Annotated in this window: 53 protein-coding genes, 1 riboswitch and 3 other annotated features (1 of these 57 cut by a window edge); of the genes, 48 read left to right on the top strand and 5 right to left on the bottom strand. The window is 36.8% G+C overall.

Annotation, left to right across the window (positions count from 1 at the left end; all coding sequences use genetic code 11):
* The first annotated feature begins 155 nt into the window (after positions 1–155).
* From FDO66_RS07395 to FDO66_RS07305, 19 genes are all read left to right on the top strand, one after another.
* Complete coding sequence (locus FDO66_RS07395) at positions 156–872, top strand: response regulator transcription factor (RefSeq protein ID WP_141432004.1); 717 nt, start codon at positions 156–158, stop codon at positions 870–872.
* Entirely contained in the window at positions 869–2629 is a 1761-nt protein-coding gene (gene pnpS / locus FDO66_RS07390) for a two-component system histidine kinase PnpS (protein ID WP_141432003.1), read from the top strand. The genes FDO66_RS07395 and pnpS overlap by 4 nt, the downstream gene beginning before the upstream one ends.
* A 253-nt stretch (positions 2630–2882) precedes the next feature.
* Positions 2883–3845: an FtsH protease activity modulator HflK gene (gene hflK, locus FDO66_RS07385; protein WP_141432002.1), complete on the top strand. Its 963-nt coding sequence runs from the start codon at positions 2883–2885 to the stop codon at positions 3843–3845.
* The gene (hflC, locus tag FDO66_RS07380) at positions 3838–4776 is read left to right on the top strand and encodes a protease modulator HflC (protein ID WP_141432056.1); all 939 of its coding nucleotides are present in this window, start codon (positions 3838–3840) and stop codon (positions 4774–4776) included. Before hflK ends, hflC begins: the two co-directional genes overlap by 8 nt.
* A gap of 107 nt (positions 4777–4883) precedes the next feature.
* Positions 4884–7520 carry a DNA polymerase I gene (gene polA, locus FDO66_RS07375; RefSeq protein WP_141432001.1) on the top strand — a complete coding sequence of 879 codons (2637 nt, stop codon included), beginning with the start codon at positions 4884–4886 and terminating at the stop codon, positions 7518–7520.
* Positions 7521–7544: 24 nt separating this feature from the next.
* Positions 7545–8369 carry a DNA-formamidopyrimidine glycosylase gene (gene mutM, locus FDO66_RS07370; protein ID WP_141432000.1) on the top strand — a complete coding sequence of 275 codons (825 nt, stop codon included), beginning with the start codon at positions 7545–7547 and terminating at the stop codon, positions 8367–8369.
* Positions 8370–8557: 188 nt separating this feature from the next.
* Positions 8558–9193 carry a sporulation membrane protein YtaF gene (gene ytaF, locus FDO66_RS07365; protein ID WP_141431999.1) on the top strand — a complete coding sequence of 212 codons (636 nt, stop codon included), beginning with the start codon at positions 8558–8560 and terminating at the stop codon, positions 9191–9193.
* 20 nt (positions 9194–9213) lie between these two features.
* Complete coding sequence (coaE, locus tag FDO66_RS07360) at positions 9214–9813, top strand: dephospho-CoA kinase (RefSeq protein WP_141431998.1); 600 nt, start codon at positions 9214–9216, stop codon at positions 9811–9813.
* Positions 9814–9942: 129 nt separating this feature from the next.
* Positions 9943–10974 (top strand): glyceraldehyde-3-phosphate dehydrogenase, encoded by a 1032-nt coding sequence (locus tag FDO66_RS07355; protein ID WP_141431997.1) that lies wholly within the window; start codon positions 9943–9945, stop codon positions 10972–10974.
* A gap of 303 nt (positions 10975–11277) precedes the next feature.
* Positions 11278–11658 carry an adenosylmethionine decarboxylase gene (speD, locus tag FDO66_RS07350; protein WP_141431996.1) on the top strand — a complete coding sequence of 127 codons (381 nt, stop codon included), beginning with the start codon at positions 11278–11280 and terminating at the stop codon, positions 11656–11658.
* A 165-nt stretch (positions 11659–11823) separates the two neighbouring features.
* Positions 11824–12285 carry a transcriptional regulator NrdR gene (nrdR, locus tag FDO66_RS07345; RefSeq protein ID WP_141431995.1) on the top strand — a complete coding sequence of 154 codons (462 nt, stop codon included), beginning with the start codon at positions 11824–11826 and terminating at the stop codon, positions 12283–12285.
* A 193-nt stretch (positions 12286–12478) separates the two neighbouring features.
* Positions 12479–13885 (top strand): replication initiation and membrane attachment family protein, encoded by a 1407-nt coding sequence (locus FDO66_RS07340; protein ID WP_141431994.1) that lies wholly within the window; start codon positions 12479–12481, stop codon positions 13883–13885.
* Between the two features lie 16 nt (positions 13886–13901).
* On the top strand, positions 13902–14831 hold the full coding sequence (gene dnaI, locus FDO66_RS07335; protein ID WP_141431993.1) for a primosomal protein DnaI: 930 nt from the start codon (positions 13902–13904) through the stop codon (positions 14829–14831).
* Positions 14832–14969: 138 nt separating this feature from the next.
* Complete coding sequence (gene ytxC, locus FDO66_RS07330; protein WP_141431992.1) at positions 14970–15827, top strand: sporulation protein YtxC; 858 nt, start codon at positions 14970–14972, stop codon at positions 15825–15827.
* 58 nt (positions 15828–15885) lie between these two features.
* Positions 15886–16172 (top strand) — a binding site (T-box leader).
* Between the two features lie 225 nt (positions 16173–16397).
* Positions 16398–18317, top strand: coding sequence for a threonine--tRNA ligase (gene thrS, locus FDO66_RS07325; protein ID WP_141431991.1), 1920 nt, complete (start codon positions 16398–16400; stop codon positions 18315–18317).
* 329 nt (positions 18318–18646) lie between these two features.
* Positions 18647–18777 (top strand) — a sequence feature (ribosomal protein L20 leader region).
* A 185-nt stretch (positions 18778–18962) separates the two neighbouring features.
* Entirely contained in the window at positions 18963–19466 is a 504-nt protein-coding gene (gene infC / locus FDO66_RS07320; protein ID WP_141431990.1) for a translation initiation factor IF-3, read from the top strand.
* Between the two features lie 16 nt (positions 19467–19482).
* Complete coding sequence (gene rpmI / locus FDO66_RS07315; protein WP_141431989.1) at positions 19483–19680, top strand: 50S ribosomal protein L35; 198 nt, start codon at positions 19483–19485, stop codon at positions 19678–19680.
* 29 nt (positions 19681–19709) lie between these two features.
* The gene (rplT, locus tag FDO66_RS07310; protein ID WP_141431988.1) at positions 19710–20069 is read left to right on the top strand and encodes a 50S ribosomal protein L20; all 360 of its coding nucleotides are present in this window, start codon (positions 19710–19712) and stop codon (positions 20067–20069) included.
* 63 nt (positions 20070–20132) lie between these two features.
* Entirely contained in the window at positions 20133–20402 is a 270-nt protein-coding gene (locus FDO66_RS07305) for a DUF1294 domain-containing protein (protein WP_258535645.1), read from the top strand.
* A 57-nt stretch (positions 20403–20459) separates the two neighbouring features.
* Here FDO66_RS07305 and FDO66_RS07300 read toward each other — a convergent pair whose 3' ends face one another.
* The gene (locus FDO66_RS07300; protein WP_141431986.1) at positions 20460–20843 is read right to left on the bottom strand and encodes a sigma-w pathway protein ysdB; all 384 of its coding nucleotides are present in this window, start codon (positions 20841–20843) and stop codon (positions 20460–20462) included.
* A 208-nt stretch (positions 20844–21051) separates the two neighbouring features.
* Between FDO66_RS07300 and FDO66_RS07295 the strand changes: the two genes are divergently transcribed.
* From FDO66_RS07295 to FDO66_RS07285, 3 genes are all read left to right on the top strand, one after another.
* Positions 21052–21543, top strand: coding sequence for a dUTP diphosphatase (locus tag FDO66_RS07295; protein ID WP_141431985.1), 492 nt, complete (start codon positions 21052–21054; stop codon positions 21541–21543).
* A 72-nt stretch (positions 21544–21615) separates the two neighbouring features.
* Positions 21616–22701, top strand: a complete 1086-nt coding sequence (locus FDO66_RS07290) for a M42 family metallopeptidase (protein ID WP_141431984.1) — start codon at positions 21616–21618, stop codon at positions 22699–22701.
* Between the two features lie 69 nt (positions 22702–22770).
* Positions 22771–22998, top strand: a complete 228-nt coding sequence (locus FDO66_RS07285; RefSeq protein ID WP_141431983.1) for a hypothetical protein — start codon at positions 22771–22773, stop codon at positions 22996–22998.
* A gap of 83 nt (positions 22999–23081) precedes the next feature.
* On the opposite strand, the gene sspI is transcribed toward FDO66_RS07285, so the two are convergent.
* Positions 23082–23288 carry a small acid-soluble spore protein SspI gene (gene sspI / locus FDO66_RS07280; RefSeq protein WP_141431982.1) on the bottom strand — a complete coding sequence of 69 codons (207 nt, stop codon included), beginning with the start codon at positions 23286–23288 and terminating at the stop codon, positions 23082–23084.
* Between the two features lie 127 nt (positions 23289–23415).
* On the opposite strand from sspI, the gene FDO66_RS07275 reads away from it, so the two are divergent.
* From FDO66_RS07275 to pheT, 3 genes are all read left to right on the top strand, one after another.
* Positions 23416–24171: a TrmH family RNA methyltransferase gene (locus tag FDO66_RS07275; RefSeq protein ID WP_141431981.1), complete on the top strand. Its 756-nt coding sequence runs from the start codon at positions 23416–23418 to the stop codon at positions 24169–24171.
* Between the two features lie 58 nt (positions 24172–24229).
* Positions 24230–24514: a binding site (T-box leader), on the top strand.
* A gap of 67 nt (positions 24515–24581) precedes the next feature.
* Positions 24582–25619: a phenylalanine--tRNA ligase subunit alpha gene (gene pheS / locus FDO66_RS07270; RefSeq protein WP_141431980.1), complete on the top strand. Its 1038-nt coding sequence runs from the start codon at positions 24582–24584 to the stop codon at positions 25617–25619.
* Between the two features lie 24 nt (positions 25620–25643).
* Positions 25644–28058: a phenylalanine--tRNA ligase subunit beta gene (gene pheT, locus FDO66_RS07265; protein ID WP_141431979.1), complete on the top strand. Its 2415-nt coding sequence runs from the start codon at positions 25644–25646 to the stop codon at positions 28056–28058.
* Positions 28059–28207: 149 nt separating this feature from the next.
* Here pheT and rnhC read toward each other — a convergent pair whose 3' ends face one another.
* Positions 28208–29149, bottom strand: a complete 942-nt coding sequence (gene rnhC / locus FDO66_RS07260; protein ID WP_141431978.1) for a ribonuclease HIII — start codon at positions 29147–29149, stop codon at positions 28208–28210.
* A gap of 475 nt (positions 29150–29624) precedes the next feature.
* Between rnhC and zapA the strand changes: the two genes are divergently transcribed.
* The 10 genes from zapA (at position 29625) to FDO66_RS07210 (ending at position 44532) form a co-directional block, all read left to right on the top strand.
* Positions 29625–29885 carry a cell division protein ZapA gene (zapA, locus tag FDO66_RS07255; RefSeq protein WP_141432055.1) on the top strand — a complete coding sequence of 87 codons (261 nt, stop codon included), beginning with the start codon at positions 29625–29627 and terminating at the stop codon, positions 29883–29885.
* A gap of 5 nt (positions 29886–29890) precedes the next feature.
* Positions 29891–30433: a CvpA family protein gene (locus FDO66_RS07250; protein WP_141431977.1), complete on the top strand. Its 543-nt coding sequence runs from the start codon at positions 29891–29893 to the stop codon at positions 30431–30433.
* Between the two features lie 61 nt (positions 30434–30494).
* On the top strand, positions 30495–32216 hold the full coding sequence (polX, locus tag FDO66_RS07245; protein WP_141431976.1) for a DNA polymerase/3'-5' exonuclease PolX: 1722 nt from the start codon (positions 30495–30497) through the stop codon (positions 32214–32216).
* 379 nt (positions 32217–32595) lie between these two features.
* Positions 32596–34950: an endonuclease MutS2 gene (locus FDO66_RS07240; RefSeq protein ID WP_141431975.1), complete on the top strand. Its 2355-nt coding sequence runs from the start codon at positions 32596–32598 to the stop codon at positions 34948–34950.
* An 18-nt stretch (positions 34951–34968) separates the two neighbouring features.
* Positions 34969–35379, top strand: coding sequence for a DUF350 domain-containing protein (locus FDO66_RS07235; protein WP_141431974.1), 411 nt, complete (start codon positions 34969–34971; stop codon positions 35377–35379).
* A 246-nt stretch (positions 35380–35625) separates the two neighbouring features.
* Positions 35626–35940: a thioredoxin gene (gene trxA / locus FDO66_RS07230; protein WP_141431973.1), complete on the top strand. Its 315-nt coding sequence runs from the start codon at positions 35626–35628 to the stop codon at positions 35938–35940.
* A 191-nt stretch (positions 35941–36131) separates the two neighbouring features.
* A complete protein-coding gene (gene uvrC, locus FDO66_RS07225; protein ID WP_141431972.1) occupies positions 36132–37907 on the top strand; it encodes an excinuclease ABC subunit UvrC in 1776 nt (591 codons plus the stop codon).
* Between the two features lie 65 nt (positions 37908–37972).
* Positions 37973–38153, top strand: a riboswitch (Lysine riboswitch).
* Positions 38154–38383: 230 nt separating this feature from the next.
* Positions 38384–39613, top strand: coding sequence for an aspartate kinase (locus tag FDO66_RS07220; protein ID WP_141431971.1), 1230 nt, complete (start codon positions 38384–38386; stop codon positions 39611–39613).
* 468 nt (positions 39614–40081) lie between these two features.
* Positions 40082–42640: a glycoside hydrolase family 31 protein gene (locus FDO66_RS07215; protein ID WP_141431970.1), complete on the top strand. Its 2559-nt coding sequence runs from the start codon at positions 40082–40084 to the stop codon at positions 42638–42640.
* An 80-nt stretch (positions 42641–42720) separates the two neighbouring features.
* The gene (locus tag FDO66_RS07210) at positions 42721–44532 is read left to right on the top strand and encodes a glycoside hydrolase family 66 protein (RefSeq protein ID WP_141431969.1); all 1812 of its coding nucleotides are present in this window, start codon (positions 42721–42723) and stop codon (positions 44530–44532) included.
* 400 nt (positions 44533–44932) lie between these two features.
* On the opposite strand, the gene FDO66_RS07205 is transcribed toward FDO66_RS07210, so the two are convergent.
* On the bottom strand, positions 44933–45391 hold the full coding sequence (locus FDO66_RS07205) for a YslB family protein (RefSeq protein WP_395939757.1): 459 nt from the start codon (positions 45389–45391) through the stop codon (positions 44933–44935).
* A gap of 344 nt (positions 45392–45735) precedes the next feature.
* Here FDO66_RS07205 and FDO66_RS07200 point away from each other — a divergent pair, with 344 nt between their 5' ends.
* The 3 genes from FDO66_RS07200 (at position 45736) to sdhB (ending at position 49073) form a co-directional block, all read left to right on the top strand.
* Positions 45736–46344: a succinate dehydrogenase cytochrome b558 subunit gene (locus tag FDO66_RS07200; RefSeq protein WP_141431968.1), complete on the top strand. Its 609-nt coding sequence runs from the start codon at positions 45736–45738 to the stop codon at positions 46342–46344.
* Positions 46345–46550: 206 nt separating this feature from the next.
* On the top strand, positions 46551–48314 hold the full coding sequence (sdhA, locus tag FDO66_RS07195; RefSeq protein ID WP_141431967.1) for a succinate dehydrogenase flavoprotein subunit: 1764 nt from the start codon (positions 46551–46553) through the stop codon (positions 48312–48314).
* A gap of 3 nt (positions 48315–48317) precedes the next feature.
* The gene (gene sdhB / locus FDO66_RS07190; RefSeq protein ID WP_141431966.1) at positions 48318–49073 is read left to right on the top strand and encodes a succinate dehydrogenase iron-sulfur subunit; all 756 of its coding nucleotides are present in this window, start codon (positions 48318–48320) and stop codon (positions 49071–49073) included.
* 80 nt (positions 49074–49153) lie between these two features.
* Here sdhB and FDO66_RS07185 read toward each other — a convergent pair whose 3' ends face one another.
* Positions 49154–49465: a hypothetical protein gene (locus tag FDO66_RS07185; protein WP_141431965.1), complete on the bottom strand. Its 312-nt coding sequence runs from the start codon at positions 49463–49465 to the stop codon at positions 49154–49156.
* 214 nt (positions 49466–49679) lie between these two features.
* Between FDO66_RS07185 and FDO66_RS07180 the strand changes: the two genes are divergently transcribed.
* The 10 genes from FDO66_RS07180 to FDO66_RS07135 form a co-directional block, all read left to right on the top strand.
* Positions 49680–50300: a hypothetical protein gene (locus tag FDO66_RS07180; RefSeq protein WP_258535644.1), complete on the top strand. Its 621-nt coding sequence runs from the start codon at positions 49680–49682 to the stop codon at positions 50298–50300.
* A 176-nt stretch (positions 50301–50476) separates the two neighbouring features.
* On the top strand, positions 50477–50701 hold the full coding sequence (locus tag FDO66_RS07175; protein ID WP_141431964.1) for a helix-turn-helix domain-containing protein: 225 nt from the start codon (positions 50477–50479) through the stop codon (positions 50699–50701).
* 164 nt (positions 50702–50865) lie between these two features.
* Entirely contained in the window at positions 50866–51324 is a 459-nt protein-coding gene (locus tag FDO66_RS07170) for a MarR family winged helix-turn-helix transcriptional regulator (RefSeq protein ID WP_141431963.1), read from the top strand.
* 10 nt (positions 51325–51334) lie between these two features.
* Positions 51335–52150 carry a glutamate racemase gene (gene racE / locus FDO66_RS07165; RefSeq protein ID WP_141431962.1) on the top strand — a complete coding sequence of 272 codons (816 nt, stop codon included), beginning with the start codon at positions 51335–51337 and terminating at the stop codon, positions 52148–52150.
* Between the two features lie 164 nt (positions 52151–52314).
* Positions 52315–53382 carry a GerMN domain-containing protein gene (locus FDO66_RS07160; protein WP_141431961.1) on the top strand — a complete coding sequence of 356 codons (1068 nt, stop codon included), beginning with the start codon at positions 52315–52317 and terminating at the stop codon, positions 53380–53382.
* Positions 53383–53495: 113 nt separating this feature from the next.
* A complete protein-coding gene (gene rph, locus FDO66_RS07155) occupies positions 53496–54254 on the top strand; it encodes a ribonuclease PH (protein WP_141431960.1) in 759 nt (252 codons plus the stop codon).
* 30 nt (positions 54255–54284) lie between these two features.
* Complete coding sequence (locus FDO66_RS07150; protein WP_141431959.1) at positions 54285–54884, top strand: XTP/dITP diphosphatase; 600 nt, start codon at positions 54285–54287, stop codon at positions 54882–54884.
* Between the two features lie 4 nt (positions 54885–54888).
* Complete coding sequence (locus FDO66_RS07145) at positions 54889–55398, top strand: metallophosphoesterase family protein (protein WP_141431958.1); 510 nt, start codon at positions 54889–54891, stop codon at positions 55396–55398.
* Positions 55399–56160: 762 nt separating this feature from the next.
* Entirely contained in the window at positions 56161–57144 is a 984-nt protein-coding gene (locus tag FDO66_RS07140) for a tyrosine-type recombinase/integrase (protein WP_141431957.1), read from the top strand.
* A 206-nt stretch (positions 57145–57350) separates the two neighbouring features.
* Positions 57351–57671, top strand: the 5' portion of a protein-coding gene (locus FDO66_RS07135) for a hypothetical protein (protein ID WP_181444483.1). 24 nt of this gene lie beyond the right edge of the window; only the first 321 of its 345 coding nucleotides appear in the window; its start codon is at positions 57351–57353; its stop codon lies beyond the right edge, outside the window.

The following is a 57671-nucleotide window of genomic DNA, read 5'->3' as shown; positions in this document are numbered from 1 at the left end:
TATGAGATTTTCATATTTTTTTGTTTTGCATTGCAAAACTTAAATAGATGTATAATATAATATAAATGTTAGAAAAACTTGGGGTTTTAAAAGTAGGAAAGTTTGTTGCATTGTACTTTTCTATAAAGGGGTAATATATCTTTACGGAGGCTTCTATGAAAAAGAAAATTTTAGTAGTTGATGATGAGCAATCAATCGTAACTTTATTACAATACAACCTGCAGCAAGCAGGTTATGATGTTTTGACAGCAATGGATGGAGAGGAAGGAAAGGAACTAGCAATAACTCAAAATCCAAATTTAATTGTATTAGATTTGATGCTCCCAAGGCTTGATGGTATAGAAGTGTGTAAGCAGCTAAGACAGCAAAAAGTGAATACTCCCATCCTGATGCTGACAGCAAAGGATGATGAATTTGATAAGGTTCTTGGATTAGAGCTAGGTGCAGATGATTATATGACTAAACCGTTTAGTCCTAGAGAAGTGATTGCACGGGTAAAGGCTATTTTACGAAGAACGAATACCCAAGTAGAAGAAGCAGAAGATACTGATGATGAGTTGCAAAGTATTAAAATTGCTGATTTAAAGCTGTTCCCAGAGCATTATGAAGCTTATTTTTTAGATGAGCTATTAGAGCTTACTCCTAAAGAGTTTGAGCTATTGCTCTATTTAGCTAAACATAAAAATCGTGTATTAACACGAGATCAACTGTTAAGTGCTGTCTGGAATTATGATTTTGCTGGAGATACACGGATTGTAGATGTACATATTAGTCATCTAAGAGAAAAAATAGAGCAAAATACAAAAAAGCCAGCTTATATAAAAACGATTCGTGGGTTAGGTTATAAGCTAGAGGAGCCAAAAGGTGAATGACCAAATTTAGAACAAGACTTCTAGTTGGGCTAATAACGCTGGTATTTTCAGTGTTAATTGGCCTTGGATTATTATTGGGCCAGTTGTTTAAAAACTATTACTTAGAATCCTTTGATCAAAGGTTAAAAAAAGAAATTAATTTAATTGCGTCCAATATTGAGGAAAATGGTGGTTTAGTATCCCTTAACTTAGAAAAAATGACTGAGTATAGTGAAATGCTGGATGTAAGAGCTACGATTATAGATTTGCAAGGTGATATCATCTATGACAGTGGACAAACGTATCAAGAAAGTGATAAAAAACATGAGCAAAATATAATGCGAATTCTTGAAAAAGGGTCTACTGATAAGAACGGTTTCATTCTAGGTGGAGATAGTGAATTACATTATTACTGGAAAGCTGTTTTGCATAATGGCCAAAAAGAAGGGTATGTGTTTATTAGTACAAAAATGATTGAAACACAAAAGGCCTATCGACAAATTTGGTGGATCTTAACTGTCAGTCTTGGATTAGCATTAATCGTTGTCATTATTTTAAGCTTTCGGATTACTTCTCGTTATACAAAACCGATTGAATCAGCTACAAATGCAGCAATCGAATTAGCAAAAGGAAATTATAAAGCTCGTACTTATGAGGATCATATTGATGAAACAGGGATGTTAAGCTCTTCCATTAACATTCTTGCAAGAAATTTACAAGAGATGGTGAAAGCTCAGGAGATTCAACAAGATCGGTTAGGAACGTTGATAGAAAACATAGGAAGCGGTTTAATCCTGATTGACAGCAGGGGATACATTAGTCTGATAAACAGAGCCTATAAAGATTTTTTTAATGTTCATTCTTCTGATTATTTGTATAAGCTTTATTTTGAAGTGATTGAACATCATGAAATAACGGATTTAATTGAAGAAATTTTTATGACCGAGCATAAAGTAAAAAAGCAAATGTTGATCCCGTTGGGTATTGAACGACGTCATTTTGAAGTATACGGTGTGCCAATCATTGGAACAAATGATGTTTGGAAAGGTATATTGCTCGTTTTTCATGATATAACAGAAATAAAAAAGCTTGAGCAAATGAGAAAGGATTTTGTGGCGAATGTATCTCATGAACTTAAGACGCCAATTACGTCTATAAAAGGCTTCTCTGAAACATTATTAGATGGGGCAATGGAAAACAGGCAAACTCTGGAAACCTTTTTAACCATCATATTAAAAGAGAGTGATCGACTGCAAACCTTAGTTCAAGATCTACTTGATCTTTCTAAAATTGAGCAGCAAGGCTTTATACTTAATATTCAATCCTTTAATCTTGTTGAAATGCTACATGAGGTTATGGCGATACTAAAAGGAAAAGCAGAAAAAAAAGCAATAGAGATGCAGTTTGATTATCATGAAGAATCACTTATGATAGAAGGGGATGTGGATCGGCTTAAGCAAGTTTTTATAAATTTAATTACTAATGCTATCTTATATACTCCTAAACAAGGAAAAGTCATGGTATTCATATGTGATCAGCATTCAATTGTTTCTGTAGCTGTAAAGGATACTGGAATTGGATTGCGCAAAACAGAAATCCCGCGTATATTTGAACGTTTTTATCGAGTGGATAAAGCAAGAAGCCGTAATTCAGGAGGAACTGGATTAGGACTTGCTATTGTTAAGCATTTAGTAGAAGCCCATAAAGGGAATATTTCAGTTAAAAGTGAAGTTGGAAAAGGGACAATCTTCACGATTAAGCTAAATAAAAAGATGTAGGAATGTTTGAATTTATTTATCGTGTATTTTTTTACATGAACTTAACATATCGTTTATGATAGCTTAACATATAGTTGTTAAAATCATATATGAAAAACCCCTTCATCCAAGGAGGAATGAAAAAGGTGAAAGCTGACCCCGCTTTCACTTTTTTTTGTATTTTATATGTAACTTAAATTATACATAAATGAAACTTTTTTCCTTTGTTTACGTAAAAAGAAGTTATAGAGAAAAACGTATTAGGGGGAAAAAGATGGTTAGTATAAAAAAAATATACGTGATTATTGCTCTCACATTTCTTGTAGCGGGACTTAGTATTGTGGCTTTTACAACCTGGTACACAGTAGATGAATCCGAGCAGGCAGTTATTTTAACTTTTGGAAAATCTGAAGAAGAAATAAACGAACCAGGTCTCCATTTTAAGCTGCCTTGGCCAATACAAAGTGTAGAGACGCTTTCAAAGGAAACGTATAGTCTCCAATTTGGCTACAAAGAAAATGAAGGGGAAATTCAAGATTTCCCAAGTGAAACAAAAATGATCACAGGGGATGAAAATATAGTCTTGGCTGATCTAGTTGTCCAATGGAAAATAACAGATCCGACCAAATATTTATATAACGCGGATAATCCAGAAGAAATATTGTATGATGCAACATCAGCTTCCTTAAGAAGTATTGTAGGGAGCTCAAAAATAGATGATGCACTTACCTCAGGAAAAGCAGAAATTGAAGCAGATGTTAGAGACTTATTATCATCTTTAATTGATAAATATGATATTGGAATTTCGATTTTAGCTGTAAAGCTTCAAGATGTAGAATTACCGAATGATAAGGTTCGTAAGGCATTTACGGACGTAACTGATGCGCGTGAAACTATGAATACAAAACTTAATGAAGCAAGTAAATATCAAAATAAGAAAATGAATGAAGCACAAGGGGAAAAAGCTGCCCTTATGTCAAAAGCATTAGGAGATAAAGCAGCTCGTATTGAAACTGCAAGAGGGGATGTAGCTATTTTTGATAAGCTGTATGAAGAGTATCGAAAAAATCCGGATATAACAAAGAAAAGGCTTGTAATTGAAACGATCGAGCAGGTTCTCCCGCAATCAGAGGTTTATATCATGAATGATGATGGGAACACAATGAAATACTTCCCAATCCGACCGTTGGAAAAAGAACAGCCAAAAGAGGAGAAAGGAAGTGAAAAGAATGGGTAATGAAAATATTGTCAATATGAATGAAAATGGGTCAAGTAATTTTAAGTGGAGAGGTTATATCAAACTGGGAATGATTTTATTCATCTTTTTATTAATCATTATCACGATCTTTTCAAATCTTATTATTGTAAAAGAAGGAGAATTTAAGGTCGTCCGACAGTTTGGAGAAGTGGTCCGAATTGAAGAAGAACCTGGTTTAAGCTACAAAATTCCCTTTATTCAAAGTGTAACGACCTTGCCGAAGCATCTTATGACCTATGATGTATCTGAGGCAGAAATCAATACAAAAGATAAAAAAAGAATGATTATTGATAATTACGCTATATGGAAAATAGAAGATCCTAAGAAAATGATTTCAAATGCACGTACAGTTGAAAATGCTGAAACGAGGATGGAAGAATTTATTTATTCGATTGTAAGATCAGAACTAGGCCAATTGAATTATGATGAAATTATCAATGACGAAAAATCAACGAGAGGCTCACTCAATGATCAAATCACTGCGAAAGTAAATGAAATGCTCTCGAATGACGAATATGGCATTGTTGTGGCCGATGTTAGAATGAAGAGGACAGATTTACCAAAGGAAAATGAGCAATCTGTTTATACAAGAATGGTATCTGAGCGTGAATCAAAGGCACAGGAATATTTATCTATGGGAGATGCAAAAAAGAATGAGATTGAAGCTGAAACAGATAGTAAAGTGAAGGAAATGCTTGCGATAGCTCAAGCGGATGCCGAAACAGTTCGGGCGGAAGGAGAAGCAGAAGCTGCAAGAATATACAATCAATCTTTTTCAAAGGATCCTAGCTTCTATTCAATGTTCCGTACACTTGAATCCTATAAGAAAACGATCAATGGCGAAACAGTTCTCGTATTACCATCGGATTCTCCATATGCAAGATTGTTAATGGGCTATACAGACAATTAAAGAATAAACCGTTGTTTTTCTTTCTTATTCTACTCATGATAGAATAGAAAGGAAAATGACGGTTTTTTGTCTGTTCTATCATACATATTTTTACAGGAGGAGTTTCGGTGAATAATAAATTAGTGCTTATAGATGGCAATAGTATAGCATATCGAGCTTTTTTTGCTTTACCGTTATTAAATAACGATAAAGGGATTCATACAAATGCCATTTACGGCTTTACGATGATGCTGATGAGGATTTTAGAGGAGGAAAAGCCTTCACATATCCTTGTCGCATTCGATGCAGGGAAAACAACTTTTCGTCATAAAACCTTTAGCGAATATAAAGGAGGAAGGCAGAAAACACCGCCTGAGCTTTCAGAACAGTTTCCTTTTATACGAGACCTATTAAAAGCGTATGGGATATCTCAATATGAGCTGGAAAATTATGAAGCTGATGATATTATTGGTACATTATCCTTACAAGCTGAAAAAGAAGGTTTTATGGTCAAAATTATTTCAGGTGATAAGGATTTAACGCAGCTTAGCTCCGAGCAAACAACTGTATCCATCACAAAAAAAGGAATCACTGAAACAGAAGAATACTCTCCTTTACATATTCAAGAAAAATACGGATTAACTCCTGATCAAATTATCGATATGAAGGGATTAATGGGTGACAGCTCTGACAATATTCCCGGAGTACCTGGAGTAGGAGAAAAAACGGCTATTAAGCTCTTAAAAGAATTTACGACACTTGAACAAGTATTAGCTTCTATTGATCAAATAAGCGGCAAAAAACTAAAAGAAAAGCTAGAGGAATTTAAGGATCAGGCACTCATGAGTAAAGTGCTCGCGACCATTACACGAGAAGCTCCGGTTCAAATTAAATTGGAGGAAATTGGCTATGAAGGATACCAAACAGAACATGTAAAAGGAATATTCAAAGAACTGGGATTTAATTCCTTATTAGATAAGCTTGATCCAGATCACAACCTAGTAGAAGATCATCAACCATTGGATAACATTCATTTTGAACAAATAAAAGAAGTAACAGCAGACATTTTTACTGATGAAAATATTTTTTATATCGAAATTTTAGAGGACAATTACCATTATGCAGATATTATTGGTTTTTCTATTGTCAATGAAAAAGGAAGCTTCTTTTTATCAACTGAAATCGCTGTAAAATCTGATGTTTTTAAAGTATGGGCCGAAGATGAGAGCAAGAAAAAAATTGTCTATGATGCCAAACGATCAGAAGTTGCTTTACGTCATCATGGCATCCATCTAAAAGGAGTCACCTTTGATTTATTGCTTGCTTCTTATATTGTGAATCCTGCCGAAGCCATTGATGATGTTGCTGAAATTGGAAAAAGATATGGCTTTGAACGACTTCAATCAGATGAGGCATTCTATGGAAAAGGTGCCAAAAGAAAGATTCCAGAGGAAACCGAATTAGCTGATCATCTTGTACGGAAGTCTGTAGCAATTGACTTTTTAAAAGAAAAATTAGAAAACGAATTAAAGGAAAATCAGCAGCTTGAGCTTTTCTATGAACTTGAGATGCCGCTTTCGTTTATTTTGGCGGATATGGAATCCTATGGCATAAAAGTGGATTTAGATACACTAAAACGAATGGGTGCGGATCTAACCGGACGATTAAAAGACATTGAGGCGAAAATATACGAGTTAGCAAATGAAACGTTTAATATTAATTCTCCTAAGCAGCTAGGAGTTATTTTATATGAGAAAATGGGCCTCCCTGTATTAAAAAAAACAAAGACAGGGTATTCAACGTCTGCGGATGTTCTTGAAAAGCTTGAAAACGATCATGAAATCATTAAGCAGATCCTTCATTTTCGTCAGTTAGGCAAACTTCAATCAACTTATATTGAAGGTTTACTAAAAATGGTTAATCCAAAAACGGGGAAAGTCCACACTAGATTTAATCAGGCGCTGACACAGACTGGGCGATTAAGCTCTACCGATCCTAATTTGCAAAACATACCGATCCGATTAGAGGAAGGAAGAAAAATTAGAGAGGCGTTCGTTCCTTCAGAAGAAGGATGGGTTATCTTTGCGGCAGACTATTCACAAATTGAGCTTAGAGTATTAGCTCATATAGCAAGCGATGAAAAATTAATTGAAGCCTTTCAAGAGGATCAAGACATTCATACGAAAACAGCTATGGAAGTGTTTCATGTTGGGGAAACAGAGGTAACCTCGCAAATGAGACGTCATGCAAAGGCTGTAAATTTTGGTATTGTTTACGGCATTAGTGATTATGGATTATCTCAAAGCTTGGCGATTACTCGTAAAGAAGCAGGAAAATTCATTGATCGGTATTTAATAAGCTATCCTGGGGTAAAAAATTATATGGAAGATATTGTTGTCGAAGCAAAACAAAAGGGATATGTTTCAACGCTTCTACAAAGAAGAAGATATCTCCCGGAAATTACAAGCAGAAACTTTAATTTGCGCAGCTTTGCTGAGCGGACAGCGATGAATACACCGATTCAAGGCAGTGCTGCTGATATTATTAAAAAAGCGATGATCGACATGGCAGAGAGATTGAAAAAAGAAGAGTTAAAAACAAGATTATTACTTCAAGTACACGATGAATTGATATTTGAAGCACCAGAAGATGAAATTGAAATATTAAAAAAAATAGTGCCAGAAGTTATGGAGCATGCAGTTGGATTAAAGGTTCCTCTAAAGGTTGATTACGCATACGGTCCAACATGGTTTGATGCAAAATAGCCGTCGGATAAGGGAGTGAATAGAATGCCAGAGCTTCCTGAAGTAGAAACGGTTAGACGAACATTACAGGAATTGGTTATTAATAAAGAAATTAAGGATGTCACAGTGAAATGGAATAAAATCATTAAACATCCAGAGGAGATTACTCAATTTAAGGATGCATTAATAGGTCAATCGATCCTGGGTATCGGTAGAAGAGGAAAATTTTTGATCATCTATACGAATCAATATGCGTTAGTTTCACATTTACGTATGGAGGGGAGATATGGATTATTTCAAAAAAATGAAGAAGTAGATAAACATACTCATGTCATTTTCCATTTTACAGATGGAACTGAGCTTCGCTACCGAGACGTTAGAAAATTTGGCACAATGCATTTATTTTCAAAAGGGAATGAAGAAAAGGTCCTACCATTATCTCAGCTAGGTCCAGAGCCTTTTTCAGATGACTTCCATTTGCAGAGCTTTGCGAGTAAGCTAGCTCAATCGAAAAGGGCTATCAAAACGGCTCTTCTCGATCAAAAAATTGTCGTTGGTCTTGGCAATATCTATGTAGATGAATCTCTGTTTCGTTCAGGAATTCATCCTGAAAGGCAAGCCAATTCACTAAATTCTAAAGAAATTGCCTTGCTTTATAATGAAATTATTGCAACCTTATCAGAAGCGGTAGAAAAAGGAGGCAGTACGATTCGATCTTATGTCAATTCTCAAGGGCAAATAGGCATGTTTCAGCTAGAATTATTTGTTTATGGACGAAAAGGTGAGCAATGTAAGGTGTGTGGTTCCATACTTGAAAGAAAGGTTGTTGGCGGAAGAGGAACTGTTTTCTGCCCCACATGTCAGAAATAACGAAATGCTGTCTAGCTTTAGCACCTAGCCCTTGTGAAAAATAACCTCTTGCCTCAAAAAGCAAATAACGCTTTTGGAGTTAATAGAACATTTTTCTTCAGGGCTGAACAAGGCGCTGCCGCTTTTCACATTGGATAGGCTTCTTCCATATACTATTGTATATGTTTAATTGGAAGGGAGCTTTTTCCATGGGGCATTCTTTTTCACTTTTATTACTCGCATTAGCCGTTAGTGTGGACAATTTTAGTGTTGGGTTAACATACGGGCTTAGAAAAGTACGAATTCCATTTAAATCAATGGTCATCATCTCTATTTGTTCGGCAATTACATTAATCATTGCAATGATATTTGGACATTTTTTGCAGAAAATATTTAGTACGTCCATAGCCAATAGTATTGGTGGTTCCATATTAATTTTGCTCGGAGGCTGGATTCTTTTTCAATTTTTTCAAAGCGATAAAGAAAAAGACATCCTTCCATCTGAAAAAACCATTGTAAATTTTGAAATTAAATCACTTGGAATTGTTATTCATATTTTAAAAAAACCAATGGCAGCTGATTTTGATCAATCAGGAACGATAACAGGGATAGAAGCTTTTATGCTTGGTCTTGCACTTTCTTTAGATGCTTTTGGAGCTGGAATTGGAGCTGCTTTACTTGGCTTCTCGCCACTTTATTTAGCCATATCTGTTTCCATAATGAGTATATTTTTTGTTTTTTCGGGTCTTATGGTGGGCACTTCCTTTTCAAAAAGCAGTTGGGTTCAAAAATGTTCCTTTCTTCCTGGAGTATTATTAATATTAATTGGGATATGGAAAATATAGCGAAATGGAAGGGTATAAAGATGACATTAGTAATTGGGTTGACAGGCGGAATCGCAAGTGGAAAAAGCACAGTTTCAAATATGTTAAAGGATAGAGGTATTACAGTTATCGATGCGGATGTAGAAGCAAGATTGGCTGTAGAAAAAGGAGAAGAAGCTTACAAGGCTATTGTTCATCATTTTGGCTCTGAAATTCTTCTGCCTGATGGCTCCATTAATCGCTCGAAGCTTGGAGCGATTATTTTTTCGGACCAAAGAAAGAGAAAAGTACTAAATGATATTGTACACCCTGTAGTTCGAAAAAAAATGCTTCAGAAAAAAGAACAGTCAATTCAACAAGGGGAATCAATTGTTATTTTGGATATTCCCCTCTTATTTGAAAGTGGATTAACGAATCTCGTCGACAAAACCATTTTAGTTTATGTGGATGAAGAAAAACAAATCGAACGGTTAATGAATCGAAATCACTTCTCCAAAGAAGAAGCGTTAGCTAGAATACATTCTCAATTTTCTTTAAAAGAAAAAAGAACTCTTGCTGATGCAGTCATTGATAACAATGGTTCTGTTGAAAATACAAACTTGCAACTGCTTAGAATCTTAAATGGATGGAAAGAGTTGTAGAAAAACGAGGTTATAATAATAAAATTTATTAATTTTACATAATTAAAACTCATAATTCCACTAAATGTGTTATACTAATTATTGTTGTGAGGAATTTTAGTATAACATTAATGTGGAGGGAGCCTAAAGATGAAGGCGAGAATAGCTATTAATGGTTTTGGTCGAATAGGGCGTATGGTGTTTAGAAAAGCTATCGATGATAAGGTTTTAGATATTGTTGCTATTAATGCTAGCTATCCTGCAGAAACTCTTGCTCATCTAATAAAGTATGACACCATTCATGGTCCTTTTCTTGGTGAGGTTAGAACTGAAGGCCATTCAATTATCGTTAATGGGAAAAAAGTAAAGCTAATTAATAAACGAAATCCAGAACAACTGCCATGGGAGAAACTAAATATAGATGTTGTCATAGAAGCTACAGGAAAATTTAACCTGAGGGAGAAAGCTCTTTTACATGTAAAAGCAGGGGCTAAAAAAGTCATCTTAACAGCACCTGGAAAAAATGAAGATGTTACGATTGTCATGGGTGTTAATGAAAGCGCATTAAATATTGATCATCATTGTATTATTTCAAACGCCTCATGTACAACTAATTGCTTAGCCCCTGTTGTAAAAGTTTTGGATGATCAATTTGGGATAGAGAATGGACTTATGACAACCATCCACTCTTTTACAAATGACCAAAAAAACATCGATAATCCACATAAGGATTTAAGAAGGGCAAGAGCTTGTGGCCAATCGATTATTCCAACTTCAACAGGAGCTGCCAAATCACTGTCACTTGTTATCCCTCATTTAAAGGGGAGATTACATGGCATGGCATTAAGAGTTCCTACACCAAATGTTTCACTTGTGGATCTAGTTGTTGATGTTAAGAAAGAAGTTTCAATAGAAGAAGTGAATAATTCATTTATTCAAGTTTCAAAAGGAAAGCTGAATGGAATTCTAAGCTTCACAAAAGAGCCATTAGTTTCCATTGATTTTAACTCAAATCCGCATTCAGCTATTATTGACGGACTTTCTACAATGGTGATTGGAGCAAATAAAGTGAAAGTATTAGCATGGTATGATAACGAATGGGGCTATTCCTGCAGAGTGGTCGATCTCGTTCATTTTGTTGGGCAGAAAATGTTTCAATCATCACCAGTTAGTATGGGATAATAGAAGCTTTCTTCTTATATATAAATGGGATAAACAATAAGAATAATAAGATTGGATAAAAACTTGTCCTTAGGAAAAAGTAAGAGTAACCCCCGATAATCCTGCAATGTGAGACGAAAAATTTTTATGTTGCAAAAAAAAATTAAACCAAGTATACTAATCCTCGTGAACTTCTCTAATGATGGAATCTATACCTACTTAAAGGGTTAGGACCTCTTAGGACTAACTTTCCCCCGTTGTAGTTGTAATCCATAAAAAATTAGGAATTTCATTGTTTAAATAAGGTTTAAGGGGGAAATAAATATGGAAACAATGGGCAGACACGTAATTGCTGAATTATGGGGTTGCGATGTTGAAAGATTGAATAATTTAGATCAAATTGAGCAAATCTTTGTTGAGGCAGCATTGAAGTCAGGTGCTGAGGTTCGAGAGGTTGCTTTTCATAAATTTGCACCACAAGGAGTTAGTGGTGTGGTTATTATATCTGAATCACATTTAACCATTCACAGCTTCCCGGAGCATGGTTATGCAAGTATTGATGTATATACTTGTGGAGATCTTGATCCAAATATTGCGGCTGATTATATAGCAGAAGCTTTAGGAGCTCAAATACGTGAAAATATTGAAATTCCACGTGGTATGGGACCGATTCAAGTGAAGCCTGCTGAAGCGAATGCATTATAATTTTTAGAAATAAAAAAATTAGAGGTGTAATTGATACACCTCTTTTATTTTTGGCTTAAAAAATAGTACAATGGGATAAAGTGTGGATGATTTTAAACTACATATTATGTGCACGCGCTATTCTAATAATATAAGAAAGTTCAAGATAGATTCGGAGTTGATGATATGAAATGTCCTTCATGCCACAATAACAATACTCGTGTTCTTGATTCTCGTCCTGTAGATGAGGGGAGATCTATTCGTCGCAGACGAGAATGTGAAGCATGTGGATATCGATTTACGACTTTTGAAAAGGTCGAAGAAATACCGCTTATCGTTGTGAAGAAGGGTGGAACTCGTGAAGAATTCAGTCGAGAAAAAATCCTTCGAGGTCTTATTAAAGCATGCGAAAAAAGACCAGTTGCTTTAAAGGAATTAGAGGAAATTACATCAAATGTCGAGAAAGAGCTTCGCAGTCAAGGAACTTCTGAGATCAAAAGTGAGATTGTTGGTGAAATGGTGATGGATCGATTAGCAAAGGTAGATGAAGTTGCTTATGTACGTTTTGCATCTGTCTATCGTCAGTTTAAGGATATCAATGTATTTATTGATGAATTAAAAGAATTAATAAAAAAAGAACAGGCATAGGAGCTGAAGGAAATCTTTAGCTCTTTTTTTGAAAGAAAGTATAAGATAGTTTGGTGTCTAGAATCAGCTAGCATCACAAGACTAGTTAACCAAAGGAAAAAAGATTTACCTCACGTACTACTTTGTGCTTTTACGGTGAATTGAGAGCGCCTTGCGCTTTTCTTAAAAAGAAAGAATAGAAGGGTTGAATATCATGGTACAGCATTGGCAAGAGTTGCTTCCAGTTGACCGTTATGCAGTAGCTGCCAATGGTCTTTTACATGAATATGATCGAAAGGTTTTAACATTTTTATATCAGCCGCTCATTGGACCAGTATGTTTAAGTCTCTATATGACCTTTTGGGCTGAAATTGAAGAAAATCGTCTTTGGTCGCAATCAAATACGCACCACAGCTTGATGAACTTTATGAATATGAATTTAAGCGATATATACGATGCAAGAGTAAAGCTTGAAGGAATTGGATTAATGAGATCATATATGAAAAAAGAAGAAGAAAACCGATTGTTTCTATATGAGATTAACCCTCCACTTACACCTGAACAATTTTTTTTAGATGGCATGTTGAATATTTTTTTATACCGTAAAATCGGCAAAAATCAATATGTTCGCTTAAAACGATTTTTCAGTGATCAAAAAACTCCTCCTACAAATGATTTTAAAACGATTACAAAATCTTTTCAGGATGTATTTATGTCCATTTCTCCAAGTGCATTGACAGCAAATAAAGACGAGGAAGAAGGGCTATATAAAGAAGATGGGAACGTTTATATAGGACGAAATGAAACAGCAGGAATAAAGATCATTCAATCTGATTTCGATTTCGACCTTCTGAAAACAGGGCTTAATAATTCATTGGTTCCTAAAAAAGCCTTCACTGCAAAAGTAAATGAAGCGATTCAAAACCTTGCTTTCTTGTATGGGATCGATGCAATTCAAATGAAAAACCTTGTCTTAAACGCATTAAATGAGGATGATGAAATAGATATTGAAGAGCTGCGAAAAGCAGCACGAGATTGGTATCAATTTGAGCATCAGGACGAGCTTCCAACACTTGTAGATCGCATTCAACCAAGAATGCATCAAACCCAGGTTCAGGAGCCAAAAACAAAAGAGGAAAAACTGATCCATTATTTAGAGAACACCTCTCCTAGGCAACTGCTTACGGATATATCTGGAGGAGCAAAGCCCTCTAAATCCGATTTGCTTATTATTGAAGATGTAATGTTTCAGCAAAAACTTCTTCCAGGCGTCATAAATGTATTGATTCAATATGTGATGTTAAGAACGGATATGAAGCTATCAAAAGGCTATGTGGAAAAGATAGCTTCCCATTGGGTGCGAAAGAAAATAAAAACTGCAGAGGAAGCGATGAGTTTAGCTAAGAAAGAGCATCAACAATATTTGGATTGGGCTAATGGAAAAAATAAAAATGTTAGAAATAAATCGAAAAACAAATCTATTCGTACTGAAATGCTTCCGGAGTGGTTTAAAGAGAATCAGGATTCATCTGAAGCAGAAACAATCAATCATAGCAAAACAGACGATTATGAAAAGAAAAAGCTGGAATTAGAAGAGAAATTAAAGAAATATAGAAGCTAGGTGGTGACATTGCAAGATGGAAAAAATTAATGATACGATCAAACGATTAGCATCTAATACTAATTTTCAAAAGAGATACGAACAGATGAGACAGGAAATCATGAAGCATCCGGATGTACGAAATTTTTTAATAGCTCATAATTTTGAAGTAACTGAACAAATGATTGAGAAAAGCTTAATTAAACTATTTGAATATACGAATCAAAGCAAGGAATGCGGCCGCTGTGAAAATCTTGAAAGTTGCAAGAATATCATGCAAGGCTATCATCCTGAGCTTGTGTTGATCCGAGGTACGATTGATATCGAATATCACCGATGTCCAAGAAAGATCATGGATGATGAGCGGAAGAAAAATGAAAAACTGATTCAAAGCTTGTATATGCCTAAGGATATCGTTCGAGCTTCATTTAGCACAATAGAAACTTCACCAGAACGGTACGATGCGATTGATAAGGCTTTAGCTTTTGTCGATCAATATCGTACGGGTGTTAGGCTAAAAGGCTTGTATTTTTATGGCGAGTTTGGAGTAGGGAAATCCTTTTTATTAGGAGCAATTGCGAATGAGCTTGCGAAGAAAAAAATATCTACGATGCTTGTATACGTTCCAGAACTATTAAGAGAAATGAAAAGCTCTATTGGGGATGCTACTTTAAATGATAAAATGGAAACGATTAAAAGAGTGCCGGTTTTAATGCTTGATGATATCGGAGCTGAAACAATGTCAAGCTGGATTCGTGATGAAGTGCTTGGTCCGATTTTGCAATTTCGAATGTTAGAAAATTTACCGACTTTCTTTACCTCCAATTTTAATTTTCAAGAGCTTGAGCATCATTTAACCTATAGTCAACGCGGCGAGGAAGAAAAAATAAAAGCGAGAAGATTAATGGAACGGATCAAGTATTTAGTAGAACCGATTCAAGTGAATGGCCATAACCGTCGGATATAAAACGTAGTTTTCTACAGCATTAAAGAGTATTCAAAGCAAAGTGCAATGCACTTTGCTTTGAATACTCTTTTTTTTGCTTCTATTTTATACAAGTCTCCCATATATATGTAATCAGAGATATATGAAGGGGGGATTTGGTTGATTGAAATCATCTTCCAAAGCAAAGAGGATGCAGTGTTTTTTCAACAGCAGTTATCCTCTTACACATATAATCATTCTGTTCTTCCATTGGAAGATCAATATATAGTGAAAATTGAAAATCATTTTGAAGCGACTAGTGAGTTGAAGGAAATTTATTACCAATTTATTATGCGAAACAAACTGGATAGATGGGTACTAAATATTCTTGCTACACAATATTTTTTTGAAGATATGGAGGAACAGCAGCAAATATTGGATATTATTAACTCTGTAATAGAAGGTGAAAGGGAGGAGCTTACACGCTTTCTACAAGGATTGAATCTTGAACAATGCTTAAAAAATGAGATTGATTATATGTTTAAAAGCGAGGTTGCTTTTTCATTTGATTCCTTTGTTAAATTTAGATTGCGTTCCTTTATAAAGCAGCTGAAAAAATATATCGAAGTTTCTATTGATGAATATAAAATGGAACAGGAATATCAAATGTTTATTCATACACTCCGAAACTTTTTACTCGATCGACCTGCAAGATTGTCGCATTTACATTTACTTATTGAGGATGGAATCATTACTTTTTTTAATGAACAATTTTGTGAAATGAAACGTGCAGAATTAGTAAGAATGATTGATCGTAAGTTATTAATTAATCATCCGGTTTATGTTGACTCCATATCGATTGCCCCCTTATTGTCAATTGCACCTAGGACGATCTTTTTGTATACAGAGGATATAGAACAGCCATTAGTGAGAACCATTCAAAATATTTTTGAAGAGAGGGTTCAAACAAAATCTAAAAAAAGCTTTTACGATTTGAAAAAGATTTTCCCATCGCCTGTAGATGAAAATTGTCATTAATGTACTTGATTTTCCAATTTGGAAGAACTATAATTACGTACATAATAAAAGAAATCATCTAAAGGTTATGACGAGGACAATAGTGTTCTTTTACGGTTTTCAGAGAGGGAAGGCTAGGCTGCAAACTTCCTATCACGATTAGAATGCTTACCCCCTTTAAACTTTGATCAGGAAAATTGAATGGACTATATGTCATTCCCTTCAATGAGTAATGATTGACGGTTACTGCCGTTATCAGATAAACTAAGCCGATTATTAAGAAGAAAGCCATTTAAATGCATCTTGGCTGATTTAATATGATCGGAAATTAGGGTGGAACCACGTGCATAAAAGCTCGTCCCTTTGTTGGGATGGGCTTTTTTATGTAAGCAGAATTTTATTTCTGAAGTTAGATTACTGTCTAGCTCCAGCGCCTATCGACTATCAAACTTCAGGTCTTCTCCCTACGATAAGTCAACATCGATTCGCTAACGCTCATCGTGTTTCCTTTATCTCAGTCGAAGCCCCTCCAGTTTGTACGTCGATGATCAAGGCGCTTGCGCTTTTCTATTTTTTTTAGGAGGATTATTTATGTCAGAGTTGGTAAAGATCTCATTTCCTGATGGAGCTATAAAGGAGTTTCCAAAAGGTGTAACGACAGAAGAGATTGCGGCTTCAATCAGCCCAGGTCTTAAAAAGAAGGCGATTGCTGGAAAGCTAAGCGGACAATTATATGATCTGCGACGCCCAATTGAAGTGGATGGTGCAATTGAAATTGTAACCCAAGATCATGTTGATGCATTAGAAATATTACGTCATAGTACGGCGCATTTATTGGCACAAGCGATTAAAAGATTGTATAAAGGTGCAAAGCTAGGTGTTGGTCCAGTCATTGATGGCGGTTTTTATTATGACATTGATTTGGAACAATCTCTCACTCCAGAAGATTTGCCATTAATCGAGAAGGAAATGGCAAAAATTATTAATGAAAATATTGAGATTGTCCGTGAGGTAGTAAGTCGTGACGAAGCGATTCAGCGTTACAAGGAAATTGCTGATGAATATAAGCTTGAACTAATCGAAGCCATTCCGCAGAACGAAGATGTTACGATTTATGCACAAGGAGAGTTTTTTGATCTATGCCGCGGTGTGCATGTACCTTCAACAGGCAAACTGAAAGAATTTAAATTATTAAGCATTGCAGGTGCCTATTGGCGTGGAAATAGTGAAAACAAGATGCTTCAACGTATTTATGGAACAGCATTTTTCAAGAAAAGTGATTTAACTGAACATTTACGTCTATTAGAAGAAGCGAAAGAAAGGGATCACCGTAAAATCGGAAAAGAATTAAGTCTGTTTACAAACTCCCAAAAAGTTGGTCAAGGTCTGCCACTATGGCTGCCAAAAGGAGCGACAATTCGCCGAATTATTGAACGCTACATTGTTGATAAGGAAGTAAGATTAGGCTATGATCACGTTTATACTCCTGTTCTTGGAAGTGTCGATCTATATAAAACTTCTGGTCACTGGGATCATTATCAAGACGATATGTTCCCTGCTATGGAAATGGACAATGAACAGCTTGTTCTTCGCCCGATGAATTGTCCGCACCATATGATGGTGTACAAAAATGATATGCACAGCTATCGTGAGCTTCCGATACGAATTGCAGAGCTTGGTTTAATGCACCGTTATGAAATGTCTGGAGCTTTATCAGGATTACAGCGTGTCCGTGGAATGACGCTTAATGATGCCCATATTTTTGTTCGTCCGGACCAAATCAAGGATGAATTTAAGCGAGTGGTTAATCTTGTAATGGAAGTTTATAAAGACTTTGATTTAAAGGAGTACTCGTTCCGTCTATCTTATCGTGATCCTGCTGATACACATAAATATTTTGATGATGATGAAATGTGGGAAAAGGCTCAAAGCATGTTAAAGGAAGCAATGGATGATCTTGGCTTAGACTATTTTGAAGCAGAGGGTGAAGCGGCTTTCTATGGTCCTAAGCTGGATGTTCAAGTGAAAACAGCCTTAGGTAAGGAAGAAACTTTATCAACTGTCCAGTTAGATTTCTTACTGCCAGAACGATTTGATTTAACATATGTCGGTGAAGATGGGAAACCTCATCGCCCAGTTGTTATCCACCGCGGGGTCGTTTCAACGATGGAGCGTTTCGTAGCTTTCTTAATTGAAGAATACAAAGGTGCCTTCCCTGCTTGGCTTGCACCAGTTCAAGTCCAAGTGATCCCTGTATCGCCGGACATTCATTTTGATTATGCGAAAAAAGTTCAAGAGGAGCTGCAAAAAGAAGGCTTCCGTGTTGAGCTAGATGAACGAAATGAAAAAATCGGCTATAAAATTCGTGAAGCGCAAATGCAGAAAATCCCATTCATGCTTGTGGTTGGGGATAAAGAAACAGAAGAAGGCGCTGTAAACGTTCGTAAGTATGGTGAGCAAAAATCTGAAACGATGTCTCTTCAATCCTTTATTTCCTTACTAAAAGGATGATTCTTAAAAAGATGGAGAAATAGCTGAGAAAAAAAGTGTTGCAACTTCTTAATGAATTTGATAAAATTTTTCTCGTTGTAATAAACAAAAGCGGAAGCGCCTTGATTAGCCCTGAAGAAAAATGTTCTTATGACTCAAAAAGTGTTTTTTACTTTTAGTGGCATAAAGTTATTTTTCACAAGGGCTAGGCGCTAGAGCTGGACGTTAATACATTTCTATTGAAGTTATCAACAGGCAACAAATTAATTGTTTCTTTAAGGAAATAAAGTTTGTTTGACTTTGCATAATGTAGTGTGATATAGTAACTAGGGTAAATTGAATATAACTTTGAGGAAAAGAAGAAGCACCCGCTTCTCACCTGATTGACGCGACTAGTTGTTGGCAGGTTTACGTGAACAATTAACATTTTTTATTCGTTTTCGTAAGTGTGGGTGATATTCATCCACACTTTTTATTTTGATGAATAATAGATCTGCAGCCGTTTACTATTTTTTCTCGCGATTCAACAAGAGGAGTCAGGTTTAAGCTTTGTATTTAGAATGAGAGATTGGAGTAATGGACTAGTCTCGTACGTTATTATACATTTCTTGACCCGAACGTTGTATTCGTATAAAACCTTGGAGGTGTCTAACTATTAGCAAAGATATGTTGTTAAACGAGGGTATTCGTGCCCGCGAAGTTCGTCTCATTGACCAAAATGGCGAGCAGCTTGGAATTAAATCTAAGAATGAAGCACTTGAAATTGCTGCCCGAGTAAATCTTGATCTTGTATTGGTTGCACCGAATGCTAAGCCGCCAGTAGGCCGTATTATGGACTATGGAAAGTTTAAATTCGAACAACAGAAGAAAGAAAAAGAAGCTCGTAAAAATCAAAAGGTTATCAATATTAAAGAGGTGCGTTTGAGCCCAACTATTGATGAGCATGATTTTAATACGAAGCTGCGCAATGGAATTAAGTTCTTAGAAAAAGGCGATAAAGTAAAAGCATCGATCCGCTTTAAAGGTCGTGCAATTACACATAAAGAGATTGGTCAACGCGTGTTAGTTCGATTTGCAGAAGCATGCAAAGAAGTTGCAACTGTTGAATCACATCCGAAAATGGATGGACGAAGCATGTTTATGGTCTTAGCACCTAAAAACGACAAGTAAAGAGGAGGAATACCAAATGCCAAAAATGAAAACACACCGCGGCGCTGCAAAGCGTTTCAAGAAAACTGGATCTGGTAAATTAAAACGTTCTCACGCTTATACAAGCCACTTATTTGCCAATAAATCTACAAAACAAAAACGTAAACTTCGCAAGGGAGCATTAGTTTCTACAGGCGATTATAAACGTATCCGTCACTTATTAGACAATATTTAAGCCATTTTCGAAAATAGGAGGGAAATCTCATGCCACGTGTTAAAGGCGGTACAGTTACGCGCAAGCGTCGTAAAAAAGTTCTAAAATTAGCTAAAGGTTATTTTGGTTCAAAACATACATTATATAAAGTAGCAAATCAGCAAGTAATGAAATCCTTAATGTATGCTTATCGTGATCGTCGCCAGAAAAAACGCGACTTCCGTAAGCTTTGGATTGCTCGTATCAATGCAGCTGCTCGTATCAACGGTCTATCTTATAGCCGTTTAATGCACGGATTAAAAGTTGCTGGTATTGAAGTAAACCGTAAAATGCTAGCTGAGTTAGCAATTGCTGACGAAAAAGCTTTTGCTGAATTAGCATCTGTTGCTAAGCAAAGCCTAAGCAAATAATAAACATAAACGCCATTCTCCATGAGGATGGCGTTTTCGTATATACAAAGGGGAGTATTAAAATTGTTGAATGCCATCTTTCTTCTCGTTTTAATAGTTATAAATATTATCGGATTTTATATCATGATGGTTGATAAAAATAGGGCAAGAAGAAAGCAATATCGAATTCGTGAGAAGCATTTATGGATCATTGCTTTTTGCTTTGGGGCAATCGGCATGACTGTGGGGATGAATGTATTTAGACATAAAACAAAGCATGCTCAGTTCAAATTTGGATTGCCATTACTTGGAATGATTGAATCTACAGCCATTTGTTATGTTTTATTAATGTAATTATGAATTCGTTAGTAAAAACAACGTCCAGCAAACTGAACGTTGTTTTTAAATACTCTAGTTTTTAGCTAAAAATTCTTTTATTGGACTTTTCCAGTCAATTTTAGCGTTAGGATAACTATCCATGATTTTTTGCTCAATAAAAAGAAAATCGTCTCGAACCATTCCTTGCAGAGAGGCGATATTTTTTGGCCAAACGAAAACGGATACCACTTCAAAAGCATTTGAGGTAGTACCTAAGTACTTTTCTCCCTCAAATAGCACACCATTATAAGTGAGATGAAAATTTTTTCTTGCATTCTTTTGATCATCTAAAAAATAATATCGTTTTTGTTCATGAGCTAGTTCGAGCTTTCTCATAGGGTTTATCAAATATTTAAAACCTTTGTAGATAATAAAAAAGATAAGAGCAAATAATAGAAAGCGGATGAACCACATCATTACAAGCACCTCCGTTAAAGTTTTTCTGTACAGGGCTGATTGGATTAAAAGTGTAAATGCTATTAAACTGTAAAGTATGGTTCAAAAGGAAGAAATCTCCTAAATACAACGATCTGATTATTTACGTTTCAACTGAAAAAAAGTTTCAACTTTTCTACAATTTGATATAATTTTTTGTAGAAGAAAAAAAGAAGTGGGAGATAAAATTATGAATGTAGAAAAATTATTTTCAATGCAAAAAGCACTTGACCAGCATATAGAAAAAAAACATAATTTGCAGGAAGAAAATCTTTTCAATCGAAAAGTATTAGCTTTATTAGTCGAGATTGGTGAGCTTGCTAATGAGACACGCTGCTTTAAGTTTTGGAGTGTAAAGCCTTCCTCAGAGCAGTCTGTGATTTTAGAAGAGTTTGTGGATGGAGTGCACTTTATCCTGTCGTTAGGATTGGAGAAGGGATTCCAAGAAATTACTGAGATATTGGCTTCCGAAAACAAACATGTATCCATTACGGATCAATTTTTATATGTCTTTGAAGCCATTCAGCAATTTAGTGGAAATCCTTCAAAGGATACATATATAACGATGTTTCAAGCTTATTTAGATTTAGCTATTTTATTAGGTTTCAGCCATAAAGATATTGAAGATGCATATATGAAAAAAAATGAAGTAAATTATGAAAGACAGAAACAGGGATATTAAGCCTATTTTTGTTTTCTGTTAGTAGACTTTAGTATAATGAGGAAGAAACTACATATTAAGGGAGTCGAAATAATGGCTAAATTAGATGAAACGCTGACGATGCTAAAAGAATTAACCGATGCAAAAGGGATTCCCGGGAACGAACGGGAACCTCGTGCGGTGATGAAAAAATACATTGAGCCATTTGCAGATAAAGTGACCTATGACCATTTAGGCAGTATTATAGCTAAAAAAGTAGGCAAAAAAGGCGGCCCAAAAATCATGGTTGCAGGCCACTTAGATGAAGTAGGTTTTATGGTGACACAAATCGATGATAAAGGCTTCCTGCGTTTTCAAACGGTTGGCGGCTGGTGGTCTCAGGTTATGCTTGCGCAACGAGTGACGATCGTCACTCGAAAAGGGGATCTAACCGGCGTTATTGGTTCAAAGCCTCCGCATATTTTACCTCCTGAAGCTCGTAAAAAACCAGTCGAAATTAAAGATATGTTCATTGATATTGGAGCCTCAAGCAGAGATGAAGCAACAGAATGGGGAGTAAAGCCAGGAGATATGGTAGTCCCTTATTTTGAATTTACAGTTATGAATAATGAGAAAATGCTTCTAGCTAAAGCTTGGGATAATCGAATTGGCTGTGCGATTGCGATTGATGTATTAAAGCAATTAAGTGGTGTAGAACATCCTAATGTTGTTTATGGGGTAGGAACAGTACAAGAGGAAGTTGGTCTTCGCGGTGCACGTACCTCTGCACAGAAAATCGAACCAGTCATTGCATTTGGAGTCGATGTCGGCATTGCTGGCGATACACCTGGAATTTCTGAAAAAGAAGCATTAAGCAAAATGGGAAAAGGTCCGCAAATCATCATATATGATGCATCCATGGTTTCTCATAAAGGATTGCGCGACTTTGTTACAGATACAGCTGACGAGCTAGGCATCCCTTATCAATTTGATGCTGTGCCCGGTGGTGGAACAGACTCTGGCTCCATCCATCTTACTCATAAAGGTGTTCCAGCCTTATCCATTACAATTGCTACTCGCTACATCCATTCTCACGCAGCTATGCTGCATCGAGATGACTTTGAAAATGCCGTCAAGCTCATTGTTGAGGTCATAAAACGATTGGATCAAGAAACGGTAGATAGGATTACATTTGATTAACAGGAAAAATCTGTCAACTTTGGTAGCAGCTCCCTTCCTTATGAAAGTTGAAAAAGGGGTGTGGTTCATTTGACAATAAACAAATTAGTAGTGAGTTTATTTTTTTATTCACTTACAGTATTATTCTTGTACGCAATTGGCTATGCATTTGATGTTGAATGGCTCATGTTTCATAAAGAAACCTACTTTTCAGACGGATCATTAAAAGAATCTTCTGGTTCGGTTATTCCTTTCTTCTTATCGTTTCCTGTTTTTTTGTTGATGGTTAAGAGACGGATTTTTCACGGTAATATTTAAGTACTCTCATAATGATAAAAAGGGAACACTTTACAATGATAAAGTGTTCCCTTTTGTATCGTTTATAATCTACATGATGGATGTTAACGCAATCCGCCTTCAAGTGTTTGAAGCATTTCCACTTTTTCTTCTTCAGATGCGTTTTTCCAGATGATTTCAAATAGGACTCCAAGGCCCGGAAGCATTTTTTCTTCTCCGTTTTGAATAGCATCGACAATCGTTGCCTTCAACTCGTCCTGTGAATTACCGCTAACATTATGAATAATCGCATTTCGTAAATTTAAACTCATAAAAATAAAACCTCCTATAAATTTATTAACCTTATTATCATTTCTATTTATGGATTTATTATGTATTGTTGATAAGATATAATAAAAAAACTGGTGCAAATGAAATTTGTCAAAAGGAGATACAGCTTTGAAGTTCATTGAGTCTATTAAAAACCCTCAAGTTAAACAATGGAAAAAACTATTAACGAAAAAAGAACGTGATAAAACAGCGGCTTTTTTAGTGGAAGGCTTCCATCTTGTCGAAGAGGCTCTTTATTCAAATAAAATAGTGGAATTAATCGTGGATGAGCAAATAAAGCTTCCTTCAAAATGGAAGGTTGGAGAAATTCGGACTACTTTGGTTACGAGTGAGATTATACACTCTTTATCGGATACCGAAGCTCCTCAAGGTGTAATCGCTGTTTGCAGGCAAAATGAATCAACATACTCTATTGAAAAAGGGAATTCATTTTTACTTATTGATGCTGTGCAGGACCCAGGGAACTTAGGAACAATGATTCGAACAGCGGATGCTGCCGGCGTTGATGCAGTTTTGATTGGAGAAGGAACGGTAGATGTCTATAATCCAAAGGTTTTACGCTCTGCACAAGGAAGTCATTTTCACTTGCCGATTATAAAGGGAAATCTAATCGAGTGGATAACGAAATTAACAGATGAACATATTCCGGTATATGGGACAGCATTAGAAAACGGAAAGGATTTCAATCAAGTTTCTTCCTCTGAAAAAGGCTTTGCTTTAATCGTGGGGAATGAAGGAAATGGGGTAGCAAAAGAAATTCTGGCTTTGACAACGAGCAACCTATATATACCGATCTATGGAAAAAGCGAGTCGTTAAACGTGGCGGTTGCAGCAGGAATTCTTCTTTATCATTTACGTAAATAATTTTCTAAACAATTGAATCTTTAAAAATTATATATTATAATGGAAAGCAAAATGCATGATAAAAGCAACGACGGAGAAAAGTAGCTTATTCATCCCGATTAAGGAAGAAAATGCCATTGACTGCAAGCATTTTTATCGGAAAATAAGCGAAGTTCACCTCCCGAGCTGGCATCGGGACCATGATCTTAAAGTATTAGTTCAAAAAGGAATACAACTTTTTGGAACAATCTTTAAATAAGAGATGTAAAGATGCCCCGGCAATAGCCGTTATCCGAATGAAGTGACTAGATTTAATGGTCTAGTTATAAGGGTGGTACCGCGAAATCAAAACCTCGTCCCTTTTTGGGATAGAGGTTTTTTATTTTGTCAAAAATGGTCATGCGATAAATAAGATTAAAGGAGGAAAAGCAATGCAAGAAAAATTACAAGCCCTTCAAACCGAAGCCCTTGAAAGTATTGAAAATGCTGATAGCTTAAAGGCATTGAATGATATCCGTGTATCCTATCTTGGAAAAAAAGGACCTATTACAGAAGTTCTGAAAGGGATGGGAAAATTATCTGCTAAAGAACGTCCGAAAATGGGTGCGTTAGCAAATGAAGTTCGTGATGCGATTGCAGCAAGTGTTGCCGAAAAGCAAAAGCAATTAGAAGAAGCTGCAGTAATTGAAAAATTATCTTCTGAAACGATCGATATCACTCTTCCTGGACGTCCAATTAAGACTGGGAATCATCATCCACTTACAAGAGTCATTGAAGAGGTCGAAGATTTATTTTTAGGGATGGGCTATACCGTAGCAGAAGGACCAGAACTTGAAACAGATTATTATAATTTTGAAGCACTGAACCTGCCGAAAGATCATCCAGCTCGAGATATGCAGGATACTTTTTATATTACAGAAGAAACTTTGCTTCGCACTCAAACCTCACCTGTTCAAGCGAGAACAATGGAAAAGCATAAAGGGAAAGGTCCGGTCAAAATTATTTGTCCTGGTAAAGTGTACAGACGTGACAATGATGATGCGACCCATTCTCATCAATTTATGCAAATTGAAGGACTTGTTGTAGATGAAAATATTCGCATGAGCGACTTAAAGGGAACTCTTGAGGTATTTGCGAAAAAAATGTTCGGAGAAGACCGTGAAATTCGTCTTCGCCCTAGCTTTTTCCCATTCACGGAGCCGTCTGTTGAAGTCGATATTTCCTGTAAACTTTGCGGCGGAAAAGGCTGTAGAGTTTGTAAGGGAACCGGCTGGATTGAAGTTTTAGGATCAGGGATGGTTCATCCTCATGTGCTTGAAATGGCGGGTTTTGATTCCAAAAAGTATACGGGATTTGCGTTTGGAATCGGTGTAGAACGCATCGCGATGCTAAAATATGGAGTGGATGATATACGTCATTTTTATTCTAATGACATTCGCTTCTTAAAACAATTTTCAATGCATGAATAATAATCTTGGTAGGAGGAAATACACATGTTTGTTTCATATAAATGGCTGCAGGATTATGTGGATTTATCTGGAGTTACAGCAGCTGAACTAGCCGACAAGATCACAAAGAGCGGGATTGAGGTAGAAGGCATCGAAGTTTTAAACGAGGGCATTAAAGGGGTAGTGATTGGGCATGTTTTAGAGCGCGACAAGCACCCTAATGCTGATAAGCTGAATAAATGTCTTGTTGATATCGGAGCAGAAGCCCCTGTTCAAATTATTTGCGGGGCACCGAATGTGGATAAAGGCCAAAAGGTTGCGGTTGCAACAGTCGGGGCTGTGCTTCCAGGCAATTTTAAAATAAAAAAAGCGAAGCTGCGCGGTGAAGAGTCTAATGGGATGATTTGCTCCCTTCAAGAATTAGGCTTCGAAAGCAAATTAGTGGCAAAAGAATTTTCTGAAGGCATTTTTGTTTTTCCAAACGATGTTCAGGTTGGGGAAGATGCTCTAGCTGAGCTGCAAAGAGATGATCAGGTTTTAGAGCTTGGCCTTACACCTAACCGTTCTGACTGCTTAAGCATGCTTGGAGTAGCGTACGAAACAGCGGCTATTCTTGGAAGAGAAGTGAAACTTCCTTCGATTGAATATGCTCCTGCAACAGCGAAAGCATCTGATTTAATTAACGTTAAGGTTGAACTAAAGGAAGATGCACCATTATACGTTGCAAAAGTCATCAAAAATGTTAAAGTAGCTCCTTCACCTTTATGGCTGCAAGGACGATTAATGGCAGCTGGAATTCGACCGCATAATAATGTTGTCGATATTACAAATTATGTTCTACTTGAATATGGCCAGCCACTTCATGCTTTTGATTATGATCGTCTTGGTTCAAAGGAAATCCTTGTTCGTAGAGCTCAACATGGAGAGGTAATTGAAACGTTAGATGATGTAAAAAGAGAATTAACTGCTGACCATCTAGTTATTACAAATGGGAAAGAGCCTGTTGCTTTAGCAGGTGTCATGGGTGGAGCAAATTCAGAGGTTCAATCTGATACAACAACGATTTTACTTGAAGCAGCTTATTTTAGCCCTCTAATAATTCGAAAAGCATCGAAGGATCACGGATTAAGAAGTGAAGCAAGTGCGCGTTTTGAAAAGGGTGTAGATCCTAACCGAGTTCGAGCTGCAGCAGAAAGAGCAGCACAGCTAATCGCTTTATATGCTGGGGGAGAAGTGCTTGAAGGGACAAGTGAGGCTGATACGCTAACAGCAGAGCCAGCTGTTGTCTCTATTACATTAGAAAAAGTAAATCGGGTATTAGGAACTAAATTAACGATTGAAGAAGCAGCTGCTATTTTTAATAAACTACAATTCCAATCGGTTATTGACAACCAGACCATTACGGTAACTGTTCCAACTCGCCGTCAAGATATTACAATTGAAGAGGATTTAGTAGAAGAAATTGCCAGACTTTATGGATATGATAATCTTCCAACAACTTTGCCTATCGGGTCTTTTACTCCAGGAGCTTTAACGGAATATCAACAAAAACGACGCGTAGTACGCAGATTTTTAGAAGGTGCAGGATTATACCAAGCAGTTACTTATGCTTTAACAAACGAAAAGAAAGCAAGTCAATATGCGCTTGAAAAAAGAGAGCCAATTCGACTTGATATGCCAATGAGTGAGGATCGCAGCATTCTTCGATTAAGCATTGTGCCACAGCTTTTAGAGGTACTAAAGTATAACGTTGCTCGTCAAAACGACAGTGTAGCGGTTTACGAAACTGGTGTGGTTTTCCTTTCTGACAATTCTTCAAAGCTGCCTGAAGAAAGAGAACAATTAGCAGGAGCGATTACCGGATTGTGGCATTCACATGTTTGGCAGGGTGAGAAGAAGCCAGTTGATTTCTTTGTGATAAAAGGAATTCTTGAAGGATTATTTGCCAAGCTAGGCTTAGAAAACAAAGTAGAATACCGTAGAGGAAATGTGGAAGGAATGCATCCAGGAAGAACAGCAGAAGTATTCCTTTCTGGTGAATCGATCGGTTTTGTCGGTCAAATTCATCCACAAGCAGAAAAAGAGTTGGATTTAAAAGGAGCTTACGTATTTGAGCTTTCCTTGAAAAAAATGTTAGAAGCTGATGTTGAACCATTAAAATATGAAGCGATTCCTCGTTTCCCATCTGTTACACGAGATATCGCCTTAGTTGTCGACAAAGAAAAAGAAGCAGGAGAGCTTCAAAAGATTATTATCGAAGCAGGCGGAAGCCTATTAAAAGAAGTAATTGTCTTTGATTTATACGAGGGTGAACGTATGGAGCCAGGCAAAAAGTCCATCGCCTTCTCACTAAAATATTTTGATCCTGAACGTACCTTAACAGATGAAGATATTACAAAAGCACATGATAAAGTATTAGAAGCTGTAAAAGACCAAGCTGGTGCAGTTTTAAGAGGATAGTTAATAAGGGAAGAAGCAGTCGGAATATGGCTGCTTCTTTATTTTTTATGGTATGTGCTTTTCTCGATTGAAAACGGCTTCTCATTTGAAGTAGGCGCTTTCACCCGGAAAGTAGACGTTTTCAAACAAAATAGAGACCGCTTTCACAATTAAATCCCATTCCTTTTACTAATCTTCAACGCTTTTTCCGTATTAGCAAAATGTAATTTTACAAATTGAGGAAGGGAGTCCCGTCCTTTTTCCTTAATTATGCGAGCGGCAGCGACGTCAACCTGTGAACCAGCACCTTTTGGGATTGTAAAGCCTGCCTCATCACTTAATTTTTCAAAATGCTTTACAAAAGCATAGCGAGCTATAATCGAAGCAGCAGCGACTGCGAGGTGAACGCTTTCTGCTTTCGTACTGAAATAAACATTCTCCCTTTGAATCTTTTTTTGGCCTTTTAAATAGTTAAAATAGATTTCTTTTTTTGCGAATTGGTCAATAAGAATCGCTTCAGGCTTTTCACTCTCTAGTTTAGTTAGAACATGAAGAATGGCCTGATTATGTAACAGGGCTTTTAATTTTCCTTGAGACATTCCGGATTGCTGGAGTTGATTATATTTTTCATTGTGAAGTGTTAATAAGCTGTATGGAACAATCGGAATGATTTGTTTAGCGATTGCTGAAATTTGATCGTCCTTTAAGTTTTTTGAATCTTTAACTCCAAGTTCTTTTAATAATGGAATATGTTCTTTTTTTACATAAGCAGCTACAACTGTAATCGGTCCAAAATAATCACCTGTGCCGACTTCATCTGAACCAATAACCGACATGGCACTAATATTAGATGGGAAGGATGTATCTGAATTTGAAACTGATTTATTTGTTTTCTGCTTAGATGGTAATCCATTTCCCCATTTCCCAGACTCCTCTTCGCTTCCGCTGCCCTGAAATAAAACTTTTCCAGATTTATATGCAGTAATTGCGCAGTTGGAGGTTTTTGCAGCGAATATACTTCCTGGCGGCAATTTACCTAATAAATTTGATTCATAATATTTTTTCATTTTATTGATATCATTTATCGCTAATTGAAGTACCACTTGGCTCAATCGTATCTCTCCTTTTTCATTAGTTAAGCATAACTTTTGGAATGCAGACTGATGTCTAGCTTCGACGTACAGGATGTACTAGTGCCGATGTTGCCACAAAACGTGGCGTACTTAATCGGCCAGCGCCTATCGACTATCAAACTTCAGGCCTTCTCCCTACGATAAGTCAACATCGATTCGCTATCGCTCATCGTGTATCCTTTATCACGTTTTAACGGGCAGTAAGATATAACCTGAAAAAATGTACTACGGTGGATAAAAAACTGCCCGTAAAAACCTGATCGGCTAAGGCTAACCATCAGGAAAAAACACCCTGATGGAAGGTTCGCCTTATCTCAGTCGAAGGCCCTCCAGTTTGTACGTCGATGATCAAGGCGCTTCCGCTTTTCTGTTTGATTTGTAAGGCTTTACTTTCCAGTCTAATGGGTTCATGTTATCATATACATTAGGATTCTTTAGATTGGGGGCATTGATGTTGTCAGAAACTGAGAAAAACCGTACAAGTGTAGATATATATGGACAACAATATATCATTATGGGCACTGAAAGCTCAAGCCATGTCCGTCATGTTGCATCGATAGTAGACGATAAAATGCGTGAAATCAGCTCTAAGAATCCTTCACTCGATCTGAATAAATTAGCCGTTTTAACTGCGGTCAATGCCGTTAATGACTACTTAAAGATAAAAGATCGTCTTGAACGGCTTGAACTTGAATTAAAAAGAGTAAAGGACTGACTGGAATGCTAGATCTCGCAATTATTATTATTTTAATATTTGGTTTCTTCGTTGGAATTAAGAGGGGATTGATCCTACAACTTATCCACTTAACTGGATTTATTATCGCTTTTCTTGTAGCGAAAGCATATTATATGGAGCTCGCTCCAAAACTGACGCTTTGGATTCCTTATCCTAACCTCAATAGTAACTCTACAGTAAAAATGTTCTTTGACCAGGCAAATTTTGAAGACGCCTATTACCGCGCTATTGCCTTTGTCATCATTTTCTTAGCTGTGAAAGTGATCATACAAATAATTGGAAGTATGCTCGATTTTATTGCTCAACTACCTATTTTAAAGCAGTTTAATGCACTAGCTGGCGGTATTTTTGGCGTTATCGAAGTTTATCTTATCATGTTTATTTTACTATACATAGCTGCATTGCTGCCAAATGAAACAATTCAAGCTCCGTTGCAGAATTCTTTTATGGCAAATTTAATGATTGATCATACACCGTATTTGTCTCAAAAAATAAGAGATTTATGGATTAGTTACGCGGCAAGTTAGGCAAATTTGATTGATGGATGAAAATAGCTTTTTATCCACGTATTAAAGCAGGTGATAAATAATGAAGGTTAATAAAAAAGATGTAGTAAAGCTGCTCGAAAAAATAGCCATCTATATGGAATTAAAGGGAGAAAATCCTTTTAAGGTGTCAGCGTTTCGAAAAGCTGCTGCTGCACTTGAAGCGAATGATCAAAGCTTAACAGAGCTAACGGATTTTACAAAGCTAGCGGGAATCGGAAAAGGAACCGCGGCTGTTATAGAGGAATATATCTCAACTGGAAGTTCAACGGTACTAAATGAGCTGCAGAGTGAGGTGCCTAAGGGTTTGATTCCATTACTCCAGCTTCCAGGTCTTGGCGGGAAGAAAATAGCCAAGTTATATCAAGAGCTTGGGGTAGAAAATGCAGCGGACCTTGAAGAAGCCTGTCAAAAAGGGAGAGTTCAAGGGCTAGCGGGTTTTGGAAAGAAAACAGAGGAGAAAATTTTGGAGGCCTTAAAGAATGCAGGCTCAAGGCCTGAAAGACTTCCAATTGCGTACATGCTTCCGATTGCAGAATCGATTGAAGCTGCATTATCTGAAATGAAGGGAATTGAGAAATTCTCAAGAGCTGGAAGTATTCGGAGAATGAAAGAAACGATAAAAGATTTAGATTTTATCATTGCAACAGAAAATCCATCAATTGTAAAGGATCAGCTTCTTCAGCTTTCTAGAATAAAAGAAATTATTGCTTCTGGTGATACAAAGGTTTCCATTACATTAGAGCTAGATTATGATGTATCTGTCGATTTTCGACTTGTGAAACCAGACGAATTTTTTACAACACTTCATCATTTTACTGGTTCAAAGGATCACAATGTTCGCATGAGACAGCTTGCGAAAGAGCGTGGAGAAAAAATAAGTGAATATGGTGTTGAAAACAGTGAAACGAATAAAGTGAAGACGTTTCAATCAGAAGAAGAGTTTTATGCTCATTTTGGCTTACCTTTTATTCCTCCAGAAATACGGGAGGACGGAAAAGAGGTTGAATCTTTTGATCATGAATCAAGCTTAGTATCTCTCCAAGATATTAAAGGTGATCTTCATATGCATACAACCTGGAGTGATGGAGCTTTTTCTATTGAAGAGATGGTAGAAGCATGTAGAGCAAAAGGCTATCAATACATGGCGATTACTGATCACTCTCAATATTTAAAAGTAGCAAACGGACTTACTCCAGAGAGGCTTCGAAAGCAAAAGGAAGAAATTAAACGAATCAATGAAAAATATGATGATATTACGGTTCTTTCCGGGGTTGAAATGGATATATTACCTGATGGGACACTTGATTATGATGATGACCTTCTAGAGGAAATGGATCTTGTCATTGCTTCTATCCACTCCTCTTTTTCACAGCCAAAAAAGAAAATGATGGAGCGCTTAAAGACAGCACTTCTCCATGCTAATGTTGATATCATTGCTCATCCAACCGGTCGTTTAATTGGGAGGAGAGAAGGCTATGAGGTTGATATGGATATGCTTATTAAGTTAGCAAAGGAGACGAATACTGCGCTTGAACTAAATGCCAATCCACATCGACTTGATTTAGCGCCTCCATATTTAAAGAAAGCACAGGAGGCAGGCGTCAAAATAGTTATTAATACAGATGCCCATAATATTGATATGCTGGGTCATATGAATATTGGAGTCTCAACTGCTAAAAAAGGCTGGTTGAATAAGAGTACGATCTTAAATACAATGGATATAACAGATTTAATGAATTTTTTAAGGAAAAAGAAAGGGTAAGTTTTTGCAGGTAGACTGTTGTCTAGCTCCGACATATAGGATGTACCAGTGCCGATGAAGACATAAGGCCATGGCACTTTTAATCGGCCAGCGCCTATCGACTATCAAACTTCAGGTCTTCTCCCTACGATAAGTCAACATCGATTCGCTGTCGCTTATCGTGTATCCTTTATCACGTTTTAACGGGCAGTAAGATATGACCTGAAAAAATGTACAATAGATAAAAAACTGCCCGTAAAAACCTGATCGGCTCAGGCTAACCATCAGACAAAGAACACCCTGCTGGAAGGTTCGCCTTATCTCAGTCGAAGCCCCTCCAGTTTGTACGCCGATGATCAAGGCGCTTGCGTTTTTCTTAATTAAGGGAGGAAAAAACTCCATGCAAGATAGAGTACTAAAAGTATTAGAATTTACAAAAGTAAAGGAACAGTTGCTGGAGAATGTTTCTTCTTCTCTTGGAATGCTTAAGGCAGATGGGTTAACTCCCTCTGTCGATTTTGAAGAAGTGGTGAAAAGACAAGAAGAAACAGATGAAGCAGTAAACGTATTAAGAATGAAAGGAACGATTCCACTTGGTGGGATTTATGACATTCGTCCACACATAAAAAGAGCGGTCATTGGCGGGATGCTAAGTCCGCATGAACTAATTCAAGTTTCAAGTACAGTTCATGCCAGCAGAGTCATCAAACGATTTATTGAGGAATTTGCAGAAGAAAAAGAAAGCATTCCGATTTTAAAGGAATTAGTAGACAGAATCATTGTTCTTGCAGATTTAGAGCAAGCTATTCGGATTGCCATTGATGATAACGGAGAAGTATTAGATCAAGCAAGTGAAACGCTTCGCTCTCTTCGAATTCAATTGCGAACAAAAGAAGCGAGGGTAAGAGAAAGGCTTGAAAGCATGATTCGCTCCTCAAATGCTCAAAAAATGCTCTCTGATGCGATTGTGACGATACGGAATGATCGATTTGTAATACCTGTTAAGCAGGAATACCGTGGACATTATGGTGGAATCATTCATGACCAAAGCTCATCTGGGCAAACTTTATTTATTGAACCTCAATCCATCGTTCAATTAAATAATGAACTCCAGGCCATTCGTTTGAAGGAGCAGCAGGAAATTGAAAGAATCCTAATTGAATTATCATTAAAGGTTGCCGAATTTCAAAGTGAATTAGGCGAGATCATTGTTGTTTTAGCTGACATTGATTTTATGTTTGCAAAGGCAAGATATAGTACCAAGATTAAAGGATCGAAGCCGAGAATAAATTCAGAAGGTCGAATTTCTTTAATAAAAGCCCGACATCCACTTATTAGCAAAGAGAAAGTGGTGGCAAATGATATTGCCCTTGGTAAAGATTATTCCACAATTGTCATCACTGGACCAAATACAGGTGGGAAAACTGTTACTTTAAAAACGGTTGGCCTTTGTACTCTTATGGCACAGGCTGGCTTGCAAATACCAGCTTTAGATGGGTCAGAAATAGCTGTTTTTGATTCTGTCTATGCAGATATTGGCGATGAGCAATCTATAGAGCAAAGCTTGAGTACTTTTTCATCTCATATGGTTAATATTGTTGACATCCTAAATCAAGTTGAAGCAAATAGTCTTGTATTATTTGATGAGCTTGGAGCAGGGACTGATCCGGCAGAAGGGGCAGCACTTGCTATTTCCATCCTAGACGAGACCTATAATCGAGGAGCAAAAGTGATTGCGACTACACATTATCCTGAATTAAAGGCATATGGTTATAATCGTGAAGGGGTAATGAATGCCAGCGTTGAATTTGATATTGAAACATTAAGCCCAACATATCGTTTGTTAATAGGTGTCCCTGGTCGCAGTAATGCATTTGAAATTTCAAAGCGCCTCGGTTTGAATGAAGCTGTAATAGAAACAGCTAGATCACATGTAAGCGCGGATAGCCATCAAATTGAAAACATGATTGCTTCTTTAGAAGAGAGCAAACGATTAGCTGAAAATGAACGGAAAGAAGCAGATGAGTTACTAAAATCTGCTGAAAAGCTTCATAAGGATCTTCAAAAGCAAACGATTGAATATTATAGCCAGAAAGATTTATTAGTTGAAAAAGCTTCGAAGGAAGCAGCTGAAATTGTTGAAAAAGCGAAGCGGGAAGCGGATGAAATCATTCGTGAGCTAAGGCAAATTCAATTAGAGAAAAAAGCTGAAGTAAAAGAGCATGAATTAATAGAAGCAAGAAAACGTCTCAATGAAGCTGCTCCTACCATGCCTACAAAAAAAGCTGTGTCAGATAAAAAGAAACACCATGTTTTTAATCGTGGTGATGAAGTAAAAGTATTAAGTTTTGGGCAGAAAGGACAGCTGATTGAAAAAATCACAGAACAGGAATGGCAAGTACAAATTGGGATTTTGAAAATGAAGGTTCATGAAAAAGACTTGGAATTCATTCAAGCTCCTAAATTTGTAGAAACAAAGCCATTGGCAACGGTCAAGGGAAGAGATTATCATGTAAGCCTTGAACTGGATTTACGTGGTGAACGATATGAGAATGCTTTGCTAAAAGTTGAAAAATACATTGATGATGCAGTTTTGGCAGGATATCCTCGTGTTTCAATTATTCACGGAAAAGGAACGGGTGCTCTTAGACAAGGAGTTGGCGAGTATTTACGAAACCATCGTTCAGTGAAAAAAGCTCGTTTCGGTGATGCTGGTGAAGGTGGAAGCGGAGTGACTGTTGTTGAATTAAAATAAGGGACAGGAGAATAAAGTATGAATCATTTTTGGGAGAACGAATTTGTCAAAACTGCAGCAAACTATAGTGTAGTGATCCTTTGCATGATCGTATTTTTATCTGTTTTTGAGCTTGTCACAAAATATAAAAATTGGGACGAAATAAAAAATGGGAATATAGCTGTGGCGATGGCGACAGGTGGGAAAATTTTTGGGATTGCAAATATTTTCCGCTTTTCAATTCAGCATCATGATAATCTTATAACCACGATTGGATGGGGGATTTTTGGCTTTTTCTTGCTGCTTGTTGGCTATTTTATCTATGAGTTTTTAACCCCAAAATTTAAAATCGATGAAGAAATAGAAAAGGATAATCGGGCAGTCGGTTTTATTTCCATGATGATCTCAATTGGGCTATCCTATGTCATTGGCGCAAGCTTTATGCAATAGGTGGTTCGGATGATTAAGCTAGTGAAAATACTCCTTATCCTATGCGGCTTGTTCTTATTATCAGGAATGATCTATCTATTTTTTTGGAATAACTAAAAATAAGTGTGAAACAAATTGATGTTTGTTTAGCTCCATGCATGAACTGTTCGAGAGTATGTTTAAGCTGAAACAAATTATTAGCATGATGAAAAGAACGATGATATACTGTCGTTAGTATTTTAGTAAACAACTAAGGAGGTAAGTAACATGGCTATTTCACACGTTACTGATCAAAATTTTTCTACTGAAACAGGTACAGGTGTTGTACTTGCAGATTTTTGGGCACCTTGGTGCGGCCCTTGTAAAATGATTGCTCCAGTTCTTGAAGAACTTGATAATGAGATTGGCGATAAAGTAAAAATCGTTAAACTTGATGTAGATGACAATCAAGAAACAGCTGCAAAATTTGGAGTAATGAGCATTCCAACTTTAATCGTATTTAAAGATGGAGAAGTGGTTGATAAAGTTGTTGGCTTCCAGCCAAAAGAAGCTTTGTCTGAACTTTTAACAAAACATGTATAATTAAATGAATGAAAAAGAGGCTGGATGTCATCTATTTGCTCCCTTAGATTTTAAAGGAGAGGTAGCAGAGGATGACGATCTAGCCTCTTTTTTGATGCTTTTTTAGCCTATTAATTGACTTTTGTCTTGCTGAACTCACAACAAATCACTATGATGAAAAAAGAAGATTTTTTAAGGGGGTGTTGAATAAGTTGAATGAAATGATTTCAAATAAGCTCAAGCTATTGCCTGATCAGCCTGGCTGTTATTTAATGAAGGATCGACAAGGAACGGTTATTTATGTAGGTAAAGCAAAGATCTTAAAAAATCGAGTTCGATCGTATTTTACTGGCTCTCATGATGGGAAAACATTGAGGCTAGTCAATGAGATTGAGGATTTCGAATATATTATTACTTCTTCTAATATTGAAGCATTGATTTTAGAAATTAATTTAATTAAAAAACATGATCCAAAATATAATATTATGTTAAAGGATGATAAAAGCTATCCTTTTATAAAGCTGACAGCAGAAAGACATCCTCGATTAATTACGACTAGGCAGGTTAAAAAAGATAGAGGGAAATATTTTGGCCCCTATCCCAATGTACAGGCTGCAAATGAAACGAAAAAGCTGCTAGATCGAATATATCCTTTAAGAAAGTGCGCGACTCTTCCAGACCGTGTTTGTCTATATTACCATATGGGACAATGCTTGGCTCCTTGTGTGAAGGAGGTAAAAAGCGCAGAATACGAAGGAATTGTTGAAAATATTACTAGTTTTTTGAATGGCGGATATAAGAAGATCAAACAGGATTTAACTGAAAAAATGGCAGCAGCAGCTGAAGAGCTGGAGTTTGAGAGAGCTAAAGAGTATCGTGATCAAATTGCCCATATAGAGGCGATCATGGAAAAGCAAAAAATGATGATGAAGGATTTGACGGATCGAGATGTTTTCGGATTTTCCGTCGATAAGGGCTGGATGTGTGTGCAAGTCTTTTTTATTAGACAAGGAAAGCTTATCGAAAGAGACGTTTCCTTATTTCCGATTTATCAAGAGCCGGACGAAGAGATGCTAACCTTTCTAGGGCAATTTTACTCAAAGGCGAATCATTTCAAGCCTCGGGAAATCCTTATTCCAGAGTCGGTTTCAGCAGAAATGGCAGGAGAGCTGTTAAAGATAAAAGTCGTACAGCCAAAAAAAGGCCAAAAAAAAGAACTCGTTCAATTAGCGTGCAAAAATGCAAAAGCTGCATTATTTGAAAAGTTCTCTCTTATTGAGCGGGATGAGGAAAGAACAATCAAAGCAGTTGAAAATTTAGGGAAGCAGTTGAACATTTATACCCCTTATCGAATTGAAGCTTACGATAATTCCAACATTCAAGGAACGAATCCTGTTTCTGCAATGGTGGTCTTTATAGATGGAAAAGCTGAGAAAAAAGAATATCGAAAATACAAAATCAAAACAGTCAAAGGGCCAGATGACTATGAATCAATGCGAGAAGTCGTTCGAAGAAGATATACGCGCGTCTTAAAAGAAGGACTGCCGCTTGCTGATTTAATTATCATTGATGGTGGCAAAGGGCATATAGAGGCAATAAGAGATGTGTTGGAAAATGAGCTAGGCCTAGATATTCCGATAGCTGGTTTAATTAAGGATGAAAAGCATCGAACGTCAGAGCTTTTATTTGGAAGTCCTTTATCTACGATACCCCTTCCTCGAAACAGCCAGGAATTTTATTTGCTGCAAAGAATTCAAGATGAAGTCCATCGATTTGCCATTACCTTTCATCGCCAATTACGTGGAAAAAATGCTTTTCAATCCATGCTTGATGAAATTCCTGGAATTGGTGAAAAACGAAAAAAACTGTTATTAAAGACCTTTGGTTCTGTCAAAAAAATGAAAGAAGCAACGATTGCACAGTTCACAGAAATAGGGATACCTGCTCAGGTAGCTGAAGATCTACAAAAAAAGTTGCAAGATAAATAATTGTATTTTATTTTATATTATGCTAAAATAATAGAGCTTTAATTTAATATTCGACACTTTTAATAGGTGAAGGTAGAGGTGCGAGCTTCATAAGTAATAACCTGGAGAAGAATGAGCTTCAAAGAAGGGTTAAGAAAGGGAAGGTTCGCCGAAGTGGAGGAAGTCTCATCACTTTCTTTGCTGGTTTTGCATTGAATAAATGCAAGATTGTCAAGATACGCATTATCTTGGAGAGCTATCTCGCTGTTTGTGCTTATAGAATGGTATGAAATGTTTAGTCTGCACAGCAATGAGATGTTCTCATTGCTTTTTTTGTTGTTTAGGAAAAAATAAAGTGAGAAAGACAAGATCGTCTATTACTTATCCATACGATCATTTACAAGCGTTTTACATGGTGAATGTAATGAACTCTACCGACTTTTTCTAGCACAAAAAAAGCCAAAAAATACTATAAATTTGAGAAAGTTGGGGAGTCAATGGGAATCATTGTTCAAAAATTTGGAGGTACTTCGGTAGGAAGTGCTGAAAAAATAATGAATGTTGCTGAACGAGTGATTGAAGAAAAAAAGAGAGGGAATGACGTCGTTGTCGTTGTTTCAGCCATGGGGAAGACGACAGATCATCTCGTAAGCTTAGCAAATGAGATTTCGGCACAGCCCTCTAAACGAGAAATGGATGTCCTTTTATCTACAGGCGAACAAGTGACGATATCTCTTTTAACGATGGCTTTATTGGAGAAGGGCTATGATGCTATTTCTTGTACAGGATGGCAGGCGGGGATTCAGTCGGAATCTGTGCATGGAAATGCACGTATCCTTCATATCGAAACAGATCACATTCACCGCCAATTACAAGAGGGTAAAATTGTTGTCGTTGCTGGATTTCAAGGGATCACAGCAGAAAACGCCATTGCTACTCTCGGACGCGGCGGTTCTGACACGACGGCTGTAGCACTTGCGGCAGCGCTAAAAGCGGATAAATGTGATATCTACACTGATGTTACCGGTGTATTTACAACAGATCCGCGCTACGTGAAAGATGCAAGAAAGCTCTTGTCTGTATCCTATGATGAAATGCTGGAGCTAGCTAATTTAGGCGCAGGTGTTTTGCATCCGAGAGCAGTGGAATTTGCAAAAAACTATCACGTGTCATTAGAAGTACGTTCAAGTATGGAAAAAGAAGCAGGGACGATCATAGAGGAGGAAGTTTCAATGGAACAAAATTTAGTCGTACGTGGAGTAGCTTTTGAGGGGGCGCTTTCAAGGGTTACGGTAAGTGGACTAGCTAACTCTCTAACTAGTCTATCTACTATTTTCTCAACACTAGCAAACAATCATATTGATGTAGATATCATTATTCAAAGCTCAACAGATAATCAATTAACGAATTTATCTTTTTCGATTAAACAAGATGATTTAGCGAATACATTACAAGTGTTAGAGCAAAATAAGGCTCAGCTTCAATATAAAGATATTGAAACAGAATGTGGTTTAGCGAAGGTTTCAATTGTTGGATCTGGTATGATTTCCAACCCGGGTGTAGCGGCAAAAATGTTCGATGCTCTTGCATCTACTAACATTCAAGTAAAAATGGTTAGCACCTCTGAAATCAAAGTATCAACGGTTGTGGAAGAATCTCAAATGATCCAAGCAGTTGAAGCCCTCCATACTGCATTCGAGCTTGCAGGTGAAGTTGTGAACGTATAATAAAGTTTCTATATAGTAAAGCTTTCAGTGAGATAGATTACTGAAAGCTTTTTTAAATTCGATATGTTATATTTTTTTAAAAATTATGACAAATGATTAGGTAGTCTAGGTATTTAAATCTATTTATCATGACATTAGATTACAAAAATAGCTAGAATGATTCATAACTAAAATGGAATGAGAAGCTTTTTTTTGTAAATAATGGACATATTATTACACAAAATTAAGAATAGTAGGACAATATATTTATTTTTCGCTTACTGTATGTAACATCTAGAGATAATGGTTCATTTCAGTTTAAGACAGAAAGAGTATTTTAAGTGAAATTAAGCGTTTACAAATATATCATATCAAAGTGACTAGGTATTAATCTTCATCTTCTTTTTGCATGAAAGCGCTTGTTGACAAAATATTTTGTATTTCGCTATATTTACCTCGTATTTACGACATTTTATGCGAGGTGGGAAAATGGTTTTAAAGAAAAAGTCATTAAAAGTTTTAGCAAGTCTTTCCCTTGCAGCAGCTGTCGGCTTTACATCAGCAGCTCCAAGTGCATTGGCAGCAGTCACACAACCTGAGGCAGACACTCCTCTACAAAAAGAAAAGCTTCAAAAGCTAAGTGTTAAAGGAGTTGAAAAATTGTCGAATGGGGTTAAGTTTGACCTAGGTACAAACGAAGCCTATATTCGTATTTTCGACAAAGATCTTGCAAAAGTTTCTGTATTAAAAAAGGGTGAGAAAGAATTTGAATCCCGAGGTATTGCCAAAAAAGAATCAGAATGGAAAACTCCAAGATTTGAAGCATCTGATAGCGCAGATACATATACGCTAAAGACAGATGAAATCACAGTCGAAATTAAAAAACAGCCCTTTGGTGTAAAGTTTCTTGATAAAGAAGGAAATGTCATCAATGAAGATTATGTAAATCAAGAGAATACTTCTGGTTATGAGAACGGAAAGCCTTATGTATTTAAGAAAACAGAAAAAGATGAAGATTTCTATGGATTTGGTGAGCAAACAGGTTTAGAATTCAATAAACGCGGTGATAGCATCGGCTTATGGAATACAGATGCTTATTCATACAATAAAGACACAAAATATGTATATACTTCCATTCCGTTCTTTATCGGATTAAAAGATAAAAAAGCATATGGTATTTTCTTTGACAATACACACCGTTCCTATTATGAAATGGCTAGCGAATCAGATGATTACTACTATTTCTATGCAAATGGCGGTAAATTAACGTATTACTTTGCTTATGGTCCTGAGGTAGGAGATGTAATCGATCGCTATACGGATCTAACAGGAAAAATGGATGTTCCAGCAGAATGGACATTAGGATTACACCAAAGTAAATGGGAATATACAGCCGATGAAATCGTAAATGTAGCAAAAACATACCGTGAAAAGAAAATTCCGTTAGACACAATGCATTTTGATATCGACTATATGGATGGCTTCCGGGTGTTTACATGGAATGAGAAATATAAGCAAGCATTAAAACAACTAAAATCTATGCCTGGATTCCATGCAATCGCGATTAACGATCCAGCTGTTAAGCAAGACGAAAACTATCGTATATATCAGGAAGGGACAAAAAATGATTATTGGGCGAAAAATGCTGATGGTACTCCTTATATCGGTCCAGTATGGCCTGGAGATTCTGCATTCCCTGATTTCTCTAAACAAGAGGTTCGTGATTGGTGGGCTAAAAACCATGGTGACATTCTCAATGAAGGGATTGACGGTATTTGGAATGACATGAATGAGCCGGCAGTCTTCCTTGATGACGATCGCCATGCACATACTATGCCTCTTGATAATTATTTTGGAACAGACGATAACAAGATATTGCATACAGAATACCATAACTTATATGGACATGATGAAGCGGATGCTACCCATCAAGGAATTAAAATGTACAAGCCTAATACTCGTCCTTTCGTGTTAACACGTGATATGTATGCAGGTACACAACGCTATGCTGCATTATGGACTGGTGATAACGTAAGTAACTGGGAACACTTGCAAATGTCACTTCCAATGAATATGAATGTTGGTATGTCCGGAGTGTCATTCGTGGGTAACGATATCGGCGGATTCGCTGCCCGTCCATCTGCAGAATTATTTGCTCGTTGGATTGAAGTTGGTGCCTTCTTGCCATTCTCTCGTATCCACTATGATAGTGATGCAAAAGCAACGGTAAAACAAGGTCAAGAGCCATGGGCATTTGGTCCGGAGGTTGAAAAAATAAGTAAAAAGTATATTGAAATGCGCTATCAATTACTTCCTTACTTGTATAATGAATTTAAAGAAGCTGCCGACAGCGGTAAACCGATTCAACAACCGCTTGTTTATCAATTCCAAAACGATGAAAATACGAACGATATCAGTGATCAATACATGTTTGGCGACTCAATGATGCTAGCACCTGTCGTAAAACAAGGTCAAACTTCCCGTGAAGTTTACCTGCCTAAAGATGTTAACTGGACAGACTACTGGACTGGTAAAGAATATACAGGCGGACAAACTATTACTGTAGATGCACCACTTGGACATTTGCCGATTTTTGTGAAAAAAGAATCGATTATCCCTACTCGTGAAGTACAGCAGTATACTGATGAGAAACCATTAACAAACCTTGTTCTTGATACGTATGTAGACGAAGAAGCGTCGTATACATTCTATGAAGATGACGGGGAAACAGAGAATTACAAAAAAGGTGAGTACAACTTAACGGAATTTGAAGTAGAGCGTGAACAAAACTTAATTAAATTTGAACAAGAGAAAAAAGTTACTAGCTTTAAAGATTCAAAACTGCAGCAATATACATTAAAATTAAATAATGTAGAAAAACCATCAAAAGTTAAAGCTGGGAATAATGATTATCAAGAAGTTGGTTCGCTTGCAGAAACTCAAGGGAAAACAAACACATTCTTCTATGACACAAATGCGAAAACACTTTATGTAAGTATCTCAGTTGACGAACAGAAAGAAGTTAAAATTCAAAAATTTGATAAATAATGAAATAGAGAAGGGACTAACAGCTGAGTTAGTTCCTTCTTTTACAACTAGGCAGTTTTTAACGAGGGGGTAGATTTTTTATGCTACCGAAAAAAATATATTTATTAATCATCTTATTTATAATTCTTTTGATGTTAGTTGTGACAGCAGTAATAAATAAGTCTTTCTCTAAACCTGGGCAAAAGCCTGAACAAGAAGAAACAAATCTTGCCCTTAAGGATAAAGATATCATTCAAAGGATGACAACGGATCAAGCTTCGTACCAACCAAATGAAATTATTCATTTTACTACTCAGTTATTGGATAAGTACACAAATGGAGTGTTAAAAATCACGTATTATCATTTAAATGATGTTATTGATCAGCAAGAAATTCAAGTGACAAAAAACGAATTGCAATGGACATGGCAGCCGCCAAAGGAAGATTTCAAAGGATATTTAGTTCATGTGCAATATGAATCTCAAACCGAACAAGATCAACAAACGATTGCAGTAGATGTTTCAAGCAGCTGGTCTAAGTTTCCGCGATATGGATTTCTTTCAAAGTTTCATGATATGCCTAAAGAAGAAATGGAATCTGTTATTTCCAAGTTGAATCGGTATCATATTAACGGCTTGCAATTTTATGATTGGCATTATAAACATCATCAGCCTATTAAATTAGAAAACAATGAGCCTGCAGCTTATTGGGACGATATTGCAAATCGTTCAACCTCGCTGCAGACGATTAAAAAGTATATCGATTTAGTCCATGAACGAAACATTAATGCAATGGCCTATAATTTACTATATGGAGCTTTTGCGGAAGCGGAGAAGGATGGGGTAAAAAGAGAGTGGCGTTTATTTAAAGATCAGGAAAAAAATGCGCACGACTTTCATCCATTACCTGATAATTGGAAAAGTGATGTGTTTTTAGTAAATCCAGCTCATCCAGAATGGCAGGAATATTTATTTAATCAACAAAAAAAAGTGTATAAAGCTTTGCCTTTTGATGGCTGGCATATCGACCAGCTTGGTCCAAGAGAAAATGTGTATGACTTTGATGGCGAAAAACTGGAATTGGATCAATCATTCCAATCTTTTTTAGAAAAGGCAAAAATGGAAATGGAGAATAAAAGCTTAGTTATGAATGCTGTCAATCAGTATGGACAAGAACAGCTTAGCAGGTCACCAGTTGACTTTTTATACACGGAGGTATGGGATCAATACAAATATTTTGGTGATTTAAAACGTATTATTGATGAGAACAACAAGTTCTCACAAGGAAAACATAATACAGTTTTAGCAGCTTATATGAATTATATGTTTTCAAATCATGAAGGTGAATTTAATACACCTGGTATTTTACTCGCAAACAGTGTGATTTTCGCATCTGGTGGTTCTCACTTAGAACTGGGTGAACATATGCTATCGAAAGAATATTTTCCGCATGAAAATTTAAAAATGAGTCCATCCTTACAGAGCAGTTTAATGCATTATTATGATTTTCTAGTGGCTTATGAAAATCTGCTGCGTGATAATCTGCAAGAGGTTCCGGTCTCTATTCATTCGTCTGATTGGGTGCATTTCTCTTCTCAGCCAGAACAAGGGAAAATTTGGAGTTTTGCGAAGCAAAAAGAGAATCAAAAGGTGATTCACTTTATTAATTTTTTCGATGCGACAACATTAGAATGGCGTGATACAAATGCAAGTCAAGCAGAGCCGCAAGACCGTGAACCATTAACGGTTCAAATAGAAGAGAAGCGAAACATTAAAAAAGTTTGGTTGGCTTCTCCTGACAAACAAAACAGCATTCCAATTTCTCTTGACTTTAAACAAGAAAATAAAGCAGTTACATTTACACTCCCAAGCCTTAAATATTGGGATATGGCAGTGATGGAGTATGAAAAATAGCAGTACGTAATGTAATAAAAAGATGAGTGAGACCAGAAATAAAGCACCAAACAAATCCGTCTTGGATTGGTTTGGTGCTTTGTTTAATATGGAAGAAAGTATAAGTTTTTGGAAGGTAGACTGGTATCTAGCTTCAGTCGCTTGCGCGGTTTTCTTATATAATCAGAATTTATGTCTAAAGTTAGATTACTGTCTAGCTCCGACGTATAGGATGTACTAGTGCCGATGTTGCCACAGGACGTGGCGCTTTTAATCGGCCAGCACCCTATCGACTAGAAGTGCTTCCCTCACCTTGTCTACGATAAGTCAACATCGAAGCTTGCGCTCTTCGTGTTTCCTTTATCTCACTCGATTCAGTCCAGAACTTTACGTCGATGAGCAAAGGCGCTTACGCTTATTCTTAATAAGGAGAGGAATCTTTACTATCCCACTTGATTGTAAATTGTACTTTACCTCCACGCTTTTTCGGTTGTTCATACCCTTCTGAAACAACATTTTTTTGATGTTCAATTTGTTGAGCTAAAAAACCAGCTTCGAGTTGAAAAAAACACTCTTCCTTTTTACTTAATCGCTTTGTTACAATCGGTCCTTCTAGCTCAAACTCTTGCTCGTTTTTTTTCTCTGATTTAAGGGTTAGCTGACCCCACCCAGCTTCTTGAAAAAAATGTACCGCTTCTTCATATGATTTAAGAGGGTACTTTCTTGCTAATTTCTTGCCTGCCCAATAAAGGATTTCTGCGGCATCCTTTCCTAATAAATCAGGTATGAGCACTTCACGTAATAATTCATATCCAAATACAGGAACAGTTTCTATGTTGTTCTCTGTAAAAATTTCATTTATTAGCTTTGCTTTGTTCAATATTCTCCCCTCTTTCTTAATCTAATTATATAATTTTTTCATAGATTAGAAAATATAACTTTTTTGAAGGTAGATGGGTGTCTTACTTTACAATCTAGCGAAAAAAGTATGAAAATAGTTAATGTCGATAGATTAAAATGGAAAAAATCAAAAAATGTAAACAAATAGAATGTATCCGTTTTCTTGACCCGTTTTTAGGATAAGAGTACAATAATCTTGTCACATTATTGTAAAAACTTAAATTATTTTTTCATTTGATCATTAGGTTAATAGACGTAAATTATGGGGAATAGAGTAGTAAAGAAAACCTAATTATCATTTGATCCTTTAGGGAGGGTAATCGTATGGCAGGTGATCGAGAGTTTTATTTTCGCAGATTGCATTCATTGCTTGGTGTCATTCCAGTAGGTTTGTTTCTTACGCAACACCTTGTTGTGAATCATTTTGCAACGGGAGGAGAAGAGTCATTTAATAAAGCAGCACACTTTATGGAAAGTCTCCCCTTTCGCATTTTCTTAGAGATCTTTGTGATATTTTTACCATTAATCTTTCATGCGGTATACGGGCTTTATATTGCTTTTACAGGTAATAATAATACGAATAAATTTGGTTATTTTCGAAATTGGATGTTTTTATTACAGCGTATTTCAGGAGTTATTACGCTTATTTTTGTATCTTGGCATGTATGGGAGACACGTATTGCTGCTGCACTAGGAGAAGATGTAAATTTTCAAATGATGGAGAAAATATTGTCTAACCCAGCCATGTTTTGGTTTTATTTAATCGGAGTCATCTCTACGACCTTTCATTTTGCAAATGGGCTTTGGTCTTTCTTTGTAAGCTGGGGAATTACCGTTAGTCCACGTTCTCAATTAATATCTACATATATTACTCTTATCATTTTTATTGCTTTATCAATCGTAGGCATTCGTGCAATTACAGCCTTTGTTTAAAGAGAAAGAAAGTTTAAGTTTTTTGAAGGTTGATAAATGTCTAGCTCCAGGCGCCATCGACTCGAGTCATAAGCCAAATCACTCCAAAAATCAGGATTTTCTGCGTGATTCGTCTTATGCTTTTCGCCGATAGGCAGGCGCCTTGCGCTTTTCTTGAGAATCTTAGATTACGAAACTTTATGATGGGGTTAAGGGAGTGAATCGCGTTGGGTAAAGGTAAGGTGATTATAGTCGGAGGCGGTTTGGCTGGCTTAATGGCAACAATAAAAATAGCAGAATCAGGCACGAAGGTTGAGTTGTTTTCTTTAGTTCCAGTTAAACGCTCTCACTCTGTATGCGCACAAGGTGGGATTAATGGAGCTGTTAATACAAAGGGGGAAGGAGATTCCACGTGGGAGCATTTTGATGACACAGTTTACGGTGGAGATTTTCTTGCTAATCAACCTCCTGTCAAAGCTATGGCTGAAGCGGCACCTGGTATTATCCATTTATTAGATCGAATGGGTGTCATGTTCAATCGTACACCAGAAGGATTGTTAGATTTTCGACGTTTTGGAGGGACTCAATACCATCGAACTGCTTTTGCTGGTGCAACAACTGGGCAGCAGCTGCTTTATGCATTAGATGAACAGGTTCGTCGATATGAAGTAGATGGTCTAGTATCAAAATATGAAGGATGGGAGTTTTTAGGGGTTATTAAAGACGAGGAAGGTCTTTGCAGAGGAATTGTTGCCCAAAATTTAACGTCAATGGAAATTGAATCATTTCCGTCTGATGCTGTAATTATCGCTTCAGGTGGACCAGGTATTATATTTGGAAAATCAACGAATTCTGTCATAAATACAGGTTCAGCTGCATCGATTGTATATCAGCAAGGAGCTTCCTATGCGAATGGGGAATTTATTCAAATTCATCCAACCGCCATTCCAGGGGATGATAAGCTTCGATTAATGAGTGAGTCAGCACGTGGGGAAGGGGGAAGAATTTGGACATATAAAGACGGGAAGCCTTGGTATTTCTTAGAGGAAAAATATCCAGCCTATGGAAATTTAGTTCCACGTGATATTGCTACACGTGAAATATTTCACGTATGCGTTGATCAGAAGCTGGGAATCAATGGAGAAAATATGGTTTACCTGGACCTTTCACATAAAGATCCGAAAGAGCTAGATATTAAGCTTGGAGGGATTATCGAAATCTATGAAAAATTTATGGGAGATGACCCGCATAAAATTCCGATGAAAATATTCCCAGCTGTTCACTATTCAATGGGCGGCGTGTGGGTAGGCTATGATCAAATGACTTCTATTCCAGGTTTATTTGCGGCGGGGGAATGTGATTATTCTCAGCACGGTGCCAATCGATTAGGGGCAAATTCGCTTTTATCTGCGATATATGGAGGGATGGTTGCTGGTCCAAAGGCGGTTGAGTATATACACGGCTTAGAAAAAAGCACTGATGCTCTTCCTTCATCATTATTTGAACAAGCTATCAAAAAAGAGGAAGAGAAGTGGACGCAAATCTTAACTCTTGATGGCAATGAGAATGCTTATGTATTGCATAAGGAATTAGGGGAATGGATGACGAATAATGTAACTGTTGTCCGATACAATGACAAGCTCTTGCAAACAGATGAAAAAATACAAGAGCTGCTCGAACGCTATCAAAATATTAATATTCATGATACGAGTAAGTGGAGCAATCAAGGGGCGGCTTTTACGAGACAACTAGAGAACATGCTTCAGCTTGCAAGAGTGATTACACTGGGAGCCTATCATCGTAATGAAAGTCGAGGCGCACATTTCAAGCCGGAGTTTCCTGAACGTAACGATGAAGACTTTTTAAAAACAACGATGGCGAATTTTGTTGACTCAAGCTCTGCACCAACCTTTCATTATGAAGATGTAGATACTTCGTTAATAAAGCCGCGAAAACGAGATTATTCTAAATCGAAGAAAGGGGAGAACTAAGGAATGGCAGAAAAAACGATTTCATTAGCGATTACACGTCAAGATCGTCCTGACACCCCCCCTTATGTGGAGGAATTTGAAATTCCCTATCGTCCGAATATGAATATTATTTCTGCTTTAATGGAAATTCGTCGAAATCCAGTTAATAAAAGTGGGAAAGCAACGACACCAGTGGCATGGGATATGAATTGTTTAGAAGAGGTATGCGGCGCTTGCTCATTGGTTATTAATGGGAAGCCTCGTCAATCCTGTACAGCTCTTATTGATAAACTTGAGCAGCCAATTCGATTAGATCCTATGAGAACCTTCCCTGTTGTTCGTGACTTACAAGTGGATAGAAGTCGAATGTTTGACTCTTTGAAAAAAGTAAAAGCTTGGATCCCGATTGATGGAACATACGATTTAGGTGCAGGTCCAAGGATGCCTGAGAAAAAACGTCAATGGGCATATGAGCTCTCAAAATGTATGACATGTGGAGTTTGTTTAGAAGCTTGTCCAAATGTAAATAGCAGGTCCAATTTTATCGGTCCAGCCCCGCTTTCACAGGTAAGACTGTTTAATGCTCATCCAACAGGAGAAATGAATAAAGAGGAACGCCTAAAGGCTATTATGGGAGATGGCGGCTTAGCCAATTGCGGAAATTCACAAAACTGTGTTCAGTCATGTCCTAAAGGAATTCCTTTAACAACCTCGATTGCCGCTTTAAATCGAGAAACAAGCATTCAAGCGTTTAAAAGCTTTTTTGGAAGTGATCATTAAAAAATCAGCAAAACCTCTATTGGCTATTTTGCCAATAGAGGTTTTTTAAAAGGTTGACTAATATGTACCTTTTTCTCTTATTAACTATTTTGAGCGACACTTTCATTTTTTGATTTATAAGCATCTACCATTAATAGAATTGCTGATATAATATGTAAGATCATTCCGACAAATGGGATCCAACCGAGAATAGAAGTTACAATCCCTAAAATGCTTCCATGTAATTTTTCATTTTCTTTTGATGAAAAAACAAGAGTAGCGATATGCAAGATTAACATTAAGCCTAGTGGAGTCCAAAGTAATGATAATACAATTGCCCCTCCGAGTACAGGAATGCCTAATATTGCTTCTAATCCACCTGTAACCCACTTTAATATTGTTGATATTTTCATGTGTTATCCCTCCTATAATAATTAATTGGAACTAAATTCATTCTATAAAAATGAGGAGAAAATCACTATAGATTCGACAAAAAAAGTAAAGAATCGACATATAAAGTGGGATTATATGGTAACATTCACTAAAGGTAATTTAGTTACATAAGGATTGAAAAATTAAAAACAGCCATATTTTGAGAAAATCAAGGATTTGAAGGGTATTCCTCAAATGAAAAATCTAGAAAGTTGGCCAATCATGAAATTAAATAGTTTGTTATTTCTATCAATTATAAGCAGTATTCTAGTTATTCTTTATCAAATTTTCCAGTGGAGTATCATTGAGATTTTAACTCCATTTCTAATGCCCTTATTATCACTGGTGGTTTATGGCTTTGCCTTCGTGGTGATATTTATATCCATTTTAAGCATACGAAAAGGTTTTCAATGGAAGCCGATAATAATTCAAGGCATAACCATCCTGTTAGTGATTTTCTTTCCATTCACCAAAATAGTATTAGATATAGACTTCAAAATGAATAAATCTGATAGAGAAGAAGTAATTCGGATGGTGGAAAAAGGTACACTAAAGCCTAATGTTTCACACAATTCAACACTTATCCAATTACCAGAAAAATATGCCCAATTATCTAAAGGTGGCGGGGAAATTATCATTGATAAAAATGGTGATGATTCTTCGGTGTTATTCTTCACTTTCCGTGGAGTATTAGATAATTTTTCAGGGTTTGTGTATTCACCTAATGATCAAAGGCCAAGTAACCGTGATTTTGATGGAGACTTCAAACAAGTCGAAAAGTTAGATGAAAATTGGTATTTTGTAGGGTCTTATTAAGCTATTGAAGAGATAGTTTAAAAAGGAGAGTAAATTCAAACGACAATTTGAAAAAAAATCCTATTCTCTTCTTCAAATGTAGTCACTCCAGTCCTTCCATTCACATATGATATGTTGACTAAATATATACCCACCCCAATGTTCATAGCTGGCGAAGGCAAGGAGGGTTACAATACTTGAAGGAGAATGATTATACTCACAAGCCGTTACTCACCAAACGAGAAAGAGAAGTATTCGAACTGTTAGTCCAAGACAAAACAACGAAAGAAATTGCCAATGAACTATTTATTAGTGAGAAAACAGTTCGAAATCATATTTCAAATGCCATGCAAAAGCTTGGTGTTAAGGGGCGTTCACAAGCTGTTGTAGAGCTCCTTCGAATGGGAGAGCTAGAACTTTAATCTAGACCGGCACCCTAATTAGGTGCCGGTTAACACTTTAGGAAAAAATTGTTTCATTTGGTGAGTAAAGTCAGCTAATTCTTTCTTGATATTTTCTATGAAAAGGTAGAAAATAAAAGCAATTGTTAAAAATAGTGATTAACCTTAAATGGGGGATGTCCATTATGGAGCTTGAAAAAATGAAAACAAACGAGTTTTTTGATTTCGTTACTGATATAGAAAAGGATTTAAGATACATATCTGTGATTGTTAAGCAAAAGGGGCGAGAGATCTTAAGCAATTATCCAATCACTCCTCCGCAATTTGTTGCACTGCAGTGGCTATTTGAAGATGGAGATATGACGATTGGCGATCTATCTAATAAGATGTATTTAGCCTGCAGCACTACAACGGATTTAGTGGATCGAATGGAAAAAAATAATTTGGTTCAAAGAGTGAAGGATCCGAATGATCGAAGAGTAGTACGCATCCATCTGCTAAAAGAAGGAGAGCTTATTCTAGAGGATGTATTGAAAAAGAGACAAAATTATTTACAGGAGATTTTAAAAGATTATTCAGACCAAGAAATCGTTGTGTTAAAAAATTGTTTAATGAAATTGCATCAGGAAATGCGGGAAGAATGAGGCGGTATTGGTGGAACAGGCAATAGGTGTTATGGATTCAGGTGTTGGAGGTTTGACTGTAGCAAAGGAAATCATTCGTCAGCTTCCAAATGAAAACCTAGTGTATATAGGAGATACAGCTAGATGTCCTTATGGACCACGTTCAAGTGATGAAGTAAGAGATTTTACATGGCAAATGACCCATTTTTTATTACAGAAAAACATTAAAATGCTTGTAATAGCTTGCAATACAGCAACAGCTGTTACTTTAGATGAGTTATCAAAAGAGCTATCGATTCCTGTCATTGGAGTAATATTTCCAGGAGCTCGAACAGCAATTAAAATGACGCAAAATAATCATGTAGGGGTAATAGGCACCATTGGTACAGTAAAAAGCAGAGCGTATGAAAAGGCTTTAACCCAAATTAATCATCGCATTGTTGTGAAAAGTCTCGCCTGTCCTAAATTTGTTCCTTTAGTTGAGAGTGGAGAATATGAAGGGCCAGTTGCAAAAAAAATTGTAGCAGAGACTTTACTGCCATTAAAAAATAAAGGATTAGATACGTTAATACTTGGCTGTACACATTACCCACTGCTAGGATCAACAATACAGAATGTGATGGGAAATACCGTTAAAGTGATAAGCTCTGGAGAGGAAACAGCTCGTGAAGTTAGTACCATTCTTTCTCATCAACGGTTGTTGAATATGACCGAAAAAGAGCCTGTGTATCACTTTTATACAACTGGTTCTAGTAAAATATTTGAAAAAATTGCATCGAAATGGCTCGAACGTAAAATTGAATACGTAAAAAATATTAAACTTGAAAAAATATATAGAAGTATATAGATTATAAGAAACGCAGTTCATCAAAAGCTCTGCGTTTTTTCTATGAAAAAAAATCTAAACTAGACAAAAAGAGTTATTAATCACTCCTAATTTTATATAAGACGGTCTAAATTTTAATAAAGCTCGTATACATGTAGTACAAATTGTCTTAGGAGTGATTAAAGATGTTTAAGAATAAAAAAGCAACTTTAGTGTCTGCCATACTTAGTTTAGTATTAATACTATCGGGTTGTGGACTACTTGGAGGGGGAAAAAAGCAAGAGATAGATCCTCCTAAGGAAGAAACCTACTCTGATGGAGATCAAACAACGACCGCAGAGCAAGCAGAAACCAAAAAGGATAAGGCGAGTGAAGAACAAGTCAGTTCAATTCCAACTGAACTTTATTTACTTGATAAGAACGGCTATATCGTGCCACAAACGTTGAATTTACCAAAAACAAATTCTGTAGCTAAACAGGCATTGGAATACTTAGTTCAAAATGGACCTATTACAGAGATGCTGCCGAATGGTTTTAAGGCGGTCTTACCTGTTGATACAAAATTAAGTGTAAGCATCAAAGATAAAACAGCTACTGTTGATTTTTCGAAGGAATTTTCAAATTATAAACCTGAGGAGGAAATGAAGATTCTGCAAGCAGTCACGTGGACACTCACTCAGTTTGATTCCGTTGAAAAGGTTAAGCTGCAAATGAATGGCCATGAATTAACGAAAATGCCAGTGAATGGAACGCCGATTGAGGGAACATTAAGCAGAAAAAATGGAATTAATATAGACACTGCAGATGTTGTGGATATTACCAATACAAAAGCTATAACCGTTTATTATATCGGAGGAGAAGAAGGTTCGAATTATTATGTTCCGATTACAAAACGTGTAAGTAGTGAAGAGAACAATAATATTAAAGCCACTGTTGCTGAACTTGTAAGTGGGCCAGTACATTCTTCTCATTTACTTACAGAGTTTTTACCTGATGTTAAGCTACTAGATGATCCTAAGATTGACAATGGAGTTGTAACACTTAATTTTAACGAGGCAATCTATGGTGGTCTGAAGGAGAATATGATTTCTAAGCAACTGCTTGATTCTCTCGTTCTATCATTAACAGAACAAAGTGGGATAAAAGAAGTTGCCGTAAAGGTAAATGGGAAATCTGAGCTTGTCAATGAGAAAGGTGATAAGTTGTCAGAACCAGTAACTCGTCCCGAAAATGTGAACACAGGTAGTTTTTAAAAAAAAAGAATTTGTTATACTATATAGTGAAATAGAAAAGGGGAGGCATTTTTTGCCACCTCTTCTTTATTCATTCATAATGGTTAAAGGATACGAATTGGAGGAATGAACGAATGCGGATAGATGGACGAGAGTCTGGAGAATTACGACCGATACATATTGAAACTAGTTTTTTAAAGCACCCTGAGGGCTCTGTCTTAATCAGAGTTGGGGAGACAAAGGTCATTTGTACGGCCAGTATTGAAGACCGTGTACCTCCCTTTATGAGGGGAGAGGGAAAAGGCTGGGTAACAGCTGAATATTCGATGCTTCCACGAGCAACAGAGCAGCGAACGATTCGAGAATCCTCCAAGGGTAAAGTGACAGGAAGAACGATGGAAATTCAACGCCTGATAGGCCGTGCATTACGAGCGGTTGTAAATTTAGAAGCCATCGGTGAAAGAACCGTATGGGTTGATTGTGATGTTATCCAAGCAGATGGAGGAACAAGGACCGCCTCAATAACGGGCGCTTTTGTCGCTGTTGCTCAAGCTTTACATCAATTATTCGAGGAAAAGAAGCTATCTAAATATCCGATCCAAGATTTTCTGGCAGCTATAAGTGTAGGGATATTAGAAGATAAACAGGTGGCATTAGATTTAAATTACAGTGAGGATTCTAGTGCACAGGTTGATATGAATGTAGTCATGACGGGAAATAGTGAATTTGTTGAGCTTCAAGGGACTGGAGAAGAATCAACGTTTTCTTATCAAGAGCTGCAAAGCTTACTGGAGGTAGCACAAAAAGGGTTAAATGAAGTCATCCAAGTTCAAAAAGGAGCATTAGGAGAACAAATAACGGAAATGATTATGAACAAAAGTGAAACCAAGTAAAGAAAAAATGCTCTAAGAGGAGATCGTTATATGCAGGAAGTAATCATTGCAACTAAAAATAAGGGGAAAGCGAAAGAATTTCAAAATATGCTTTTACCGCTTGGCTTTCAAGTGAAAACGCTATTAGATTTTCCAGCCATTGATGAAATTGAGGAAACAGGAGCTACTTTTGAAGAGAATGCCATTATAAAAGCTGAAGCTGTAGCAAAAGAACTTGGGAAAATAGTTATTGCAGATGATTCTGGTTTAATCGTGGACGCACTTGAAGGTAGACCGGGAATTTTTTCAGCTCGATATGCTGGCCTTGATAAAAGTGATGAAGCTAATATAGATAAAGTTCTTACTGAATTGGAACAAGTCCCAGAAAATAACCGAACAGCGAGATTTTATTGTGCTCTAGCCGTTGCAATGCCAGGTAAACCTTCCTTTACCGTTTATGGGACGTGTGAAGGAAGCATTTTAAGGGAGCGCAAAGGAGCTCATGGGTTTGGGTATGATCCGATTTTCTTTGTAACGGAGAAGCAAAAAGCAATGGCTGAAATAGAACCAAATATAAAGAATCAAATTAGTCATCGTGCAAAAGCATTAGAAAAGCTAGAAGAACAACTAAAATCCTTTAAAGGGGTCTAATATCATGAGAATTTTAATTGTGAGTGATAGTCATGGTTTGGATTCTGAGCTTAGTAAGCTGAGAGATAGACATAGGGATGAAGTAGAACTCTTTATTCATTGTGGAGACTCTGAGCTTGCTTACGATGACAAAGAGCTTAATGGATATGTTAAAGTGAGAGGTAATTGTGATTATGATAGTCGATTCCCTAATGAGGTGCTAGAGGATGTAGGTGGCTTTAAACTTTTTGCCACACACGGTCATCTCTATTCCGTCAAAAGCAGCTTGATGAAATTATCTTATCGTGCAAAAGAATTAAACGCTGCTATCGCTTGTTTTGGACACTCTCATGAACTGGGAGCTGAGTTGATTGACAACATTCTATTTATTAACCCAGGAAGTATAAGGCTACCGCGAGGACGAAAAGAAAAAACATATGTCATCCTTGATATTGTAGGAAACAAACTGTTGTTGCATGTATACGACATCCAAGGTGGAGAAATAGAAGCATTGAGGAAAGAGTTTACTTTTTAAGGGAATTATTAATTTTTTGAAGGTGGACTGGTGTCTAGCTACAGCGCTTAGCCCTTGTGAAAAATCACCTTTTGACTCTAAAAGTAAAAAGCGCTTTTTGAGTCAAAAGAACATTTTTCTTCAGGACTGAACAAAGCGCTTCCGCTTTTCTTAGAGGAGGGAAGTTTTTCCCTCTAACTAATTTTTAAAAAATATTTCATTTTTTATGTTGACTTTTCTGTTGTTATTCCATATAATAAAAAATGTCCTCGAGACAAGGTATTGTCCCAGTAGCTCAGCAGGATAGAGCAACGGCCTTCAATTAGGAGCCTCAATAGGGAAACAGAAACCTATTGAGTGGACGACACTATATCGGTGAAGCCTTAACAGATCATGCTGATGGTAATACCGAGGAAACTTACGATCTCTTTTATAGAGATTGAAGAGCTTTGAAAGGTTGAGCGTTTGCTTAGAGGTAAGAGCTCTGAAGAATAATCAAATGATTATCGTGAGGTTCCGTAGAGACTACACGTGTCGCACCTGAAATGGTGAAGATATAGTCCAGACTACAAACAATCAAATAGTTGGTGGCGAAAGTCATGGTGGTATGCTAAGCCGTCGGTCGGGAGTTCGAATCTCTCCTGGGACGTAACAGAAATGGGCGATAAAGCCCGTCAAATCAACCTTCTATAGCGTTAAATGAAACGGTCAATGCATCGGTCAAATAAGCGATTATTTCCGATACTTGCTCGATATAGTTTAACGTTATAGGAGGTTTTTTATTTGACGAAAAAGAAGAAAATTTTATCCGTCGATGAAGATTTGAGCGGAATTTTTACGCAGAAAGCGTCCAGTCCAGCGGTCAACAAACCGTCTCCCGATCGTATGACAATCGAAAAAGCTCTCGAAATTATAACGCGTCAAATGACAATCAGCGGAAACAGACCCCGCACAATCAGCGACTATAATGTGTACGTCAACCACTTCGCGGAAATAACGAAACTTACATATGTTGACGAAATCGAAACGGATCATCTATATAATTGGCTCGGAAGTATGAACGTGTCAAAGCAGACGAAGTTAACGCGTATAAAGTGCGTAAAAGCGTTCTTGTCGCGCTGTTTTGATAACGGATGGGTAAAGGGTCGGTTTTGGCGGAAAGTGAACGTGAAGGTTGACAGCCACGTTAAAGAAGGCGCCACAGACCGAGAGATTCGCGTTTTGCTGTCCGTGCTTGACCTAAACGACTTCGTACAGCTACGCGATGCTACAGCGCTTCTTCTAATGTATAAGACGGGTATCCGCGTCGGAACGGTTGTAAAACTCGAAAAGAAGCACGTTGATTTGGAGCAAAAAATACTACGTCTTGACGGCGCAATCATGAAGAACCACGAGCAACTGTTTTTACCGTTTGACGATATACTGCACCGTTTGCTAACCGTTCTAACGCGTCAGAATGACGAGATACGGCGCGAGTATAAACAGGACAACCAATACGTCTTTATAACGATTCACGGCGGTATAATCGCAACAGGTCCGTCTAACAACAATATACAAAAGAGGCTGAATAAATACGCAAAAGAATACGGTTTGAAAAATATAAATCCGCATGCGCTGCGTAGGGGGTTCGCGAAATCTTTGTTGGACAAGGGCGCGAACATAGCGGAGATTTCAAAGGCGCTCGGTCATAGTAATTTAGCGGTAACTTCACAATATTTACATTTGGATAAAGAAGAAATAGCAGAGAATTTACGAAAATATTTATAGTAGCGAAATTATGGCGTCAATCCTTTCGAGGGTTGACGTTATTTTTTTTGCGTAAAAGTGCGCGAAGTGAAAATGACGCGGGTATTATTATGTGCCAGAGAAAAATCACATGGAAAATGTCCACATAGGAGTTTTGATCCGTATAAAAATATAGGAGGAGTTTTTCGTTAAAGTGCGCGAATTTTATTTCTCCTGCCTATTATATATTGAATACGAAAAATCACACGGGAAAGGGGCTATTGACGGGCGTATATGATAAATATATAGATGATGTTCAAGAATTACTAGATATGGGATATAACAATTGCCAAATTTCTAGGGAATTAAGTATTTGTAGAAAAAAGGTTTCAAGAGTGATAAAAAAGCATAATTTAGAAACCTATGTTCCTTTTGATGAGATGGAGTATCTTTATAACGACGACCAACATATTTATGATCCAGAACTTATGCGAGATAAATCTGAAAGATTGATCTTATCTGTTTTAGACAGCGATTTAATTATTTACCTTAAAATCTACGCAACTATT

The organism is Bacillus sp. 03113 (genome assembly GCF_006546985.1).
Lineage (GTDB): Bacteria > Bacillota > Bacilli > Bacillales > Cytobacillaceae > VATK01.
The sequence above is the reverse complement of the archived record's forward strand: the minus strand, read 5'-3'. Positions and strand labels throughout refer to the sequence as shown.

What these genes read in the sequence shown, in the direction of transcription:
- sspI (WP_141431982.1), bottom strand. Translation starts at nt 23,288, where the DNA reads ATGAGTTTAAATTTACGAAATGCGATTATTCATAATGTTAGCGGTAAT.
- FDO66_RS07395 (WP_141432004.1), top strand. Translation starts at nt 156, where the DNA reads ATGAAAAAGAAAATTTTAGTAGTTGATGATGAGCAATCAATCGTAACT.
- FDO66_RS07185 (WP_141431965.1), bottom strand. Translation starts at nt 49,465, where the DNA reads ATGAAAATATCAACAATATTAAAGTGGGTTACAGGTGGATTAGAAGCA.
- FDO66_RS07250 (WP_141431977.1), top strand. Translation starts at nt 29,891, where the DNA reads ATGCTAGATCTCGCAATTATTATTATTTTAATATTTGGTTTCTTCGTT.
- dnaI (WP_141431993.1), top strand. Translation starts at nt 13,902, where the DNA reads ATGGAAAAAATTAATGATACGATCAAACGATTAGCATCTAATACTAAT.
- FDO66_RS07290 (WP_141431984.1), top strand. Translation starts at nt 21,616, where the DNA reads ATGGCTAAATTAGATGAAACGCTGACGATGCTAAAAGAATTAACCGAT.
- FDO66_RS07340 (WP_141431994.1), top strand. Translation starts at nt 12,479, where the DNA reads ATGGTACAGCATTGGCAAGAGTTGCTTCCAGTTGACCGTTATGCAGTA.
- FDO66_RS07300 (WP_141431986.1), bottom strand. Translation starts at nt 20,843, where the DNA reads ATGATGTGGTTCATCCGCTTTCTATTATTTGCTCTTATCTTTTTTATT.
- FDO66_RS07200 (WP_141431968.1), top strand. Translation starts at nt 45,736, where the DNA reads ATGGCAGGTGATCGAGAGTTTTATTTTCGCAGATTGCATTCATTGCTT.
- thrS (WP_141431991.1), top strand. Translation starts at nt 16,398, where the DNA reads ATGTCAGAGTTGGTAAAGATCTCATTTCCTGATGGAGCTATAAAGGAG.
- ytaF (WP_141431999.1), top strand. Translation starts at nt 8,558, where the DNA reads ATGGGGCATTCTTTTTCACTTTTATTACTCGCATTAGCCGTTAGTGTG.
- FDO66_RS07235 (WP_141431974.1), top strand. Translation starts at nt 34,969, where the DNA reads ATGAATCATTTTTGGGAGAACGAATTTGTCAAAACTGCAGCAAACTAT.
- pheS (WP_141431980.1), top strand. Translation starts at nt 24,582, where the DNA reads ATGCAAGAAAAATTACAAGCCCTTCAAACCGAAGCCCTTGAAAGTATT.
- rplT (WP_141431988.1), top strand. Translation starts at nt 19,710, where the DNA reads ATGCCACGTGTTAAAGGCGGTACAGTTACGCGCAAGCGTCGTAAAAAA.
- FDO66_RS07220 (WP_141431971.1), top strand. Translation starts at nt 38,384, where the DNA reads ATGGGAATCATTGTTCAAAAATTTGGAGGTACTTCGGTAGGAAGTGCT.
- FDO66_RS07150 (WP_141431959.1), top strand. Translation starts at nt 54,285, where the DNA reads ATGCAGGAAGTAATCATTGCAACTAAAAATAAGGGGAAAGCGAAAGAA.
- FDO66_RS07180 (WP_258535644.1), top strand. Translation starts at nt 49,680, where the DNA reads ATGAAAAATCTAGAAAGTTGGCCAATCATGAAATTAAATAGTTTGTTA.
- pnpS (WP_141432003.1), top strand. Translation starts at nt 869, where the DNA reads ATGACCAAATTTAGAACAAGACTTCTAGTTGGGCTAATAACGCTGGTA.
- FDO66_RS07355 (WP_141431997.1), top strand. Translation starts at nt 9,943, where the DNA reads ATGAAGGCGAGAATAGCTATTAATGGTTTTGGTCGAATAGGGCGTATG.
- speD (WP_141431996.1), top strand. Translation starts at nt 11,278, where the DNA reads ATGGAAACAATGGGCAGACACGTAATTGCTGAATTATGGGGTTGCGAT.
- polX (WP_141431976.1), top strand. Translation starts at nt 30,495, where the DNA reads ATGAAGGTTAATAAAAAAGATGTAGTAAAGCTGCTCGAAAAAATAGCC.
- trxA (WP_141431973.1), top strand. Translation starts at nt 35,626, where the DNA reads ATGGCTATTTCACACGTTACTGATCAAAATTTTTCTACTGAAACAGGT.
- FDO66_RS07210 (WP_141431969.1), top strand. Translation starts at nt 42,721, where the DNA reads ATGCTACCGAAAAAAATATATTTATTAATCATCTTATTTATAATTCTT.
- infC (WP_141431990.1), top strand. Translation starts at nt 18,963, where the DNA reads ATGTTGTTAAACGAGGGTATTCGTGCCCGCGAAGTTCGTCTCATTGAC.
- rpmI (WP_141431989.1), top strand. Translation starts at nt 19,483, where the DNA reads ATGCCAAAAATGAAAACACACCGCGGCGCTGCAAAGCGTTTCAAGAAA.
- rph (WP_141431960.1), top strand. Translation starts at nt 53,496, where the DNA reads ATGCGGATAGATGGACGAGAGTCTGGAGAATTACGACCGATACATATT.
- FDO66_RS07145 (WP_141431958.1), top strand. Translation starts at nt 54,889, where the DNA reads ATGAGAATTTTAATTGTGAGTGATAGTCATGGTTTGGATTCTGAGCTT.
- hflC (WP_141432056.1), top strand. Translation starts at nt 3,838, where the DNA reads ATGGGTAATGAAAATATTGTCAATATGAATGAAAATGGGTCAAGTAAT.
- FDO66_RS07240 (WP_141431975.1), top strand. Translation starts at nt 32,596, where the DNA reads ATGCAAGATAGAGTACTAAAAGTATTAGAATTTACAAAAGTAAAGGAA.
- coaE (WP_141431998.1), top strand. Translation starts at nt 9,214, where the DNA reads ATGACATTAGTAATTGGGTTGACAGGCGGAATCGCAAGTGGAAAAAGC.
- FDO66_RS07160 (WP_141431961.1), top strand. Translation starts at nt 52,315, where the DNA reads ATGTTTAAGAATAAAAAAGCAACTTTAGTGTCTGCCATACTTAGTTTA.
- FDO66_RS07295 (WP_141431985.1), top strand. Translation starts at nt 21,052, where the DNA reads ATGAATGTAGAAAAATTATTTTCAATGCAAAAAGCACTTGACCAGCAT.
- pheT (WP_141431979.1), top strand. Translation starts at nt 25,644, where the DNA reads ATGTTTGTTTCATATAAATGGCTGCAGGATTATGTGGATTTATCTGGA.
- FDO66_RS07170 (WP_141431963.1), top strand. Translation starts at nt 50,866, where the DNA reads ATGGAGCTTGAAAAAATGAAAACAAACGAGTTTTTTGATTTCGTTACT.
- nrdR (WP_141431995.1), top strand. Translation starts at nt 11,824, where the DNA reads ATGAAATGTCCTTCATGCCACAATAACAATACTCGTGTTCTTGATTCT.
- hflK (WP_141432002.1), top strand. Translation starts at nt 2,883, where the DNA reads ATGGTTAGTATAAAAAAAATATACGTGATTATTGCTCTCACATTTCTT.
- sdhB (WP_141431966.1), top strand. Translation starts at nt 48,318, where the DNA reads ATGGCAGAAAAAACGATTTCATTAGCGATTACACGTCAAGATCGTCCT.
- FDO66_RS07215 (WP_141431970.1), top strand. Translation starts at nt 40,082, where the DNA reads ATGGTTTTAAAGAAAAAGTCATTAAAAGTTTTAGCAAGTCTTTCCCTT.
- mutM (WP_141432000.1), top strand. Translation starts at nt 7,545, where the DNA reads ATGCCAGAGCTTCCTGAAGTAGAAACGGTTAGACGAACATTACAGGAA.